Source organism: Thermostichus sp. MS-CIW-15, from assembly GCF_054060575.1.
In genome coordinates this window covers 1-53,958 of sequence record NZ_JBSSDI010000015.1, presented here as the reverse complement: position 1 = coordinate 53,958, position 53,958 = coordinate 1, and the positions used below count along the sequence as shown (strand labels likewise).

Here is a 53,958-nt window from a genome sequence, read left to right as displayed (position 1 = left end):
ACCGCAGCCGAGCCGTTGCCGGCAGGAGCTGTGGGGTTGGTGTGCTGGGGCAGCAAGTGTCTGGCCCCCGCCGCTTCTCTTGAGCAAATCCAGTCGCAGATCGGCAAAGGGCAAAACCGAGCCTACTGACATTGGCTCATCCTCTTCCAGAAGAACTCGGGATCCCGCCCCCGAGAATCTACTGGCTGGCCAGCTCAGCTTTCCCCGGGATTTTCCACCCCATAGAACTCAATGCGGTAGCTCTGGATGCGAGTGCCTGTCTTCTGCTCTACCTGGGCCAGCAGCTCCGGCGGCAGCTCCACATCTACGTCCAGGATGCGGTTGCTATCCAGGCAGTTGACATGGCTGTGAGGATGGGTACGATTGCCGTAGCGGCGCCCATCGGCGCGATCTAGGCACTCGATGATGTTGTGGCTGGCCAGAGCCTCCAGATTTTGATAGACGGATGTGTGGCCAATGGGCTTGCCCTGCCGATTGAGGCGGTCGTAGATCTCTCTGGCAGAAAGGTGCTCGCCGCATTGCCACAGCAGTTCCAAAATATAGCGACGCTGCCGGCTGAGGCGCAGATTGCACTCCCGGCATCGCTCCAAAGCAGCTTCCAAAGAATCCACAGGGCGAGGCATGGGCAAACCTCAAGTCATACCGAGTCTGAGATAGCTGGTTACTCATTCACACTAGTTTAACATTCCTAAATCGAAGTTTCCAAAGGCTGATCTCCAGATCTCCGTCGGGCATCGACCTGTCCAGGCAGTGTGCGGAGGAAAGGGCGCCAACGGGAGCGCGTCAATTATCAGTTATTTTCTTCAGTTATTTACAATACGATATCGCCTATCTACGAATATCGCTGGGGTGTTGAGGAGAAGCGGGATGCGGCGGCGCCAAATGATCTTAGGCCTGTTGGGATTGGCCGGCAGCAGTGGATTGGTGGGGGCCTATTGGGCCAGTCGGCAGCGCCCTGCTTCTGTGCCTCTATCCGCAGAGATGGGATCCCCTGCTTCCCCGCCTCCTACCCCTCGGCCTACGCCCACAGTTGTCCCCCATCCGGAAGCTCCCCGGGGCCTTTACATCCCAGCCCGCCGCGATCTGCGCCTGATGGTGATCAGCGACCTGAATGGCATCTACGGCTCGGTGGACTACGACCCGGAGGTGGATCGGGCCATCCGCCTCATCCCCTATTTCCAGCCGGATATCGTCTTGGGGGGAGGGGACATGGTGGCTGGCCAAGATCCCCGCCTGTCGGAGGAGCGCATCCGCGCCATGTGGGCAGCCTTTGACCGGCATGTGGCCGGCCCGCTTCGTGCTGCCAAACTGCCCTACGGCTTCACGCTGGGCAACCACGATGCGTCCTGTGCCCGCAGTACGCGCGGGGGCTTTCTCTTCCAAAAAGAACGGGATCTGGCCCGCGAGTTTTGGAACGACCCGGCCCACGATCCCGGTTTGAATTTTGTGGATCGAGGCGACTTTCCCTTTTATTACACCTTCGAAAAAGACGGGGTGTTTTACTTAGTTTGGGATGCCACCTGCAACTACATCCCGCCGGAACAGATGGCCTGGGCAGAAGCGGCGCTGGCCAGCGAACGAGCCCAGAAGGCCAAGTTGCGCATCGTCATCGGTCACCTACCTCTCTATGCGATTACCGTCGGACGCGACGATCCGGGAGAGGTGCTGCTGGAGGCAGACGCCAAACGGGCCCTGCTGGAGAAATATCGCGTCCACACTTACATCAGCGGCCACCACCACGGCTACTACCCCGGCCACAAGGGGCAACTGCAACTGCTCCATTGCGGCATCCTCGGCTCCGGCCCCCGCCCCCTCCTGAATAGCCCCCTGCCCCCCCGCAAGACCCTTACCCTCATCGATGTGGACTTCGACGCTCCGGAGGTTACCTACTACACCACCTACCACATGCGGGATCTGAGCGTGATCGACCAAGCCGAACTGCCCCGCTTCATCACCGGCCACAACGGCCTGGTGCTGCGCCGCGATGTTAACTGGGATAACCTCACCCCCGAAGAAATCGCCACCTGCCAAGCTCGTATTGGATCCCTGTGCCGCGACGACTGACTCTTAAGCTCAGGAGCGTTGCATCTCGGCAAAAGACTGATAGCTCCTCTGCGGATGGTAGAGATGGCGCTGCTGCACAATGTCCTGTATCGACACCTGGGAGAAGTGCCGCTTGTGCAGATGGGATCCCCGCCTGCGCTGGGCCAGGCACAAGTGTAGGAGGGGATGGACAAGGCCATAGAAGTCGTCGTCTTGGCAGCCCCGAGCGGCAAGGAGTGGGCCTCGAAGTGGCTTGCAGATGTGATATCATCAATTTCCAACCCTTGGGCAGATGCGCAGCCGCATCTTCAGCGAGGGCTGTTAACTCAGAGGTAGAGTACCACCTTGACACGGTGGGAGCCGCTGGTTCGATTCCAGCACAGCCCATTGTCAGAGGATCCCAAAGACTGATACATTCACGCTGAACTCTCCTGAACATGGTTCAGGAAAGAAGCGATCGCATCCTGCCTATCTCTGAGCAGGAAGGCGGTATCCCGCAAAGCCCTGAGGAATACCCCCCGAGCGCTTTCCCCCTTCACTTCCCGGCAACCGTTGCGGTGGACTCAAGGATCAGGGGGAAACTTGGTCTACTATATCCCTCTCAATGACTTTTGCCAAACCGCCTAAAGCTCAGTAAATTCAGCAAAGTTCAGGGTTTTGGGGGTTAGAGGCATGCTCTGCCAAAGTTCGAAAAGGCCTTGTCCGGCAAACCCTCTCGGCTTTCAGGGATCCCGACAATTCCATGCAACCTGCGAAAATCCAGGGGGGGACGGGCTCCTCTCTGCAGCGGCTGTTTTGGAGGGCTGGAGCGTTGGTCTGGGGTTACGGCCAATTTCTTCGGATCCCGGCCAGGGATCCCTATACTGGAGTAGGAGCCCTGGAAGGCGCCGGCGTGGCAAGGGTAGCATTAGGTCAAACTGCGAGAGGGGGAAACGACCGATGGGATTGTTCGATCGGGTCAGCCGGATCATCAGAGCCAACCTCAACGCGCTGATCAGCAGTGCCGAAGATCCGGAGAAAATCCTGAACCAAACCATTCAGGACATGTCTGAGGATCACTACCAAATGCGGCAGGCAGTTGCCCAGGCCATTGCTGCCCAGAAGCGGATCGAGCGGCAGTACGAGCAGGCGCAGCAGAACGTCGACGAGTGGCAAAGGCGCGCCGAGTTGGCCCTGCGCAACAACAACGAGGCCCTGGCCCGCGAAGCGCTGGTGCGCAAGAAAACCTTTGCCGAAACCGCCCAGAGCCTGAAGCGGCAGTTGGATGAGCAGACCAAACAGGTGGAAGTCTTGAAGGCCAACATGACCAAGCTGGAGAGCAAGATCGCCGAGGCCAAGACCAAAAAGGATATGCTCATCGCGCGGGCTCGGGCGGCCAAAGCTTCCCAACAAATTAACCAGGTTATCGGACGGGTGGACGCCACCAGTGCCTTCGCGGCTTTCGAGCGTATGGAAGAGAAGGTAAACGCCCTGGAAGCTCAGTCGGCGGCCGTGGCCGAGCTGGCGGTGGACAACTTGGAGCGACAGTTTGCCGCTTTGGAAGCAGGTGGCTCGGACATCGATCACGAGCTGATGATGCTGAAAGCGGCGATGGGGGGCCAATTGCCCGCCGGAGAGCAGAAAGCTCTGCCGAGAGATCAATCTGCTGCCACCAGCGAGAGCGAGGTAGATGTAGAGCTAGAAAATCTACGCCGCGAAATCGACCGGCTTTGAACGAATGGGAGGTAGCGTCTTCTTGAGAGTGTCTCCTCTGGGCTCAGGGGCGTTGGGGTATCCTAAGCAGGGGGACACAGAGTGGTAAGCTAGCCCAGAAGAGCTCTTGGCCTGCCTCTGGTGGGGTTAGGGTAGCCTTCTGCGTTTTTGCGAGAGAAACAAACAGCGATGACCACAGCGAGTATCAAACCTCTGCTGGACGCCAAGCAACTGTTGCAGGCTTATGCGTCTGGCCGGCGGGATTTTTCTGGAACCAACCTGAGCGGAGCCCAGTTGAGCGGCGCGAACTTGAGGGGCATTGTCCTGCGGGATGCCGACTTAAGTGGGGCGGATTTGCGCGAGGGGGATCTGTCGGGCGCAGATCTCTCAGGGGCCGACCTGCGCGGAGCCAAACTGCGGCGGGTGAACCTCATTGGGGCCAAGCTGGTCAAGGCCGATCTGCGGGGGGCCAACCTCTACCGGGCCAAGTTGCTCAGGGCCGACCTTAGCGAGGCCGATCTCAGCCGCGCCGATTTGCGAATTGGCGCCGATCTGCGGGGAGCCATCATCACCAACACCCGTTTTCGCGGCGCCCTCTACGATGAGTACACCAAGTTTCCGGAGGGGTTCAACCCCACCGAGATGGGCATGTAATCCCAGGCTTTCTAGGGAACCAGCTCCTGCCACAGTTGGGCTGCATCGGCGGCAGCCGCCACAAAGGGCGGGTTGTGCAGATCAGGCTTGTTGTAGCGCAAGGGATCCCCTTTTAGATCGGTGACGCTTCCCCCGGCTTGCTCGACGATGCAGTGGGCAGCAGCAGTATCCCACTCCATGGTTGGGTCGAAGCGGGGGTGGAGATGGGCGGATCCCTCGGCCACAAGGCAGAGTTTCAGGGCGCTGCCCACCGACTTCACCTCGAGGGAACCATAGCGCCGCCGCAGCCGCTCGAGAAATTGCTCCGTCTCCGGGCCGCGGTGGGAGCGGCTGGCCACCACTTGCAGAGGGGCCTGGGCGGGCGGGCGGGCCCGGATGGGCTGATCTCCTCTATAGGCCCCCAGCCTTTGCACAGCCCTGTAGGTAAAGCCGAGAGCGGGGGCATGGACGACGCCTAAGAGGGGGATCCCTGCCTCGACGAGGGCGATGTTCACGGTGAACTGGCCGCTGCGCCCGATAAACTCGCGCGTGCCGTCCAAGGGATCCACCAGCCAGAACTGCCGCCACTGTTGCCGCTCCGGATACGGGATCCCGCCGGATTCTTCCGAGAGCACGGGGAGGCCGGGGGTCAGATCTTGCAGGCCCCGCAGGATCAAGTGGTGGGCGGCCAGATCGGCTTCGGTGAGGGGGGAGGAGTCGGCCTTGTCCCTGACCCGGATCTGATCTTGCCGATAGATCTCCAAAATGGCCTGCCCGGCTGTTTCCGCAAGGCGGCTGACATGGGGCAGGAGATCGGCCAGATCCTGCATGGGCAAACTCTCCAGGTTTAGCGACGCACCGGAATGCCGTGGGCGGCCAAATCGGCTTTGATCTGGGCAATTGTCAACTGGCCGTAGTGGAGCAGCGAGGCCAACAGGGCTGCTTCTGCTCCCCCCTCTTGCAGAGCCTGGCGGATGTGGGCACATTCCCCTGCCCCCCCTGAGGCGATCACCGGCACCGCCACCGCCTCGGCCACGCGGCGGGTCAGCTCCAAGTCGTAGCCCGCTTGGGTGCCGTCGGCGTCCATGCTGGTCAACAAGATCTCCCCCGCCCCCCGCTCGGCCACGGTTTTGGCCCACTCCACCGCGTCCAGGCCCGTCGGCTCCCTCCCCCCGCGCACGTACACTTCCCAACCGCCACCCTGAGGTTTGGCACGGGCGTCGATGGCCACCACGATGCACTGGGATCCAAACCGACGGCTGGCCTGGGTGACCAGATCCGGATCCCGGACTGCCGCCGAATTGAGGCTCACCTTGTCGGCCCCGGCCCGCAACAGTTGCCGGATCCCTTCCAGATCGCGGATCCCACCTCCCACCGTGAGGGGGATAAACACCTGCTCCGCCGTGCGCCGCACCACCTCCAGCAAGATTTCCCGCTCTTCGTGAGTGGCGGTGATGTCTAGAAAAACCAGCTCGTCAGCTCCCGCCTGGTCGTAGGCCTGGGCCAGCTCCACCGGATCCCCGGCATCGCGCAACTGCACAAACCGGATCCCTTTGACCACCCGCCCCGCCGCCACATCCAGGCAGGGAATGATCCGCTTGGCCAACATCGCCTTCTCCTCCGCTGGCGCGATGGCCTAGCCAAAGGTGATGACTAAGAAAGGCTCCTGAAACTTGGCCCCGCTTACCTGCCGGCCTGCCAAGCTGGGGGGCAAGAACAAGTTGCGCCGCTGATCCCCGGCGGTGATGGTCAGTTCCGGCCCCGACTGGCTCAGCTCGATCTGGGCCTTGCTGAAGCCGGGAATAAACAGCTTGACGGTACGGGCTCCCTCGTCGATGGCCACCGGCGGCGGCACCTGCGGCACCGCGAAAATCCCTCCTACCGCCTCTTCCAAAGCCGACCAATCGGATCCCTGGCGCCGCGGCAGGATGCGCACAGGCAGCGGAGAAAAATCGGCAGCCGACACTTCCCCAGGAACCAGCGGCATGACCCAGAGGCCACCCACCGTCAGCCCCACCATCTGGGCGCTGCCCCAGAGGTAGCGGGCAGTCTGCACGGCCATCGGATCCGGGGTGGTTACCAGGTGGGCCAACACGCGACGAGGATCGGCGATGGCCTGGCGTCCCTCCTCGAAAATGTTGGTCATCCCCCCCAGCCGATTCGACAGATCCTCTAAAGACGAGAACTCCACTGTGCTGACCGATCGCAGCAGGGGCTCGACGAAAGGGCGCAGGGTTTTGGCCAAGTCGGAGCCCAAAAAAGCTTTAGAAGCCCGCCGCCAGTACCAACTGGCCACCTCCGGGATCCCAAAAGCCCGCAAGGTGGTCAGATCCCCCGGCCCATCGTAGAGAATACAGTCGTACTGGCCGCTGGCATCGTAGCGACGCAGGGCTTCCAGAGCCAGGGCCTGATCCATCCCCGGCAACACCCCCAGCTCCTGGCCGTAGATCTCCCGGAAAAAGGGAGTGCGCACGTATTGGGCTTCCAGCTCCTTGGCCGCCGTCCAGTGTTGCTCCAGGAGCTGAGTTGTGCGCAACTGCACCACACTTAAATTGGCGGCAATGGTTACCGGCTCGCCGGAAAGCGGGATCCCGCCCAAGAGCATCTCCAGCCCCGACCCCGGCTGATGGCCCACCAACAGCACCCGCCGCCCCTGCTGGGCTGCTGCCCGGGCCGCTGCCACGGCCAGGGTGCTCCGGCCTGTGCCCCCTTTGCCCAAGAAGGTAAGGATCTGGCTCATTCCCGCTCTCCAGACTCTCCGTAGATGTCGATGTACAGCGATTGCCCCGCCAACTGAGCTGCCGCCATCATTACCTGCCGAATGGCCTGCAGGGTGCGCCCGCCTCGCCCCAACACCCGCCCGCGATCCTTGGGGTCAAAAGCCAGCCGCAGCCATACCTTGCGCCCGCCACAAGTGGTTTCCACATCCATTTGCGGCGGGCCACCGCTGAGCAACGGCTCGATCAGGAGATGGACAAGGGCCTCGTAATCCGGCATGGGGAGCTAGACGACAGGGAAGAACAACTGCCGAGCCAAGCTTAACCGAAAGCGTAGCCGACCCTAGGCCTCAACCTGAGGCTTTTCCTCCTCAGGCTCCGGCTCCTGGGAGTTCGGTTCCGCTGCCGCCCCAGCCGGCTCGACTTCCCCCGGTTGCCCTGCCATCTCGGCAGAGGCCTCGCAAACAGCGGCAGGCTCCTCTGTGGACGGCGCCGGATCAGGGATCCCAGCCTCCGGCTTGGCGATAGCCGGGATGCGAATCGCGGCAACCACTCCGCCCTCGCCGGCTTTGAGCATCTCGTAGATGCCGGCCTTCCTGAGGAGGCTGTCCACCGTATCTGTAGGCTGAGCGCCACAACGCAACCACTTGAGCAGGCCTGCCGTCTCCAGAACCGTCTCCTTGGTGCGCGGGTTGTAGTAGCCCAACTCCTCCAGCGGACGACCCTCGCGGCGGGCCTTACTTTCGATGGCGACGATGCGATAAGTGGGTTGCCGTCTTTTTCCGTAGCGCTTGAGCCGCAATTTAACCATGGGGTGTCTGCTCCTCGGGGGTGCTCCGCAAGCTGTAAAGGGTTACCAAGAGAAAAAAAGATGAAGCAAGCCAAGTTGCCGCCCCTTCCCACATCCCAGCGGAAGTCTTGGCGGCTAGCTATGACACAGGCCCTCTATTGTAATCGATTTTTCCTCGGCTGAAAAAGGGTCGAATCGACACCAGGTGGCATCTTCGTGGCAAAGTTGAAGAGGAAACCCAAGCTCAGCAGCAACCCCTATGGTCAACTACGCCGACTTGACAGATGAGCAGCGCCAGCTCTACCTCAAAGCCTTGATCGCGGTGGCCCGCGTGGACGGCCAGTTGGACGAAGAGGAGAGCAACTTTTTCCTGCAAATTGCAGAAGGGATGGGCGTCGAAAAACAGGTGGCCCAAAGCTATCTGGCCGACGAGACAGGCGCAACCCTAGACCTCAGCCGGATCCCTCCTCTACACAATGCAGCCGGAGCCTTGATCCTGAGAGATTTGGCGGCGATGGCGGTGGTCAACAACGAGCTGGCGGAAAAAGAAGAGGCCCTGATTTTCGAGATCGGCAAAGCCATGCAGTTCAGCCAGGAGGAGATCAACGAGTTCTTGGACTGGGCCTTCATGGGCCTGCAATGGCAACTGAAAAGCGCCGCTCTGCTGGAGCGCTACGCTGCCGACGGCAACAGCTAGCCTTGGCTTGAGCAAAGCCCAGCCCACCCCCATGGGAAAGGCTTGTATCCACTAGCTGATGTAGCGATCCAGGGCCCGCTGCAGCTCTTCCAGTTCCACCTCGATGTTGCCACTTTCGATGGCGTGGCGGATGCAGTGACGGATGTGATCGTCAAGAATAAGGCGCGCCACCCGATCCAGTGCCCCCTTGACAGCGGCAATCTGCAGCAGCACATCCGGACAGGGCTGATCCTGCTCGATCATGGAGCGGATCCCGCGCACATGCCCCTCGATGCGAGCCAGACGATGGATCAGCTTGCGCCGCGACTGCGGGTCATGGTGGTGAGGCTGGGCTCGCCCCGATAGAGGTGGCCGCTCCAGTGCAAGCTCCCACTCCTCCTCCCAATCGGGTTCTGCAGGGAGGGGGGGGACAGAGCCGGTTGGCACTGGGGGAACGGGATCCGACATAAAAAAGCAGAGGACTGTTTGCATGATACCGCTCGCTTTTCCCCGAGAACGTTGGGGTGCTCTACAATAAGGGGAGATATGAAATTTTGTAAAACCTCTCATACTTTGGCTCCATGACCTCTGTGCTCTCCCCCTTTGGCCCTGTAGAAGCGGATCTGGAGCGTTTACGCCAGAACCTGTCGCGGCTGGTTAGCGCCAAACACCCAATTCTGGCCATGGCTGCCGAACATCTGTTTTCGGCGGGGGGGAAAGGGATCCGACCGGCGATTGTGCTGTTGATTGCGCGGGCTACTACGCCGGATGGGGAGATTACCCCGCAGCATTGGCGCCTGGCGGAAATTACCGAGATGATCCACACGGCCAGCTTGGTGCACGACGATGTCATCGACACTGCCGATGTGCGGCGGGGCATCGACACAGTAAATACCCTTTTCGACAACCGCGTAGCGGTGCTGGCGGGGGACTACCTCTTCGGCCAAGCTGCCTGGTATTTGGCTAACCTGGACAATCTGGAAGTGGTGAAGCTCCTGTCCAAGGTGATCATGGATCTGCCGGAGGGCGAGGTGCGCCAGAGCCTCACCCGCTTCGACCCGGATGTGTCCTTGGAAGAGTACCTGGCCAAGAGCTTCTACAAAACCGCCTCCCTCATATCCGGCAGTTCTAAGGCCGCCGGGCTGCTGAGCGGGGTCAGTCCTGAGGTGGCCGATCGCCTCTTCGACTTTGGCCGCGACCTGGGCATTGCCTTCCAAATCGTGGACGACCTGCTGGATTTCACCGCTTCGGCAGAGATGCTCGGTAAGCCGGTGGGATCTGACCTCATCCAGGGCAACTTGACGGCACCGGTTTTGTTCGCCCTGGAGGAGTTTCCCCAGATGCGAGAGCTGATCCTCCGAGAGCTGGCCGAACCCCAGGATCTCCAGCAGGCCCTGGAGTGGGTTTACCAGAGCAATGGGATCCCGCGCTCCCGCGAGTTGGCGCGAGACTATGCCCGTCGGGCTGCTGAGGCGTTGGAAGTTCTCCCCGATTCGGTAGCCCGCCGAGCTTTGTTTCAGATGGTGGACTATGTGCTGGAGCGGGCCCGCTGAGAGGTTTTCCCAGGTTTAGGTTCGACTCCCCGAGGCCTGCGCCCCTTCAGAAGAGAGCTCCGGATACTCTGGCGGGGTGAAAAAGTGCAGGCGATTGGGGGGCCAAAAGCGGAAGATGGTGTTGCCGATGATGTTCTCTTCCGGCAAAAATCCCCACACATGGGAGTCTTGGCTGTCGTTGCGGTTGTCCCCCATCACAAAATAGGAGCCGGGGGGGACGAGAAATTCGGATCCCTGGTTGGGCACGCCGGGGCAGCGCTCGCCCGGACAGGAGTAATTGGGGGGAGCGTAGATATAGTCCTCCTGGAGCGGGATGCCGTTGACGATCACCTTGCCATCGGCAATGCGGATGCGATCCCCCGGCAGGCCGATCACCCGCTTGATGTAGGCACCGTCGAAGTTCAGCTTGGCAGGCGGGTAGAAGACGATGATGTCGCCCCGTCTGGGGGAGCTGAAGCGGTAGCTGATCTTTTCCACCACCAGCCGATCTCCTTCTTCTAGGGTGGGCAGCATCGAATCGGAGGGGATCCAACGTGCTTCCGCCACAAAGGTGCGAATGCCGAAGGCCAACAGCAGCGCCAGCACCACTGTCAGCAAGTTCTCCCGCTGAGCCTGCCACCAAGCGCGGGATCTGGAGCCAGCGGAGGTTTCTCCTGGCGGCAGCTTGGGCTGGGGCAAAGACGTCGGATCTTTTGACGACATGGCGGCTAGCGCACAAGACTGCACGATCTCCAGATTATCGCACTCAACCGAGGCAGTAGGAGCAGAGGCTGTCCGGTCAAGCCGACGCTAGAGAGACAAAAGGCCGGGAGTAGCCTAGGATCGATAGGCGGAGATACCCTGCTCGTGACTTCCAAGCCCCATGACGATTTCGACAGAAGAGCGCCTAGAGCGGGTCGAGCGGCTGGTTGAAACCAACAGCCAAGCAATAGCTCGCCTCACCCAACAACAAGGGGAGATTCTGGATCGGATCGATCGGCTCTCAGGAGATACCCAAAAGCTCTCGGAGCGGGTCGAGAAGCTCTCGGGTGACGTCGAAAAGCTCACTTTTAAGTTCGACACCGCCCAAACCATTGGGGAACGGCTGGAACGTCTGGCCACCAGCCTGATTGCCGGGGCCACCATCAGCATTATTGCCGGGGTGATTTTGGTGCTGTTGCGGGAGGGATCCCGCTAGGAAGAAGCCGCTCAGGTTGTCGTGGGAATGGGACGCCTGGAGCGAGGAGGAGAGGCTTCTGGATTCCTACAGGCAGGGATTGGGGCAGGAGAGCAGTGGCCCGGCCTGTATCCAAATGCCCATAGGAGATCAACTGCCGGAATTGAGTTTTTCCCAGTCCTGCTGGCGGATGGCGATCATCTGGGCTTGGGCCTGAATGGCCGCCAGCATTTCTGTCATCAGGGGCCAGTCGCTGCCGGGGGGGGTGGGGTATTGCTTCAGCTTCTCGATTGTGGTGCTGAGGGCAGCTTGCAGTTGTTGCAGCAGTTGATGGGCCTGCTGGGCCAAAGCCACAGTCTCGGAGACGCGGAGGCGGTTTTGGCCTTGCTGATACTTGTGGAGGGTCTCCCCTCGCAGAATGCTGAGGATGGCGCCTTCCCTGGAGGAGGAAACCTGGCCACTCTTGGAGCGCTGGGGAATGATGCGCAATTGCAGCACCAGCGGCTCCCCCCGATACATCCGCTCTGCTTCCGCCTGCTGGGGCTCCCCGATCAGCCCTGCATCCAGGGCCATCATCCGCTTCATGGCGGCGATCAACTTTGCCCGTATCGACTCCGAGAGATCCTTAAATAGATCCCGCAAAATCCCCTGCTGGCGGTAGCGCACCCGACACACCAACCCCTCCTGGGGTTCAACAAAAATTTGCTCCGCTTTCTCCTCCAAAGCTCGCCGCAGCATCGAGTTCAGCAACTGCTGCGCCGTCTCTTCCGATTCGTCAACAGGAAGGGGCGGAGCAGTTGGCCGTGCCGGCAGCGGCTGGGTGGGGGTCAGTCGGCTGGGCGGCTCGGCCACGGGAGCAGGAACTTCCCGGGTGACGCGGCTGGCTTGGGCCTGGAGGCGTAGCTGCTCCACCTCTGCCGGGCTCGGCGGATGGCTGAAGTAGTAGGCAATTAAATCCTGCTGCTGCTCAAAAGTAATCGGGATCGGCTCAACGGAGATCTGGGAATAGGCGAGCATCTTGCTCACGTAGTCCAACGCCGCCAAATCCTGGGGATCCACCATGCCCAAGATCAAGCTGTCGGTGTCCAGAGCGAGGGGCACAACCTGGTAGTAGATGCAGATTTCTACCGGCAGGTATTGGGCAATCAGGACCGGCACCCGCGCCCGGTCAACAATGGAGTGTTGTCCCACCGCCAAAGAGGTATCTGGATTGGTCATGGCAAGCCCGCAGTGGATCCCGGAGGGGCGAGGTGTCGTTCTCGATCATAAAGCCTGTGCCCCTTAGCTCTGCGCCCCGCAATACCCTGACTCGTCTGACCGGCACAAGTAATGAATAATGTAATACTAGGAGCATTCATCACCAGCTACAGTGAAAGAAGTTGAGCCTTGTTAAGTCTGGGAGTTAACATCGACCACGTCGCCACCCTGCGCCAGGCTCGCCGCACCGTAGAGCCGGATCCGGTGGCCGCGGCGGTGATCGCCGAGTTGGCAGGGGCAGATGGGATCACGGTGCATTTGCGCGAGGATCGCCGCCATATCCAGGAGCGGGATGTGCGGCTACTGCGCCAGACGGTGCGCACCCACCTCAACTTGGAGATGGCCGCCACCGACGAGATGGTGGCCATCGCCCTGGAGATCAAGCCCGATTATGTCACCCTAGTGCCCGAGCGGCGAGAAGAGGTCACCACCGAGGGCGGTCTGGATGTGGCCGGGCAGGTGTCGCGTCTTAGCGAGGTGGTAAGCCAACTGCAGGGATCCGGCATTCCCGTCAGCTTGTTTGTCGATCCCGATCCCATCCAAATTGCCGCCGCTGCCCAGGTGGGGGCCCGCTGGGTGGAACTGCACACGGGACGCTATGCGGAGGCATCCTCGGAGGCGCAGCAAGAGGCGGAGTTGGCCCAACTGCGGCAGGCCAGCCAACAGGCGATTCAACTGGGCTTGCGGGTGAACGCCGGACACGGCCTCACCTACTGGAACGTCGGCCCGGTGGCCCGGATCCCTGGCATGGAAGAGCTGAACATCGGCCATAGCATCATCAGTCGAGCGGTGCTGGTGGGATTGGAGCGGGCAGTGCGAGAGATGCGTCAGGCGATGGGATTAAGCTCAGGAGTAGGCCCGGCATGAACTCGGAGTACTACAGCTACGACAACTACGTTCTCGACCAGGCTGAGATCGATCGCCTGCTGGATCTGCTGCCCGCCAGCATGCGGGAGAGCGTGAAGATCTTGCCGGCCTCGGAGCGGCAGACGGTGGTGATCAAGGGCCGCCGACAGATGCCCTGGGAACGGCAGATGCGGCTGTTCATCAAACCCTACGAGTGGCGACAGTTCACTCCCCTGCAGCGGGCAGGGCTGTTTCTCCACAAGGTGGGCTACTACAGCCGGGCAGCCTCGCGGCAGATCGACTTTTACCTGGCCATAGCGGCTCTGGGAGGGCTGAGCCTGATCTTCGAGGTCGTGCAGCAAGACCCGGTGGGGGCGACGGTTTCGGGAGGGTTGAGCGGCTTGGCGCTTTGGCAGTTGCGCCGCGACCAGACCAACGACCGCCGTCTTCTGGCTGCCGATGCCTACGCCGTGGATCGCCTGGTGTTGCGCGGGATCCCACGGCTGCAGGCGGTGGAGGCGCTGGGGCAGGCGCTGCACGTGGAGGCCCGTCTGGAGGGGCGCTCCGGCAACGACCTGCTGGACATGTTGCGCTATCAAAATCTGAAGCGGTTGGCCCAACGCCCGGCAGAAGATATCGTGTTGAGCTAGGGCTGGGGGGACTTAGCCATGCTCTCCCCCTCGCGGCTGGGATCCCTGGTGGGCCAGGGGGCATGGGGCCACCACCTCTTGCAGGTGGTGACAACCGACTCCACCAACCGGCTGCTTTTGCAGTGGGGGCGCCAGTTTCCTCAGCCCCTGCCGCCGGGCACGGTTTTGGTCAGCACCCGCCAACGGGCAGGACAGGGCCAGCACGGGCGGGTGTGGCACTCGGAGCCGGGGGGGCTGTATCTGTCGGTCTGGCTGGGATCCCCGCCTCTGCGGCATTCGCTGCTGGAGTTGACCCTGACGCTGGCCTGGGGTGTTGTGGATAGCCTACGACAGAAACTGGGGATCCCGCTGCGGCTGAAATGGCCCAACGACCTGGTGGTGGTGGATGAGCAGTGTCCGGGTTCTCTGCGCAAGCTGGGTGGCCTCTTGGTGCAGAGCCGCTTTGGGGAGAGAGGGCAACTGCTGGGGCTGGTGGCCGGCGTTGGGGTCAATGTCAACAATCCCGTGCCCGCTGGCGGGATTGCCTTGGCAGAAATTCTGGGATCCCGGCAGGACAGCACCGCAGTTGCCGCCTGGGTTTTGCAGGGGATGGAGCGCGGGTTTCAGATCTGGCTGCAGGAGGGGTTTGCCCCTGTGCGCTCCAGGTACGAAGCCTGGACGGTGAAGCCGCAAGTCCAATGGCTCCCTGGTGAGGCGTCGGCTACGGTTTTGGGCCTTGCCGAGGATGGCAGGCTGCGGGTACAAACTCCAGGAGGACAGATCCTCGTCCTTTCTCCCGACCAGGTGCGCCTGAGCTATCAAGCGTCTCTTGCCAGTGGCCCTTCGTTTCCTCCTGAGTGACCCGTGTTGGATCCCTTGCGCATGTCGGCAAAGTCTTTTTGGCTGCGTCTTCTCTCCCGGCCAGGCAGCCGGTTGGCGAGAAGGGCGCGGCTGCTGCGGCGGCTGGGCCTGGGCTTAGGGTTGGGACTGGGCCTGCTGCTCTGCTTCTCTTCCACCGCTCTGCTGGCGCAGACGCAACTCCATCCTCTGCCCCCTCCTCCCTCAATAGGCCCGGCTCTGGACACCCCTGGAGCAGAAGCCCTGCTGTTGGATGGTGCCATTCCCCTGCCGGCGGGCAGCCCAGAGTCTCCAGGCTTGGCGTCCAAACCTGGCAGCTCTCCAACCCTGGAGGCAGAAACCCGCGCAGAGACGGTGGTGGGGCGGGAAATTATTATGGAGCCGCCAGCAACCCAGAACTTGGCCGTCGATGCTCAGCCGGAAAGTGGGGTGCCGGTGGTGCTGATGGAGCGCAGCTCCGGTCGCCGCATCATCCTCATGCCAGGCGAAGAGATTCGTATTGAGGATCCCAGCCAACCCCAAACGCCTAAGCCGCCAGCGCCGGCATTGCCCGAATTGGCGACAGGTGAAGAACAGTTGCTCTATCCTTTGCCCCACCCCGTGCCGATTACCTCTGGGTTTGGCATGCGAATTCACCCCATCCGCGGCCAGCCAGAGTTCCATGCCGGCGTGGATCTGGGGGCCAGCCTGGGCACGCCAATCCTGGCTGCGTTGAGCGGCAAGGTGGTGAGCGCGGGATCCTTGGGAGGCCTGGGAATTACGGTTGTGCTGGACCATGGCGGCAGTCGGCGCACCCGCTACGGCCACATGTCCGAAGTCGCGGTAAGAGCCGGGGAAGTGGTGGAACAGGGATCCGTGATCGGCTATGTGGGGGCAACCGGGGCGGTAACCGGGCCACACCTGCACTTTGAGCTGTGGAAGCGGGCAGGGGGGCAAGGCTGGGTGGTTTTGGACGCCACAGAGGAGCTGAAGGTCGCCGTTGCCCAGTTGCCGGGTTAGCCAGAGCCGGCTTGGGTTAGCATAATTGAGCGGGATCCGAGTCGGCTGACAACCGGCCTACGGGGCCAGCTTTTGCGGACGTGGCGGAATGGCAGACGCGCTAGACTTAGGATCTAGTGCCGCAAGGCGTAAGGGTTCAAGTCCCTTCGTCCGCATGGCCAAACAAGCTCCTCATTCCCGGCCTTTTTCCTAGAGGGAGAAGGAGAAAACTGTGCTACTCCCTTTCCAGGCTGGGACAGCCGGTATAGCGGGACAAGCTCTCCCTGGGGCGAGGAGCGCAGTGTCCTGGGAGAGGAGTTGGGGTGAGGGAATGGTTTCAAACTTGTCCGAAGTGGCTGCAGGATCCCATAACCTTTTGGGCTGGTCTTGGGGAAAGTCTTCTGCCGCTAGCCGGGGAAGATCACTTGCAGGATTTGCTCAGGAGCAATCGAGTCGATCACCCCGTTGGCAGCCTTAACGGCGCGGAACGGCCCTTCGGAAGGCAGCAGCCGCTCCGGCTCAGTGGGGCCAAACACAGCCACCAGGGGAGTTTGGGTGGCTACTGCTAGGTGCATGGGGGCGCTGTCGGTACACAACAGCAGGGTGGAGCCAGCAATCAAGGCCGCCAGTTGGCCCAGGTGGGGAGGGCGGCTCACCGGCAGATCCGGCAGTTGCGACAGAAAGCCCTCCGCCAGCTGCTCATCTTCTGGCCCCAGCAGCAGCACCAGCGGCAGCTCCGGCCGCTTTTCCCGGAAGCCCTTGATGACCTTGACCCAGCTGGCGGGGGGGTAGATTTTCTGAATTCCCTTCTCCTGGGACAGTTGGCTGGCGCCGGGATGTAACAGCACGTAATCTTGGGCAGCATCCCCCAGCAGGCGCTTGCGTTCCTGCTCGGCCCACTCCAGGTCTGTCTTCTTTAGGCGAACCTGAGGCAGGCCTGCCGTCGCAGTGATGCCAAACCCCTGCAGCAGGTCGTGATACATGCTCGCTGCATATTGGGCCGGCTTCAGGGGCACCGGGTCGGTCAGCCAAGGTCGCCCAGGCCCTGGTGGAGCATAGCCAACCCGCTTCGGGATCCCAGTTAGCCAAAGCAGCAGCTTGACCCCTAAGCTTCTGCCCAGGCTCAGCACCGCATCGTACTGCCGTTCCCGGATTCGCCCCAGCAGATCGCTGATATCTCCCAACGAGAGCTGCTCTTTAAACGGAAAGGTTAGCACCCGATTCACCGAGGGACAAACCTCGTAGGCAGCTGCCGCCCGCGGCTCCACCAACACCTCTAGCTCCGCTTCTGGAAAGCGCTGCCGCAAACTTGCCAGGGTGGGAAAAAAAAGAATTTGGTCGCCAATCCCTCCCGGCACCAAAGCTAGAATTCGGGGGGCCAAAGGGGCTTTGCCGAGAACTGCTTGAGAAGCAACCTGCATAGAACATCCTGTCGATAGCTGTAGCTGACCTAGGGAATCCCTGGCCAGGGACGTACCGCGTTTACTCTATCTCAGATTGGGATAGATTCGGAGTGGGCTGGGATCCCAGCAGTCCACTTGTAGCGAAGATAAGGGAAGAATCACTTGGGGCCAGAGCGTTGTGGACGCCGAAAATCAGCTTTTCCGCCTCAGGGAAGAGGCATAGGCGATTTTAATCGCTGATTTCTCTCTCTGCTACACTGTACATACTGACCTACCTTCGTGAAAAACCTAGCCGGCAGCTAAGCAAGACAAACCAAGCAGAGCCTTGGCATTATGTCCTTGCTTGCGCTAGCGGGACAGGGCTGTGAGAGCTGTCTAGAGGCGGCTTGACAACGCCTTTACGAGTCCAGCAACGGACTGGGTAAGAATTCTCCAGCTTTCTTTAGTTGGTGGGAGTGTCGAAAGCTCTCATCCTCGATAATGGGCTGTGGCCGCTACCTTCCCAAAAGGCAGCACCGTGACGGATGAGCCTATTCCGCTGCTGGACTTGACCTTGCAATACCGCGCTCTGGCTGAAACCCTTCTGCCCGAGGTGGAGGCGTTGCTGGCCTCAGGCCAGTACATCGGGGGAGAGGCGGTGCGGCGTTTTGAGGAGCTATTCTCCCGGTTTCTTGGCGGCGGGGACCTGGAGGCTGTTGGCTGCAATTCCGGCACCGATGCTTTGGTGCTGGCCTTGCGCGCCCTTGGGATCCAACCGGGCGACGAGGTCATCACCACTGCCTTTAGCTTTTTTGCCTCCGCCGAGGCCATCGATTTGGTGGGGGCACGGCCGGTGTTCGTGGATGTGGATCCCTGCACCTTCAACCTGGATCCCCAGCTTCTCGAAAGAAGCATCTCCCCGCGCACCAAAGCCATAATCTCCGTGCATTTGTTTGGCCAGGCAGCCAACATGACCCAAATTTTGGCCATTGCGCGACGCCATGGGTTGGCAGTGGTGGAAGATTGCGCCCAGGCCATAGGAGCCTGCTGGGGAGGCAAGCCGGTGGGCACCTGGGGAGATATCGGCTGCTTTAGCTTTTTTCCCACCAAAAACTTGGGGGCCGCAGGGGATGGTGGGGCAGTGGTGACCCGGGATCCGCAACTGGCCCGCAAGGTGCGCATCCTCAAAGACCATGGCCAGGTTGGCCAATACCACCACGAATACATCGGCCTCAACAGCCGTCTGGACGCGCTGCAGGCGGTAATCCTGTCGGTCAAGTTGCCCTACCTGCGGGAGTGGAACTGGCGGCGGCAGGCCATTGCCGAGGGCTATCACCGCCTGTTGCAAGGGATCCCTGGCCTCATCCTGCCCCAGGTGGCAAAGGGGGGAAACTCCGTTTGGCATCAGTACACGGTGCGGGTGCCCGGTTCCCACCCAACCGACTCGCGGCGGCGCGACCGACTGCAGCGGCAGTTGCAGAAGCGAGGCATTGCCAGCCGAGTTTATTACCCTACTCCCCTTCATCTCCAGCCCGTCTACCGCAAGCTGGGATATAAGCCTGGAGATTTGCCCAATGCCGAGCTCTGTGCTGCCCAGGTGTTGTCTTTGCCCTGTTTTCCTGAATTGACCCTCCAGCAACAGGAGCGGGTGGCCCTGGCCATTGCTGAAATCTTGGCAGAAGAACCCTAGCAGCCCTGGAGGAGGGAGCTCAGGTGCTATCGAAGCTCAGCCGAAGATTACTTCAACTATTTCCGTGGTTGCACCAGTTTCCCCAACTCGGAGCTGTCCCTGCAAAGCTGTCATCGAAAGAGCGCGTTCGTTTTCTACGCCGCCTGCGCTTTACTCGCATCGGGGGCTGGTTTGTTGGGATCACGCTCCTAGTGAGTATTGCTGCCTTTAACACGGGCAACAATCCCCTCTACTTGGTTCTGGGGATGCTGCTTAGCCTCATTCTGCTTAGCGGCCTCCTCTCCGAGCTTACCCTCAAGGATCTGGAGGTGAGCCGGCAGTTGCCCAGCCGCATCTTTGCTGGCCAGCCGGTCTTGGTGGGGCTGACGCTGGTCAATCGCAAACGGCGCCTGCCCAGTTTTTCCCTCCAGGTGAGGGAACGCATCGAGGGACTGAAGCGGACGGATTGGCCTTCCAGCTATGTGCTGCGGTTGGATCCCGGTGCCAAGCTGGACACCTTCTATCAGCACACCTTCCCAAGGCGAGGGGTGTGGCAGCTGCAGGGTTTTGAGATTGCCACCAGCTTTCCTTTTGAACTCTTTCGCAAGGCAGTGGCGATCGAGGAGCCGCAGGCGGTGATTGTATTTCCCCAGCCTGCCCTCGTCCAGGGACTGCCGCTGTGGGAGCACTTTAGCGGCAGCAGCCAGTTGCGCCCTCAGCCCGGCCAGGAGGGGGACTACCTCGGCCTGCGGCCATACCGTCCCCAAGATGATGTGCGCTCTGTGCATTGGAAGATCTCGGCCAAGCGAGATCAACTGGTCGTGCGGGAGCTGGAGCGCCCCCGTTCCCAGGCCATTGTCCTCTGCTTTGAAAATCGCTGGCAGCCGCGGGGAGAAAGCCCTGAAGCGCATCGCAACAAGCTGGAGCGGGCTGTAGAACGCTGCGCTGGGATCCTCACTTATTTGATTCGAGAAGGCTACCCCGTGGCTCTGGCCACCTTGCAGACGCGAACTGCTTTTGGAGCCGATCTGCCCCATCTCGACTGGCTGTTGGCCCTCCTAGCCCAACTGACGTTCGTCGGGGACCCGCAGCTGGGCTCCCAAGGGCCCTCCAACTCCCCTACTGGCTTCAGCCTCACTCCCCAAGATCGCTGCCTGCTCCTAGCTCACCCTCCTCAGGAGGGGGAAGCGGCGCCAGGTCATCTCGTTGAGCCGGGATCCCTGCTGCAATTTATTCCGATTGAGTAAGGCCTCCCTATCTCCCTGGCGGGCAGTGGTTGGTAGTGGGAATGTAGATGCGGCTGCCGGCCCACTGCAGTTTCTCTCGCAGGGTGCGGAAGTAGGAAAGGTCTTTTTCTAAGATCAGCAGCTTGGCTGGCAGGGGAGCGCGTCGAATTTGCACCCACTGGCCAGGGTTGACCGATTGAGCCAAGACACCATCCGTCCAGAGGCGGGTCAGCCCTTCTGGATCGGCAAGGGGCCAGATCTCCACCGTGGCCGTGCCGCTGATAACAATGGGCCGGCTGGACAAGCTGAGGGGACAGATGGGGGTGATGATGATGGCCTCAAAGGTAGGCTCGAGGATGGGGCCGTTGGCTGCCAAGGTGTAGGAGGTGGATCCCGTTGGAGTAGCCACCAGCACGCCATCTCCGTGGTACTGATCCAGAACCTCGCCATTGACTTCGATTTCCATGATGGCGGCGGGCAGGCGTTCCCGGTTGATGGGCTTTAGGCACATTTCGTTGAGGGCGTAGTACACTTCGCTAACCGGGCGGCCCTCCTGCTTTCCCTCCCCAGGGACAGCCCCTTGTCCCAGTTGGGGCTGCTCCCAAATCTGGGCCTGCAACATCATGCGGGCTTGGAGGACAAAGTCTCCTGCCTGAATGCGATCCCAGGGATCCTGGTGCAGCACCTGCTCCGACTGGGCCAAGAACCCCAGCCTGCCTCCCGACTGGATGGGCAAAATGGGGATCCCATGGGGAGCAAGGTGGCGGGCCGCCGCCAACACCGAGCCGTCTCCCCCCAGCACCACCGCCAAATCGATGGGATCCGAGGTGGCCTCCAAAAAGACCGGGTAGGGGTTGTGGTGCAAGCCAGTGGGAGCCGTCAGTACCGTAACGCCGCGCCGACGCAGCTGCTCCGCACACAGCTGGCAGGTAGCCTTGCTCTGGCGATCCCCCTCCTTGTAGGCAATCACCACCAAGCCCAGATCCATGGCTGACTCGCGCAGGGATCCTTTCCCATCATCCCTCTTCAAGCTGGGGGTCGCCCAGACAAATTTCCCCAAGCGTTCCCTTCCGCTTTTTTTCACAATTTACTGGGAATTTTTTGATCTAACGAATGGCGGTGAAACAGCTTGTTACGTCGTTATTGCTGCGCTGTTGCGAACGCGCGAGTGGCCCGGAGCGCTACCCCTACCTCTTGCTCCCAGAGAGAGGGTCTGAGGATGACTATCCCCTTAGGGAGCAAACGGGATCCCTGAGTGAGCGGGTATAAACTCCAGCAATTGGTTTATCGTATGGACATCCCTGCCCAAGCTGCTTTGTGCCTGCAAACCTATGGTCCCCGATCTCACCAATCGCCTCTTGGGTGGCCGCTACCAACTGATTCAAGAAATCGGTGGTGGCGGCATGGGATCCGTCTTTCGGGCTTTGGACTTACACAACAACGGCCAAGAGGTGGCGGTCAAGATCCTGTATGCCCCTACCCTGCTGAGCCGAGGGAACGCCCAGCTCGATGATTTGCGCCGCCGCTTTGCCGAAGAGATCCGCGTCAGCACCCTTTTAGGCCAACATCCTCGCATCGTCAAAGTCCTGGATCACGGCCAAGAGGGGGAGCACGCCTATTTGGTGATGGAGTACCTCAAGGGACAGGATCTGGGGAAGCTAATCCGAGAAAAAGGAGCCTTGCCAGTTCGGCAGGCCATTCGGCTGGCCCTGCAGGCTTGTGAAGGGCTGCACTTTGCCCACACCTTCCGAGCTAACGTGGAAGGCCGCGAGATTCGGGGCGTGATTCACCGCGACATCAAGCCCAGCAACCTGTTTGTCGAGCGCGTTTTTCAAGATGGCCAGCTTACGTCTCAGCTCAAGATCCTCGACTTCGGCGTGGCCAAAACGCTGGCGGATCACACCCTTAGTCTAGGCACCCAAAAAGGGGGCGGATTTATCGGCACAGCTCGTTACGCCTCTCCTGAACAGGTACGCGGCAAATCTCTGGATGCCCGCTCAGACATCTACTCCCTAGGGGTGGTGCTCTACGAGATGCTGACGGGATCCATGCCCTTTCGCTTGGAAACCGACTCATTGCACAGTTGGATCCACGCCCATTGCTATGAAAACCCCCTTGAGATCAACCCGGAGACAGCCCCCCAGCCGATCCCACCCGCCATCGTAGCGGTGGTGATGGATTGCCTGAAGAAAAACCCGGACGAACGCCCGCAGACGATGCAGGAGCTGGGGGAGCGGCTGCTGCAGGCCTATGAGCTGACGGTGGCCACTCAACTCCCCAGCAGCCAGGCCAGTACCGTGATTCTTCCCACCGGCGGTGCCAAGGCTCAAAACGAGGCTCCACCCTCTTCCGATCCCAGACCGCCGATCAAAACCACCGGCAATACAGGATCGGCTTCTGGAGCCTTTGAAGACATCCGCGATGAAGATCTGGATCTTGTCGAAGATGAGCCCATCCCGCCTGCAGGTGCAGGGATCCCCTATTACATCGCCGAGCGGGAACCTCTCCCCTCAGATCCCTCGGCAGAAGCTGCGCCGGATCCCTCCCCCAAAGTTGAAGGCGAAACTGCCGAAACGCCCTCTACAGTCATCCAGGCCAGCAACACGCTTCCGGCTGCTCCCCCTCAGGATCCCCCCGTCCCACCACGAACGGATACTCCCCCTACCCGTCCCCTGCCGCAAGCCGCCCCCCCAACGGTTCTCCAGCCTTCCGGCAGCAGCCTAAAGTGGGTCTTGGCCGGGGGAGGCGCTGTGGCTTTGCTAGCCGCCTTTTTGCTCTGGCCGCGCCCAACCATCCGCGATACCCAGAAAGAGCCGGAGCCGATCCCTACTGCTGAAGTCACCCCAACGCCAACCCCGGCCCCCACTCCAACGCCAACACCGACACCCCCTCCCACTCCCGTGCCGACACCTACTCGAACTCCAGCACCGACGCCCACTCCTGCTCCACTGCCGACGCCTACACGAACCCCTGCACCGACACCCACTCCTGCTCCGGTGCCAACGCCTACTCGAACTCCGGCACCAACACCCCCTCCAACCCCAACACCCACTCCCACGCCAGTGCCAACACCAGCGCTTACCCCTATCCCTCGCTTTACCCCGCTCGTCCCCCGTACTCCTACCCCTACCCCCACCCCGATCCCGACGCCCACCTCGACGCCAGCCCCAGCAACACCAACGCCTGCGCCAGAGTTTGCTTTGAGCGGTCAGTGGCTCTATGAGGGAGGATCCTTTGTCTGGCAGGGATCCCTGTGTAAGGTTAATGTTGCAACTGGCATTGAGGAAACCGTCTTCATTCGGCAAGACGGCAACCAGATCACCATTTCCTCACCCAGCTTTTCCGAGCGCGGCGGCCAGCTTATCGGCAACCAACTTTCTGTTAGCGGTAGGATAGGGGGTAGCGGTACCCCAACCATCACGTGGAGCGGCACCGTCAGCGCCGACGGGCGCTCCATTCGCGGCACGGCCACCTGCGGCAGCGCAAGCTTTGCCATTAGGCTTACCCGCCAGAGCTAAATACCCAAACCGCCTCGGTCACCGCCACCGCCGTTTTCCCTGTCGTCAGGCTTCTGCTGGATGGGAGGGGGAGGAGGAGGCGCGGCAGAGGTTTCCCTCACCACCTCGAGGGTATAGGGACCTCGGCCTGGGCTACCCGGAGCAACGCTGCGGGCATTCTGGGCCCAGTAGCTTTGCACCAGCACTAAGTAACAGCGGTCTTGCCGTACTGGGATCGTCAGCTCAGAGGTGGTGAAATCACCAGGCTCTGCGTCATCGTTGATGAAGAAGAGTTCCGGATCAGTCTCCCTGTTGACATCAAAACCAAAGATGGCCAGCAGAGGGTCGAAGACTGGACTGGTTAGGCGGATAGTAACTCCTGTAACATTGGCTGCAGAAGGAAAGTAAAGGAATCCGTCGACATAAAAGGTGAACGTGCCAGGGGGAGGTGGAACTTCCCGGGCATCTATGACATTGTCCCTCTCATCGAAGTAGATCTCCAAGTCGCTATTTGGCCCCAAGGTTCCACTGCGCCTTGCTCCTGGGCGCAAGCTCTTGGCCTCGAAAATCGCTGGAAAGGCTTGCGCGCAAACATTGACTGGAGGTGGCACCGTCCCTCCAGCTCCCCCACAGCCTGCTAGGAGGGCAGCCGAGGCTAGAAGGCCGCAGAAAAGCTTCAAGGGGGATCCCCAAACCTTTGATGCTAGCGCTGGCATAGATACCTCTTGCAGGCTCATTGGCTCCTCCAGATTAGACTACAGCCATTTCGGCAAGCTGCAGCGAACGGATTTGGCAATCCATCGATCCCTCCCCTTGATCCTTTGAGCAGCGACATCCAGCAGGAGCGGCTCCGTTTTAGCCTAGTGCCTCCTAGGCCCATGTCGGGTAGAGTTGGCGGTAGCTATCGACGCCGTAGTGGTTAACCTATGAACAGCCCGCTGAGTAAGAATCGGGATCCCAATCTCCTGCTTTCACAACGCCCTGAGCGAGGCAGCCCAGGCTGGAGCCTTCCCCTTGGAGGTTGGGAACTCGCCTTGTTGTGCGGATCGCTGCTATTGGGAGCTTGGGGTGGCCACCTCTTGACTTGGGCCCAGGAAGCGGAACAGCAGCCAGAGCCAGAAGTCTCCCTGCCGGTGAGAGACATCGATCCGGCGGTGCAGATCCGAGTTCGGAACGAGCTGGTTAAGCTCTGCGGAGAGTATCGATGCGAAAGCTATCGCTTTCCAGTGCGGGTTTTGGTCAGGCCTGAAGATACTCTGGAAACTCTGCTGGAGCGGCTGGATGCGGAGATGCTGCGGGAGGTGGACCGGGTGTTTCAAACTCGGCCTGACTTGAACCGTGTCATTGTCGATGGCTACGTCTTTGTGGGCACTCCCTCTTTCGCCAGTCGGGAAGTGCTGCTGCAAACCCTGTTTGTGCCCCGTCACCGCTGGGCGGTGGGCCGCTTTGGGTCGGAGCAGGACGGAATCTTCTATGCCGAGCTGCTGGAACAGGTAACGCCCTTTTTAACTCAGCCGCCAACCCCGACCCCTCCGCCTGAGGCTGTGCTTGAAGAGCCTGTACCTCCTTTGCCTCCCACGCCAGCTCCTATAGAGACACCAACGCCTACACCTCAAGCAACGCCGGAAGCTCCACCGCCACCGGGGGGCGTGATCGAGCGGCAACCCATTCAGCCCTGACCTACTCCCCTGGGGTTGAGACCTGAGCAGGTGGTGATCTAGGCTTCAGAGTTAGGGGATCCCTCCCCGTGGATTGCTTGACTGGTGGGCACAGCATGGCAGGACACAGTAAATGGGCCAATATTAAGCGGCAAAAAGCCCGTGTAGATGCCAAAAAGGGCAGCCTATTTACCAAACTTTCCCGGGCCATCATCGTGGCAGCGCGCAACGGCCTGCCCGATCCTGACGCCAACTTTCGGCTGCGCTCAGCGGTGGAGAAAGCCAAAGCGGCAGGCATGCCCGCCGAGAACATTGAACGGGCCATCGCTAAGGGATCCGGCAACTGGACCGACGACAGCCCCCTGGAGGAAATTCGCTACGAAGGCTACGGCCCTGGGGGGGTAGCTGTCTTGATCGAGGCGATGACCGACAACCGTAACCGCACGGCTGCCGAGGTGCGGGAGGCCTTCAGCAAAGTCGGCGGCAGCTTGGGGGAAAGCGGCTGCGTCAGCTGGCTGTTCCGGCAAAAAGGGGTGATCAACCTGGAGGGGGTGACAGATCCCGAAGCTCTGCTGCTAGCGGTAGCCGAAGCAGGAGGGGAGGATCTCAAGGTGGAGGGAACCGGCGCAGAGGTCTATTGCGATTACACCCTGCTGGAGCAGGTGGCCACCTACCTCAAAAAAGAAGGCTACCAGGTGCAAGAGGCGGCCATCCGCTGGATCCCCTCTACGGAGGTGCATGTGGAGGACCCCGAGACAGCCAAGCTGGTACTGACCCTCATGGAGCGGCTGGACCACTTGGATGATGTGCAAAATGTCTACGCCAACTTTGAGATCGACGAGGCATTGATGGAGAGCCTGGCCTAAAGGTTCTAGCGCAGCTTGACGGCGGTGCCGGCGGCGGTAACGAGGATCATGGTCGCGCTCATGTTGGTATGAATGCTAACGCCTAGGATGCCATTTGCTCCCAAACGTTTGGCTCGCTGCTCCAACTCTTCCAAAACCTTTTTCTGGGCATTCTCGAAAACTTCTTCATAGGTTCTTGTGCGTCCCCCGATGATGTTGCGGAGGGCAGCAAGGAAGTCCCGTAGAACATTGGTGCCATAAACTACCTCGGCGGTAACAATGCCCAAGTAATGCTCAACCTCTCTACCTTGGAGCAAGTCTGTAGTGGTCAGCAGCATGGCTTGTTTCCGCGTCACCCCCTCACAAGATAGCCAATCCTCTCCAAGGTGGAAAGTTCTCCAACCAAGTGGTGGGAGCTAGAATGAGCTACCTCTAGGGCACCGTTTTTCAGCTAGCCAATGACAGCCCTAGTTCGCGTAGTGGGGAGCTTGAATCTGGACTTGGTGGTGCAGGTACCACGCCATCCTGGGCCTGGGGAAACGGTGCTGGGATCCGACTACGCCACCTACCCTGGCGGCAAGGGGGCCAACCAAGCGGTGGCAGCGGCACGGGCGGGAGCCCAGGTGGAGATGTGGGGGGCAGTGGGATCTGACAGCTTTGGCCGCCTGTTGAGAGAGAACCTGGAGCAGAACGGCGTCGATACCCACCACCTGCGGGAGCTGGAAGGGCCCAGCGGCATCGCTCTGATCACTGTGGATCCAGCAGGGCAAAACCGGATTGTGGTCAGCCCCGGCGCTAACGGTCGCTACACCCCCGCCCAGCTGCCTCCTTGGACGCCGGCAGCGATGGTTCTGCTGCAACTGGAAATCCCCCTGGCCACGGTGCAGGCGGTGGCAGAGCAAGCCTTTGCCCAAGGGATCCCCGTCCTGCTCAATCCAGCCCCTGTGGTGCCCCTGCCGGGATCCCTGTTGCGCCAGGTGCGCTACTTGGTGCTCAACGAAAGCGAAGCCGCTGCTCTTGCCCAATCCCCGGTGGAGACACCCGCGCAAGCCGAAAAAGTGGCCCAAGCCTTGCAACGGCAGGGGATCCCGACAGTGATCATCACCTTGGGGGGAGCGGGCTTGGTCTGGGCCGATGGGGAGGAAAGGGGCCATCTGCCAGCCCACCCCGTGTTGGTGGTGGATACCACTGCTGCCGGCGACAGCTTCTGCGGTGCTTTGGCCGCTTGCCTGGCTGCTGGCAAATCCCTGAGGGAAGCCCTGCGGTTTGCCAATGCCGCTGCGGCCTTGTGTGTAACCCGCCCTGGCGCTCAGCCCAGTTTGCCCCACCGCGCCGAGATCGAGGCGTTTCTGGCCGCTTCAGGCTCTCACCGTCAATCCCCTTCCTAGGGGATTTTAGGCACGACATGCTACACGGAAAAGGCCTCTTGGCGGTGCTGCTGCAGCCGCTCCAGGCTGAGAGGGCCTTCGATGTGTTGCCAGGGAAGGGGATCCGCCGGATCCCAGTTGTGGTACACGTAGAAGTCCAGGGGCGGCAGTTGCCCTTTGAGCTCTTTGAAGGCGCGGCGGTAGCTGCCCAGGGAATCGCCCCACTGCCGTGCTAGCTGCAAAACCTGGGCCACCCGCCGATCCCCTCTTGAGATCAAGGCCTGGATGACCGACCAACTGTAGCTTTCCGGGCGGAACTCCACGCCCAGGGGGCGCAGGTGTTTTTGATACCACTGCAGCTTTTTCTCCGCCTGGGGATCCACCCCCTGCCACTGGAAGGGGGTGTGGGCCTTGGGCACAAAGGTGCTGCAGCCCAGGGTGAAGCGGAGGCGGGGAGCCACCTTCTTGAGCTCCTTGAAGAGGGCAACCGTGGCCTCTAGATCGGCCTGGGTTTCCGCCGGGATCCCCACCATGCCGTAGAACTTGATCCCCTTCAGGCCGCCGGCCTGGGCGTGGGCAGCCGCCGCCAGGATCTCTTCGTTGGCCAGCTTTTTGTTGATGACCCGGCGCAGCCGCTCCGAGCCGCTTTCGATGGCCACGGTAATGGACTGGCTGCCGCGGCGGGAAAGCACTTGCGCCAAGCGAGGCGTAACCGTGCCCGTGCGCACCGAGGCCAGGCTAAGGCGCACCTGCTCAAAGCGATCCTGCGCCAGGTACTCCAGCAATTCCTCAAACTGGGGGTGCTGGGTTACCGAAGCCCCCAAAAGGCCAATCCGCTGGGTAACCTGCAGCCCCCGCTCCACCGCCGGGATCAGATGTCCCTCCACATCCGCTGCCCGAAAAGGCAATGTTAGATAGCTGGCCAGGCAAAAGCGGCACATCTCCGGACAACTGCGCACCACCTCCACCATGTAAATGCTCTCCCAGGCCGCCTTGGGGGTAACCACGGTGGACACCGAGAGGGTGTTGCCGCGGAAGGTGTGCTTGCGGATGGAGCTGGGGATCCCGTCCAGCTTGGGGATCACCTTCTCCACTGGGCCGTCGGGCCCGCGGTAGCGCACCTCGTAGAGGCTGGGCACGTAGATCCCCGGCACCTGGGCCAGCGCCTGCAGCTTTTCGGCGCGGGATCCCCGCCGTACCTGCCGATAGGTCTGGATCATCTGCTCCACCAGCCCCTCCCCGTCCCCCAGCAGGATCAAGTCAAAGAACGCAGCAAAGGGCTCAGGGTTGGCCGTCAACACCGGGCCGCCGCCGAAAACCAGGGGGTGCGCTTCTTCCCGCGCCTCGGCCTGGAGGGGGATCCTCTGTCGTTCCAGCAGATCCAGGATGTGGACGTAGTCCAGCTCCCAGGAGAGGGAAAAGCCCAGCAGCTCAGGATCCCGCGGCAGCGGCTCGGCCAGGTCGGTAAACAGGCGGGCGACCGACACATCACGGCGGCTGGCCAGCAGGCTCCAGATGACCTGGTAGCCGAGGCTGGTGATCCCCACCGAGTAGGTGTTGGGGAAAGCGTAGATCAGCCGCACCGCGTCGGGCTCGGGCGTGGCCGGGGTGAAGAGAAGCTGCTCGAGGGCAAAGTCTGAGGTGGCCAAGATCCCAGCGGCAACAAGAGCCTACTTTCCCAGCTTAATCGGGGTTTTGCCAGCCCGCCCCCAGGGCCAGGAAGGACGGCAAGATCGTCCAGAATAAGAGGGATCCCGACCTGCACCTGCCGATGACCTCTCCGCTCAACCAACGCATCCGCCGCTTCTACGATGCTTCCTCTGGCCTTTGGGAGCAGGTGTGGGGAGAGCACATGCACCACGGCTACTACGAGCCGGGCCAGACCGGCAAGGATCGCCGCCAAGCCCAGATCGATCTCATCGACCGAGTCATTCAATGGGGCCAGATCGGGGATCCCAAGCCCCCCCGGCACATCCTCGATCTCGGCTGTGGCATTGGGGGGAGCAGCCTGGAGCTGGCGCGGCGCTTTGGCGCCGAGGTAACAGGCATTACCCTCAGCCCTGTCCAGGCCCAGCGGGCCGAGGAGCGCGCTCAAGCAGCCGGCCTGAGCAACAGGGTGCGCTTTTGGGTGGCCGATGCCCTGGACATGCCCTTTGCCGACAACACCTTCGATCTGGTCTGGGCTCTGGAAAGCGGCGAGCACATGCCGGATAAGCGGCGGTTTCTGGCCGAGTGCTGGCGGGTCTTGCAGCCGGGCGGGCAGATGATGGTGGTTACCTGGTGCCACCGCGAGGGATCCCTGAGCCGCCAGGATGAGCGCCTTTTGCAGCAGATCTACGACGTGTACTGCCTGCCCTATGTCATCAGCTTGTCGGAGTATGAAGCGCTGGCCCACCAGGTGGGGTTCGAGCGGTTGCGCACCGCCGACTGGTCGGAGCGGGTGGCCCCCTTTTGGGACGAGGTGATCGCCTCGGCTCGCGATTGGCGGTGGATCCCGGCTTTGCTGCGCAGCGGCTGGGTCACCGTCCGTGGGGCGCTGGGGCTGGGCCTGATGCGGCGGGCCTATGCCAGCGGCTTGCTGCGCTTCGGCCTGCTGAGCGGCTTCAAGCCTGCAAGTTAGGGATCCCATACCCCCCTCTCCCTTGGGAGAGGGGCTGGGGGTGAGGGTAGCGGCGCTGGCCAAATACCAGGGAAAGTAGCTCAGAAGTCCGGCTGGGGCGGCGTTGCGCCGGCAAGTTCTAGGTACTTTTGCTTCACCGCCTGAATATCCTGCCACATCAGCCACTTGGGGCTGCCGGGGGTGCGGTCGGGGTTGCGCAGCAAATAGGCCGGGTGGAAAATCGGCATACACCAGCGCCCCTGCCACTGGATCCACTCGCCGCGGATCTTGGTGATGCCGCGCTTATCCCCCAAAAGAGAGCGCACCGAAGTGGCCCCCGTCAACAGAATGATCCAGGGATCCACCAGGCGAATCTGCTCCAGCAGATAGGGCCGACAGGCGTCCATCTCCTCCTGGGTGGGCACGCGGTTGTTGGGGGGACGGCACTTGACGACATTGCAAATGTAGGTGTCCCGTTCGGAATCTAGCCCCACGGAGGCCAAGATCTTATCGAGCAACTGCCCCGACTTGCCCACAAAGGGCAGCCCCTGCAGATCCTCGTTTTCCCCCGGCCCTTCTCCGACGATCACGATCTTGGCCTTGGGGTTGCCGCGGTGCACCACCACGTGGGTACGGTTGGCCGCCAATTCACAGCGCTGGCAGACCCGGCAGTGCTGCTCCAGTTGTTCTAGTTCTCGATAGGTACCGGGGGGAATGGGCACCTGGGCCGAGAGCGGGATCTGATCCCATTGGGGAAGCGTCTCCGCAGCGGGGGCAGGTGGCTCTAGGGGATCGTCAAATAGGCTGGGCTGAAGCTCCGAGGATCTTTTCTTGGCAGCCATTGCAAGGTGAGGGATCCTTGTGCAGCGATCTTCGGCTGCTCCTCTGCCCTTGTCAAGCTTGGAGTCTCTTTCCCCAAAAGGGCAGCCTTTACGTCTTGTTAAACTGAGGGAACAAAAGGTGGCGGCATCTCAGCCTGCCCTTTCCCTCTTTTGAGTGCTCTCGGCCTCCTATGCTGCTTTTGTCCAAAGAACTGCCCAACCTCGACTATCGTCCCACCCTGCAGCGCTTCGACGAAGACTGGCGGGATCCCCTTGCAACTCTCTTAGGCTGGGGGCGGGCTGCTGGCGCCGACCTGGTGGAGATCTTCCTGGAGCGGGTTAACTCCATCAGCTGCCTGGCCGAAGACGACGCCATCACCAGCATCACCCCTCGGCTTGCCACTGGCGCCGGCGTGCGGGTGTTCCGCGGCCTGGCCGACTGCTACGTCAGCACCAACGATCTCTCCTTTGCCGGCCTCAAAGCCGCCCTGGAAAAAGGCCTGCTCTTGATGGGCCTTACCCCCCCAGGCCCTGCCGCCTTGGTCTCCCCTGTCAACTTGGGGATCTTGCAGGACTACGCCGAGCGCCGCCGCAAAGACGGCTGGCTCAAAGAATGCAGCTCCCTTGCCGAGATGGGGGAGATCTTGGGGCGGGCCAACGCAGAGCTCAAGCGGCAAGCTCACCACATCCAGTCCCGCCGCACCAACTACTTCCGCGACTGGCAGGAGATCCTGGTAGCCTGCAGCGACGGCACCTTTGTGCGCGACATCCGCCTTACCCAGTCGGTCAGCTCTACCCTGCTCTGTGCCGACGGGGATCATCGCGCTTCCGTTAGCCAGCGCGCGGGGGGCACCGGGGATCCCGACTTTTTGCGCCGCTGGGATCTTGTGGCCCACAGCCAGGAGCTGGCAGAGGCTGCCGGCCAGATGCTCTATGCCGACTACGTGGAATCGGGCACCTACCCCATTGTGATGTCCAACGCCTTTGGCGGCGTCATCTTCCACGAGGCCTGTGGGCATCTCTTGGAAACCACCCAAATTGAGCGCAAAACCACCCCCTTTGCCGACAAAAAAGGCCAGAAGATTGCCCACAAAAACCTCACCGCCTGGGACGAGGGGCTTTCCGAGGGGGCCTTTGGCAGCTTGGATGTGGACGACGAGGGCATGCCCGTCCAGCGCACTTTGCTCATTGAAAAGGGCATTTTGAAGAACTTCCTGGCCGACCGGGCCGGCTCGATGCGCACCGGCCATCCCCGCACCGGCAGCGGTCGCCGGCAAAACTACACCTTTGCCGCCGCCAGCCGCATGCGCAACACCTACATCGCCCCCGGCGACGCCGAACTGGACGACCTGTTTGCCTCTATCGACAAAGGCATCTACTGCAAGCGCATGGGGGGCGGCAGCGTCGGCCCCACCGGCCAATTTAACTTTGCCGTGGAAGAAGCCTATCTCATCCAAAACGGCAAGATCACCAAGCCCCTCAAGGGAGCCACTTTAATCGGGGAAGCCAAGGATATCCTGACCAAGATCTCCATGTGCTCCAAGGATCTCCGCCTGGCCCCTGGCTTCTGTGGTTCTGTCAGCGGCAGCATCTACGTCACCGTCGGCCAGCCCCACATCAAGGTGGACGCCATCACCGTGGGCGGGCGCTAGGCCCAGGGATCCCCCATGGCTTACGACAACGTCTGCAAGTACCTGGCAGAGCGCTTCCCGGAGCAGTTTGCCCGTTGGCTAGTGGGAGAAGTGGCTGAGCCGGTGCAAATGTTGCCCACAGAACTTTCGGAGGAACCTGTTCGAGCAGATTCTGTTATTTTGCTGGGGCTGCAGCAGGGCATTTTGCACCTGGAATTTCAAACAGATCCAGATCCTGAAATCCCCTTTCGCATGGCCGACTATCGGCTGCGCCTTTACCGGAAATATCCACAGCTACCTGTGCATCAGGTGGTGATTTATCTGCGCAAAACGACCTCGGAGCGAGTTTTCCAAACTTCCTTTCGCCTAGAACGGCTGAGCCACGAGTTTGAGGTCATTCGCCTGTGGGAATGCAACTTGCCAACCAACGTCGATTGGCCAGCCCTGCTGCCTTTTCGGGTCTTAAGCCAGGTGGAGGATCCTGTAGAAACCTTACGAGAAGTCGTTGCCGAGCTGGAGCGTTTGCCAGACCCCAGCAAGCAGCGAGAACTGGCAGCAGCAACAGCCGTTTTGGCGGGACTAGCATTGGATCGGGGTTTGATTCGGCAAATCATGAGGTCTTTGGATATGAGGGAATCGGTGATCTACCAGGAGTGGCGCTCGGAAGCTTTGCGGGAGGGGCTGGAAGCAGGGCGCAAAGAAGGTCTGCAACTGGGCCTGCAGCAAGGGCTGCAACAGGGATTGCAACAGGGACTGCAACAGGGACTGCAGCATGGAGAAGCAACGCTGGTTTTGCGGCTTTTGCGGCGGAAGCTGGGATCCCTTGACCCGGCCCTGGAAAACAGGATTTGGGCCTTGCCCCCGTCGCAACTGGAGGCGCTGGGGGAAGCGCTGCTGGATTTCAACAGCGTGGAGGACTTGACCGCCTGGCTGGCCCGTCGGTAGAGAAGGAATGACATGCTGCAAGTTGAACTCTTGGCCGAACAGGCGCAAAGGTGCGCCAAACACCTGGGGATCCCCCAGTTTGATCTCTACGGAGCCGCAGTGGATGAGACCAGCGTGCAGGTGGAGCAGGGGGAGCCCCGTCAGGTAAAAGCTTCTCACCGCTGCAGTGTGACGGTGCGGGCCTGGAACGACCAGGGCCAGGTAGGGGTGACCTCCACCACCGATGTGGACGAAGCAGGGCTGGAACTAGCTCTGCAGACGGCCTTTGAGGCCAGCCACTTCGGCGTGCGGGAACACGCGCCCCAATTCAGTCCAGAAGCGAAGCTGCCCATTCTCCAGCCCTGTAATGACAAAAGGCCCCTGGCGCTGGCCAGCGAGCTCCTAGATCAGCTGGTGGCTGCCGAGAAGGCTTTGCTGGGATCCCATCCCGCCATCCAGGGGGTGCCCTACAACGGCCTGGCCCAGCGACAGATCGACCGCTTTTACCTCAACAGCGACCAAGCTCTGCGCCAGGAGGGCCACACTCTGGCCTCGGTCTTTCTCTACGGCAAAGCAGAACAAGAAGGCCGCAAGCCCCGCAGCGCCGGCGCCATGCGGGTGGCCCGCAGCCTAGAGGAGCTGGATATCCAGGGGTGCGTAAAAGAAGCCGCCGAGAAGCTCATCAGCCACCTGGAGTACGCGCAGATCCCTTCGGGGAAATATACGGTGGTTTTTTCTGGGGAAGCTTTTTTAAGCCTGTTGGGGGCTTTCTCCAATCTCTTCAACGCCCAGAACATCTTGGACAACCAAAGCCTGTCCACCCCCGACTCGCTGGGCCAGCAGATTGCCTCGCCGCTGCTTTCGGTGTGTGACGATGCCTTGCACCCGACTAACGTAAGCGCGATTAGCTTTGACGGCGAAGGCACCCCCACCCGCCGCGTTTCCCTGATTACCAACGGAGTTCTGACCCACTTTTTGCACAGCGCTGGCACCGCCAAACGCCTGGGGGCCCAGCCCACGGGGCACGCCAATATCGGCGCCAAGGTGACGGTGGCAGCCCACTACTACCACGTCTTTGCCGGGGCTCCGCCAGAGAGCACCTACGACCTGGCCACGGCTGAGAATGTGGTCTGGATTGACGAGCTGCAGGCTCTCCATGCCGGAGTCAAGCCTCTGCAGGGATCCTTTTCCCTGCCCTTCCAGGGCTGGTGGGTGCGCCAGGGGGAGCGCATCAGCATCGAGGCGGCGACAGTAGCGGGGGATTTTCTAGCACTCTTGCAGTCCATTTTCTACGTCGAGCCGGAGCCACAAATCACTCCTAGTGGTCTGTGTCCCCGCATTTGGGTAGCCGATCTTTCCATCACCGGCCAATAGCCCCATGAAACTCACCCGCATCGACCTCAACAGTTGGCTAGTCCATACCCAGACCCAGACTTTCCTGCTGGATCCGTGGCTGGTGGATCCCTTGGTGTTCTTTGGCCTGCCCTGGTTCATCCGCCTGCAGCACCGCCAGATGCCGCCGTTCACGCCGGAAACCCTGCCCAAAATCGACGGTATCCTCCTCAGCCAAGGCCAACCCGACCACTGCCACCCCCCCACCCTGCAGCGGCTGGACAAGCAGATCCCGGTTTTCGCTTCTCCAACAGCCGCCAGGGTGGCGCGGAGCCTTGGCTTTATGAGGGTGCAGGCCCTGGATCCCTGGCAGTCCGTGCAGTGGGGAGATCTAGGCATCACAGCGGTTCCTGGCGCCCCCCTGGGGCCGGTGCGGGAACTGGGCTTTTTGCTGGAGGAGCTGCCGACCCAGACGCGGCTTTACTACGAGCCCCACCTTTCCCAACCGGATGTCCGCCCGCGGCTGCAGCAGGAGTTCACCCCCATCCACACCCTGCTGATCCCGGTGGTAGGGCAGATCTTTCCCTTCTTGGGCGAGGTGATCATGGGGCCGCAGCGGGCCCTGCAGGTGGTGGCCGCCCTGCGCCCGCAGCAGGTGATTCCCACCGCTATGGGAGAGGTGGACTACCACGGCTGGTTTGCCGCCCAGATCCGCCCCCTGGGGAGCCTAGAGGAGTTCCGGGAAAAGCTGGGATCCCTGAACGCTGCCACCGGCCAATCCATCCAGTTGTGCTGCCCTGCCCCGGGGGAGACGGTATCCCTTCCCGCTGAGGTTAAGACGTGAGCCCTCCTTCTCAGGCCGCCCCCGATCTCGTGGCCATCCTGCGGGCCGATTACGCCCGCTTTCCTTGCGATCAAACCTACTCCATCTACGATCCCCAAGTTTATTTTCGGGATCCCCTCAACGAGTTTCGCGGCCTGGATCGCTATCGGGCCATGGTCGAAAGCCTGGGACGCTGGCTGCAGGATATCCACCTCGAGCTGCACGACATCCACCAGAGCGGCAACCACATCCGCAGCGAGTGGACGCTGAGGGGATCCCTGGCTTTTTTGCCCTGGCGTCCCCGCCTGTGCGTCCCCGGCTGGACAGAAATCCAGATCAACGAAGCAGGGTTGATCGGATCCCACATCGACCACTGGCGCTGCTCCCGCTGGGAGGTGATGCTGCAGATTTTGGGAGTCGGGGCTGCCAAATGAGCTGACTGCCGGTCCACACCTCTGCTAGGATTACAAAGCTGACTTTTTAGGCTCGCTAAAAAGTCGTTTTCTCTCCTCTGGAGAGATGGCCGAGTGGTCGAAGGCGCAGCACTGGAAATGCTGTGTGGGGCAACTCACCGTGGGTTCGAATCCCACTCTCTCCGTCATCGAGGCCCGCCTCAGGTAGAAGCTGCAGGAGACCCCCTATATCCCTCCACCCCCCAGTCCCCTCGTGTGGCAGGATATGGCCAGTTGCTGAAACCTGAAGAAATTATGGCTTTGCAACTCACCAGCTCCGCTTTTTCCCACTCAGAATCCATCCCCTCCCGCTACACCTGTGATGGGGAAGATCTCTCTCCACCCCTAGCCTGGTCGGGGGCACCTTCGGAAACCCAGAGCTTTGCCCTAATCATGGATGACCCAGACGCGCCCAGGGGCACCTTTGTCCACTGGGTGCTCTACAACTTGCCCACCAGCGTTAGCAGCCTGCCAGAAGGGATCCGCGGCGATGCCGATTTGCCCCAGGGGGCTGTGCATGGGCAAAACAGTTGGGGGCGTAACGACTACGGTGGCCCTTGCCCTCCCAGCGGCACCCACCGCTACTTCTTCACCCTCTACGCCCTGGATCGGCAACTGTCTTTGGCTGCAGGGGCGACGAAGGAAGCCCTGCTGCAGGCTATGGAAGGCCACCTCCTTGCCCAGGCCCAACTGATGGGCACCTATCAAAGAAAAAGGTAGGGGATCCGCGGTTAAAGCCCCGGCTTGCCGCCGCGCCTAAGCCAGACAAGGGTTTGGCAGCTCCCTTCTGCCGACGAGTCCTAGGGGCAAGGGGATCCCCTTCGCTGGGAAGGGAGAACCTCAAGCAAGGGGCGCCCCCAGTCGGGAGCTGGGCCTTGCCGAAAGCAAATCCAACATCTCCGCTCTCCAAAAAATTTGCCCCGCCGCCGTTTTTCTACCCAGGACAGGGATCCCCAGGTGGGCCTGCAACTGCCAGATCAAAGCGGGTTCTTCTTCTGGGGAGGAGGCCGACTCAGATTCCAGCAACACCCATCCCAGGCAGTGGGCCTTGGCTTGGTGAAGCAAGGCTGCAAAAGCGGCTCCCTGGCTGAGAGCAGCCTCTTGGGGCAGCGTCAAGAGCACGTCAAACCCCCAGGCATGGGCTAGGTCAGCCCAGGTTTGGCCGGGCCCTATCGGATCGGCCAGGCTGCCAGGCACCACCAGCAGCGGGGCCTTCTCTCCCTTCCAGGCAGCAATCTGCTGCCAGAGGGTTCTAAGCTGGGCTTCGGAAGGGCTGGGATCCACTTCGAGCAGGCCCCAAGGGCGTTGCACCGCCTGCTGCCAGGAGTCTGCCACTCCTGGTGCTGCCTGAGTTCCAGGCCAGGTGTCTGCTACCATCACTCTCATGGTTCCCCCGTCTCGGCTTCCCAGAGGCTCAGAAACTCGGGTTGCACCTCAAAGCCAAACACCAAGGCCATGTCCCGCAGCATCGAGACAGATCCCAGTTTCTGCTGCTTAAACCAGCGCATCAGCACAAAAATCTTCTGGTAGACGAAGATCTCCAACGCCTCCGGGTTGTAGACGATCCCTTCGCGGGGGTTGAATTGGTGGGGCACCAGCATAGCGGCGTAGCGGGCCAGCTCGCCGCTGCGCCAATCGAGAAAGTAGGGCATCCAGGGGTAAACCGTATCCCAGCGGATGAACCACAGGCGCACTTCTGGGATCTCCGAGAGCTCGCGCGGATCGTCGGGGCTGCGCGGCCAATCGATGGCGCACTGTACCTGCTGAGCGGCGCCAACGGGATCCGCCATCAAGGTTTTCACCAATTCATGGCCCGGGGTCAAATCCAAGGCCTGGATGGCTTTGGCAGGTAGGTGGAAGGTAATTGGCACGGCGACAAGCAATCGCTTTAACCCAGTCTTGATCCAGGCGAGGGCTTCCGCAAGCAAGATACCCCATCCGTCAACCCCTTGCAGCTTATCTCAGCTCTGGGCCATTCCCTCCTGCCAGCGGGATCCCCAGCCGAGTTAGGTCGAGGACAAAGCCTGCCGCCACCAGGAACACCTGGTCTGCCAGCGGGGCCAGCTTCTGAGTGAGCTCTCCCATCCGATCGCGAAACCGACGCCCCAGCGGATAGGCGGGCACCACTCCCCAGCCTACCTCTTCTGAGACCAAGATCGCCTTTCCTGCCCAGCTCTGCAAGGCCGACAAGAAAGCGTCCACCAAGGGATCCCACTCCTCCGGGGAACACTCCAGACCCTGCGCCACCCAGCCGCCTAGAGAGTCCACCAGGGCACAACAGGGCTGAGACAGCTTTTGCAGGTCGGCCCCCAGGTCGGGCCCGGTTTCCCAGGTTTGCCAAGTGGGAGGACGCCGTTGCCGGTGCTGCTGAACCCGCTCCGCCCACTCTGGGTCGGCTTGGGGATCGGGCTTGGGGCCGGTGGCCAGATAGACGACCGGCAGGCCGGAAGCAGCCGCCAGGCTCTCCGCCAGCCGACTCTTGCCGCAGCGGGCAGGGCCACAGATAAGCACAATTGGCATTGCCTGAAGAGGAAAGTCTATTGCTAGAGTAGCTTGGCAGTCGGTAGACCCCCTACGCTTCTGCTTCAGTTGCCGTGCAAACCCTGGAACCCCCCTGCCTGGAGCTTGGGCATATTCTACTTAGGCTCACGTTTTGGAAATTGATCTTGGCAGACCCCAATCCAGCAGCCGGAGGTTTTATGGCCATCTGCATTGAACATAGTCCTCAACTGGAGGACAAAACGTACTTTGCCTACTACCAAGGCTTGGAACCATTTCCCTTGCTTACTGTCGGCCCCCTGACCTATGCAGTGGAGCTCTTCATTCATTGGATGGGAGAGCCTTCGCGGGTAAAGATTGGCCGCTGCTGCTCAATTGCAAAAGGGGTTCATTTTTTTGCAGGCTATGAGCACCACACTGAATGGGCAACTACTTATCCTTTTACTCATCTACCTGAGTTCTGGAGCGAACTGCGGGCTTTGGAAGGTCACCCTCTGACCCGGGGAGATATTCAGGTTGGGCATGACGTTTGGATCGGCTATGGCGCTATGATTCGCTCAGGGGTGACGATTGGAAACGGGGCGGTTGTTGGAATGGCTGCCGTGGTGACGAGAGACGTCCCGCCATATGCAGTTGTTGCAGGGGTGCCAGCCAAAGTCGTTCGCTACCGCTTTTCACCCGACGTCATCGAGCAGCTCAACCAGCTTGCTTGGTGGGATTGGCCTCTTGAAGCCATGAGTTTGGAACCACGATAAGGCTCAATTAAGGCTAGGTTGAGATAGAGAATTCACCTTCAAAAAGCAGACATGACGGATCCCAAGTCGGCCTCTTTCCCCAACCAAAAGGCTTCTCCAACCACCTCCCAGTCCTCTCCGCCCCTTTGGCTAAGCCTAGCGCTGGGGATCACCACCGCTCCTGTTTTGTTGGGGCTGGTCTTGGCGGATCGCGCCGCCAAGTGGCTGCGATCCCTGAGCTGGGAGGATCCAGGCTGGTGGTTGGGGGAACGGCTGCCCAACCTAGATAGCGCTGCTCTCTGCGCCCAGCAGCAAGAGCGCAAAGATTCTGGGCCAGCGGAGAATCCCTAGCTCCTCGTCGCTTTCGTATCATAGGTAGAGCAAGCCGGTAGCAGGAGTGAGCATCCTTTGCGAAGATCGGTCAGGCCAGCGCAAGAGTTCACCTCCCCATTCTTGGGAGCGCTGTTTTGGCTGGGTGCGTTTTTCTTCACAGCCGTGTTGAGCGCCTGTTTGGGCTACCTCTTCGGCCAGCGCGCCCTGTCGGGGGTCTCCTCTCCCGTCACCACAGCCGGCAATGCTTCCTCCTCCCGTGGCGTTCGCGATCCCCGCACCGTGCCCCTCTTGAACGAGGCCGCGGTGATTGCAGCAGCGGAAGCGAGCCTGCGCCCACCCCCCACCCCCGCCCCTCTCTCCACTCCTACATCCGTTCCCGTGGCTAGACCTACCCCGACGCCCACCCCCCGCTTGTCTCCTGAGTTGGCGGCAGCCCCATCCCCCACCCCGCGGCCTGCTTCTCCCTCTCCCCAACCGCCGCGCCCCTCGCCGCCACCGGTGTTTACACCACCTCCCCCACCTCGGCAAGTGGCTGCCGGCGGGCAGGTTGCCATGCAGGTGCTCTCGGTTCGCCGCGAGGGAGGGCAGGTGGTTTTGAACGTGGCGATGCAGAACAATTCGGCGGAGACGGTGCGTTTTCTCTACAGCTTCCTGAACGTTACCGACGACACCGGACGGTCGATCAACGCCCTCACCCAAGGCCTGCCTGGGGAGCTGCCTCCCAACAGCCAAGTCTTCCAGGGAACTGTTCGCATCCCCGCCTCCAGCTTGGCCGGATCCCGGTCTTTGTCCTTGAGCCTGGCCGATTATCCCAGCCGCCGCCACCGAGTCGGGGTGAGCGGGATCCCGGTGCCGCAGTAGTCCCGTCTGGTGACTGCGGCCACGACTGATGCAAAGCGGAGTTGAGAAGCGGTGCCCAGCCCAACCTTTGAGCGCCCTGAGCAGATTCGGGAGCTATTCGACCGCATCGCCCCCCACTACGATGCCCTCAACCAAACCCTGAGCCTGGGCCTGCATCAGGTTTGGAAGCGCATGGCTGTGCGCTGGTCGGGCGCCGGCCCTGGCGGGCAGGTGTTGGATCTCTGCTGCGGCACCGGCGACCTGGCGCTGCAACTGGCCCGGCGGGTGGGACGAAGCGGACAGGTGGTCGGCCTGGATTTCTCCCCGGCCATGCTGGAGATTGCTCGGCGGCGCTCCCGTCTTTTCCCCGGCTACTCCCTAGAGTGGGTATTGGGAGATGCTTTGGCCTTGCCTTTTCCCAACGCCAGCTTTGATGCCGTTACAATGGGCTACGGTCTGCGCAACGTAACCGATATCCCTCAAGCGTTGCGGGAGATTTACCGGGTGCTCAAGCCCGGCTGTCGCGCCGCTCTCTTGGACTTTCATCGCCCCACAGAGATCCCTTTCCTTGCGGACTTCCAGCGCTGGTACCTGAACACCCAGGTCGTCGCCCGGGCGCAAGCTCTGGGATTGGCATCTGAATATGCCTACATCGATCCCAGTTTGGATGGTTTCCCATCTGGCCAAGAGCAGCAGCAAATGGCCTTGCAGGTAGGGTTTTCTGTTGCCAAGTTTTATCCCCTAGCCGGTGGCATGATGGGGGTGCTGGTGATTGGAAGATGATCCAAACGGCTTGTCCCCTTGCTCCTTAAAGAGGCAGCTTAGGATGCGGTTCCCCAGAAGGTGCAGCGGACTTCGCCAAGACGGTTTTGGCAGCTAGGGAGCAACGTAGCGATCTTGGGAGAGGCGCTCGTTACCGCGATAGACGCTTACCTGCAAATGCTGGGGATCCAGTCGCCGCTGCTCTACGCGGATGGGTGGAATGGCTGGAGCAGGGTGGGATCCCCGTCCCAGCACCGACACGATTAGAGTTTGGCCGCGGATCTGAAAGCGCAGGCGTACTGGCCAAGGGAAAGGATTGCGCAACCTGAGATCGGCCAAGCCGTACCAAACCGTGGCATCTAGCCCTGGCGGCACCGACTCCACCTGCCGGTAATGGGGGTGCCTTTCCACCACTTCCAGCCCCGCCAGCAGAGCCGCATTGTAAAGGCTGGAGGAGACTTGACAGATCCCGCCGCCAACCGAATCCAGGGTTTCGGCCACCATGAATACCGGCGCAGGCAGATAGCCCCGCTCCAGGGTGCGCGGCCCCACCACCTGGTTGAAAGAAAAAACCGCCCCCGGCTGAATGTAAACCCCATCCAGGCTTTGGACTGCTTGGCGGATGTTGTGGAGCTGTGGGAGAGTGCGCTCCTGTAAGGAAGTGGTGTATTGGCTCAGGGTGGTTGGGGTGGGATCCATCCACCACAAAGCCAGCAGGGCCAGGGCCAACCCCACCGATAAGGCCAATCCCCGCAGCGCTAGCTTTCCCCTCACTTCTCCTAGAACACCCTGGCTTTGAGAAGAACCTTGCCCTGGGGTTTGCGAGGGACGGCAGCGGCTTGGGCCGTAACCAGCACCTCTTGGGGGCGAGCGTCCTCTGGCAGCGGGCGCGGCGGACGTAAGGCGACAAGCGCGGATCCCTGGGCATCCACTTGAAAGTTGCCGCAGTGGAGGGTCTCGCCGTCCTCCAGCTTGAGCCAGAGATGGTAACGCTCCCCAGGGGCCGGTTGGGGCAGATCCCTCGCCGCCAAGACCACCTCCTGCCACTCTCCTGGGCGATAGAGGAGGTTAGCCGCTGCCGCCTCTCCCTGCAAATTGACCAGGCGGGATCCCGGCTGTTGCAGCAAATGGGCCAGCGCCTGCACCGATTCTAGGCGGGCCAGTTGGAGCGCCTGCCGCAGTCGCCAGTTGTCGAAAACCAGCAGGGCCAAAACCACTGCCGCCAACCCCCCCAGCCAGCGCCACTCAGCGGTGAGGCGACCGAACCCCAGAGAGGACAGGGCCGGCTGAAGAGGTGTCGGCACCTGCTCAATGCCCGCCTCTGCCATCACCTTGCCCCGCAAGCTGGCCGGCGGGATCACCCCCGGCAAGCCGTAGGGCAACAGGTGCAGGGTTTCTTGCAAAGCCTGCAATTCCGCCAGCAACCGTGGGTCTTGGGTTAGGCGTGCCTCTAGGGCGCTTGCCTGCTCAGGAGATAAATCCCCCAGCAGATAGCCGGCCAGTTCTTCCTGTTCTTCCGATGCAAGGGGCAAATGGGATGCAAACATGGCCAGGCCGACAACAGAACCTAACTCCAAACCTCAAGGAGCGCGCGCAGGGATCCCCGCAACTTGCAGAGGGCTTGGCGAGCGCGGGCTTTAACGGTTGCCGGCGGGATCCCCAGGTGTCGGGCAACGTCCGCCTGGCTCAGCCCCTGGTAGTAGATCAACTCTAGAACCTGCCGTTGGCTTTCCGGCAGTTGGCCGAGGGCCTCTTGTACGGCTTGCCGTCGCTCCTCGAGGGAGAGCTGCTCAAAGGGGGCCGGCGCCCTGTTCTCGGCGGCGAGCAGAGATTGCCAGTGCTTCAAAAGACGTTGAGAGCTGTCTTGGGAACGCAGACGGTCGATGGCACGCGAACGGGTCAACAGACAGAGAAAACTGCTCACCGATCCCCGCTGCGGATCATAGCTGGCTTTGCGCCACAGTTCGACAAACACCGCCTGAGTCAGATCTTCCGCCTCGGCCACATGGCCCAGGATCTGGAGGGCCAGCCCATAGACCAAGCCGGCATAGCGGTCGTAAAGCACCCCCAGCGCTGCCCCTTGCCTCTCTCGGATAGCCTCCATCAGTTCCCCATCGCTGCGAGAAGGCCAATCCCTTAGCGGAGGTTGCTCACCCATGTTGCGTCAGGCCCACTCTATAAAGCTACGGTCTTTCCAAGCGGCACCGAATAGCAGGAGGCTGGAATCGTCTCGCCTGGAGAAGTACTTGGCTTCTCGTCCATGCTATAGCTCTTCGTAAAATGGCAGGGGCAGACCGTTGTTCCGTCTTGCGAGGGGGGCTGTCTCCAGCGACTTGAAAAAGGCTCTGGCTCTCTTTAGCCGCGGCGGGCCGCCCACTCCAGCCCCCACAGGGCCGTGTTCACCAGCAAGGCCAAGGATCCCACGGCCAAAGATCCGGCCCAGATCTTGTCGTAGCGACCGGCCTGGGCAATGCCCTCAAAAAGCAGGGTGCCCAGCCCTCCCGCCCCAAACTTAGCCCCCACCGTGGCGATGGCAATGGCCACAATTGCCGCCAGCCGCAAGCCGGCCAGGGCAACCGGCAGCATGAGGGGCACCTGCACCTGCCACCACCGCTGCCAGAAGTTCATCCCCAAGCCCTTGGCCGCCTCCAGAATGGCAGGCTCCACCGAGCGCAGGCCCACGTAAAAATGGCGCACCAAGATCACCTGCGTGTAGAGCACCATCGCCACCACCACCGAGCGGGCATTGAGGCCAAAGTAGGGAACCAACAAGATGATTAGGGCCAGGCTGGGCACTGTGTACAGGATGCTGAGGATCCCCATCACCGGCAGGGCCAGCCAGCGCACCTGGTGCACCAGCAAAGCCAACGGCAGCGCCAGCACCAGGGCAATCCCCAAGGCTGTTGCCACCATCGCCAGGTGCTCTTGGGTAAGCTGCCACACCAGGCCGGGGTTGCTGAGAAGATAGCTCATGCGGATCCCCCCTCCAGCATGGCCAGATGGCGGATGTGATCCAGGGTAACGATGCCAATGGCCCGCCCGTCTTCCCACACTGTGAGAGCTGCTGCCCCCGTGCGCAACAGCAGCGACAAGGCCCGCCGCAGGGTTTCCTGGGGTTTCACCACCGCCCCCTCCTGGATCTGGTGGTTGTGCGGGATCCGCTCCATCGCCGTTTCCACCCGCAGCACGCTCAACTGACGCACCATGTCGTCTGCCCCCAGCAGCTCTCGGACAAAGGGGGTGGCCGGCTGGGTGAGCAGCCGCAAGGGAGTGTCGAACTGTACCACCCGCCCCTGCTGCATCACCAGGATGCGATCTGCCAGGCGCAGCGCCTCTTCCACGTCGTGGGAGACGAAGAGGATAGTCTTTTTTAGTTGCCGTTGCAGGTGTAGGATCTCGTCTTGCAGCTTGCCACGAGTGATGGCGTCGAGGGCACCAAAGGGCTCGTCCATCAGCAGCAGATCCGGATCCCCGGCCAGCGCCCGCGCCAGCCCCACCCGCTGCTGTTGGCCGCCCGAGAGTTGAGCCGGGTAGCGACGTCGGTATTCTTGGGGGGGCAGGTTGACCAAGCTGAGCAGCTCGTCCACCCGCTCGCGGATGCGCTCCCTTGGCCAGCCCAAAAGTCGCGGCACCACCGCCACATTCTGGGCCACCGTCATGTGGGGAAACAGCCCCACCTGCTGGATGACATACCCGATGCGCTGGCGCAGCGCCGTCACCGGAAAGCGGCGGATATCCTGCCCATCCAGGCGAATCTGTCCTTGGGTGGGCTCCAGCAGCCGGTTCACCATTTTTAGAAGGGTGGTTTTGCCGCAGCCGGAAGGGCCGAGGATGACCACCAACTGGCCCGAGGCCACGGAAAAACTGCACTCCTCCACGGCCGGACGGGAATTGTGGGGAAAGCGCAGCGATACCCGCTCGAACTCAAGAGTGCTCACGCCAGGGCCTCGTGCAACGGGCTACTCTTTCAAGATGCCGGCCTCCACCAAGAAGGCTCTCGCCACCTCTGCCGGCTCCCTGCGCTTGCCGCTTACCTCGTAGTTCAGCCGCTGCATCACCTCGTCCGTCAACAGGGGGGAAAGGGCGTTCAAAGCGGTGGCGATGCCGGGGTTGGCTTCCAGGGTATCTTTGCGCACTACCGGCGCCACCTGGTAAGGGGGGAAAAGCTGCTTGTCGTCCTTGAGCACCACCAGGTCAAAGGCGGCAATTTCCCCATCGGTGCCAAAGGCCACCGCCACATCCGCCTCCCCATTGACCAAGCCCTGGTAGCGCAGGCCGGGATCCACCGCCTTGTAGGCCTTGAGGCGAAAGTTGCCGTAGACTGCTTGCAGCCCCGGCAGGCCATCTTCGCGGGCCTGGAACTCCGGCGGCCCGATCATCACCAGCTCGCTCGCTCTGGCCACCATGTCTGAGATGGTAGCGATGCCCAACTCTGCCGCTCTGGCGCGGGTCATGGCCAGGGCCTGGGTGTTGTTCATGGGGGCCGGATCCAGCCAAATCAGTTGGAACTGACGCTCGTACTCGCGGGCCACCGTCGCGTATACCTGGGCCGGGTCGCTGCTGGTGGGCAGCTTGAGCACCGTCAGCAGACCGGTGCCGGTGTACTCCGGGTAGAGATCGATCTCGCCGCTCAACAGGCCGGCATGGGCCACCGGCGTTCCCCCCAAGTTGAGCTTGCGCTCCACCGCCAACCCCGCCGCCTCCAGGGCCAAGGCGTACATTTCCCCCAAGATAAACTGCTCGGTGAAGTCCTTAGAGCCAACGACAATCGGCTTGCCAAAGCCCGCTTGAGGGGCGAGAACAAGGGCTGCCAGCCCCGACAGGGCCAGCAGAGCCAGGCGACGGGTGGTTTTCAGCATAGGCAAGGTGAGAAGGGATCCCCAACTCAAGACAAGCGGCCCCGCCGAGAGCGTTCCGGCCTGGGCCAGGAAGTTTCGACTGTTAGGCCACCATTAAACCATTAATTTCCCTGAGCTGGAACTGCCAACCCTCACCCCCAGCAATATCCCCTTAGCTTCTGCCGGAGGCCGGGAAGGAGCCGGTAACGGCCCGGATCTTCTGCCGCCGCCCAGCTCGCTCGATCTCCAGCTCCAGGGTGCTGCCCACCTCGGTGCGCTCTACCTCTTGTTGTACTTGGTCGGCGGTGGTGACGGCGCGACCATTGATGGCGAGAATGATGTCTCCGGCGCGCAGGCCCGCCCGCTCTGCCGGGGATCCCTGGATCACCTCGCCGATGAGCACCCCCTGATCCACCGTCACGAAGATGCGGCTGTTGGGATCCTGGTTGAGGCGCTCCTTCAGGTCGGGGGTGAGGGTGAGCATACGAATGCCCAGGTAGGGGTGATCCACCTTGCCGCGGGCGATCAACTGGTTGGCCACCCGCTGGGCCGTCTCGATGGGAATGGCAAAGCCCAGCCCCTGCGCCCCTTGGATGATGGCCGTGTTGACCCCGATCACCTCCCCTTGGGCGTTGAGCAGGGGGCCGCCGGAGTTGCCGGGGTTGATGGCCGCATCCGTCTGGATAAAGGACACCCGCTTGTCGGGCACGCGGATCTCGCCGCTGGAGCGGCCCAAAGCGCTGATGATCCCGGCGGTTACGGTGTTGTCCAGCCCCAGCGGGTTGCCGATGGCGATGGCCCACTGGCCCGGCTCGAGGAGCTCGGAGCGACCCAGCTTCACCGTCGGCAGGTTCTGGGCCTCGATCTTCACCACGGCGATATCCGTCACCGGATCGGTGCCGATTACCTTGCCGTCAAAGCTGCGGGTATCCTTGAGCGTCACCGTCACCTTGTCGGATCCCTCGACCACGTGGGCATTGGTGATGATCTGGCCATCCGGGCTGATGATGAAGCCGGAGCCGGTGCCCTGCTGTCGTCGCTGCCGCGGAATGGGGGGGATCACCTGGCCAAAGAAGTCCCGGAAAAAGGGATCGCTGAAAAACTCCTCTGGGAAGGCGCCCGGGACGCTCACCGTCCGCTCGGAATCGATGCGCACCACCGCCGGCCCCACCCTTTGCGCCACCTCGGCAATAAAATTCAGGTTCAGTTGGGGCGGGGTTGCCGTCGTTTGGGCAGATACCCCCTTGCCTCCCACCAGAGCCGCTCCCAGCCCAATGCCCAAGAGCACCAGCAGCACCGGCGAGAGAAGAGACTTGAGAACGGCAAAAGGCTTAAAAAGAGAACGAACTCCCTCCTGCTGAGGCGAACGGGCAGGTTGAGCAGAAGCTTCTGAACGGGGAGAAGGCTGGCCCGGCATGGATGTGCTGCGCTGCATAGCTACAGAAGAATAGGGGTTGGAATCGGAAGAATACCTTGGCCCTCACACGAGGGGCGAAACCTAGGGCATGACAGACTCCCGCCACTCAACCTTGTTGAGTAAACACAACTTGGCTAGAGGACGAACTTCTCGCTTCGTCGGGGAGCCATTGCAAGAACCCTCTGCGTTCGGCTGTGCCGTGCCTTAGGCATGCAGACACGGAATGCCCTACCGCGTAGTTGTATTAGATTCCGGCAACGCCGTTTTATACAACCAGCTCTGTTTTATCATTACCGGTTTATCATTACCAGCCTGCGACTGGCGCGGGGGTATCTACCCCCCGAACCCCCACGAGCTAATCTAGCATGGACACTAGGGAGCCCAAGACGGGCGGCGATGGCGCTTTTCCGTACTTCTACCTGGGTTGAAGAGTAGCGGAATCTGCTCGCCTAGAGTAGCCCGTCCTACATCCAACTGGCTTTGATGGGGATAAAGGCCAGACGAGGCTTTTGTTCCCAGCTTTGGCCAGCTTACAGCTAACGTAGAAGTGGTAGATCGGGGGTAAGACCATGACCAACCCAGCCCGTCGTCTGTTGGCTCCTCTGCTCGGTGGGTTTCTCTGGCTACCGGCGGCCAGCCCGGTTTTGGCGCAAATGGGGCCCTTGCCACCACCGCCCCCCGGCGAGGGATGGCGCCCTGTGAATCCTCGTCCCCTCCCCCCTGGATCCCTGCAGCCAAGCCAGCCCTTTCAACTGCAAACCACCCTGCTGCTGCGCTCCGGGGATCTGATCCAGGCAGTTCATCGCTCCCCAGATGCCCTCTTGATTGCCCCTGGGGAAACCCGCGCCGTCAGCCTCAGCCTGGATACCCCTCTGCGGGACATCTACGGCAACATGGTCGTCCCGGCGGGAGCCATCCTAGAAGGCCAATTCCAACCGGTAAGCGGCGGCACCCAGTTTGTCTCGCGAGCTTTGATTTTCAACGGCCAATCCTATCCTCTCTACGCCCAAAGCCAGGTGATCCCGCTGCGCAAGGATCCCCGCCACACTTCTGCAGAGGCAGTTGTGCAGGATGCCCTGATCGGGGCGGCGGCAGGGGCGATCTTGGGCGGCCTGTTTGGCGACCGGGTGATCTCGACGGAGAAGGTGCTGGGCGGAGCGGCAGCGGGGGCTGTAATCGGCAATGTGACGGCGCCAGAGGTGGCGGTGATCGATCCCAACGCCAACTTGACCCTGACGGTCACTCAGGACTTTCAGCCCTATCTGCCCTAGCGACACCTGAAAAGCAAAACTTAACTCCCCAGCGCCGACCGCCATCCCTTGCCACACTGCCCATCCTCAAGCTGTTGACCACTCCGAAAAGCTGAGCAGGGGTTGGTCAATCTGCGGCTGCCTGGGGCTACTCCGGCCAGACCATCGGGGGCTGTTTTACGCTTAACCAACCTCCCCCTTGGCAGGAAGGGAGTGCTCCTTTCCTGGGAGACATTTTAAGAAGTGTGAAGATCTGAGATGGCAGACGGCAAGCATGTCGGAAAATAGCTTGCGGGTATGCTCGCCATACTCTTTAAAAAATTGACTTGAGGATGGATGTCCATGAGTGTTGTCACGAAATCGATTGTGAATGCGGATGCAGAGGCCCGCTACCTCAGCCCGGGGGAGCTGGATCGGATCAAGTCCTTTGTTACCTCCGGCGAGAAGCGGCTGCGCATCGCTCAAGTCTTGACCGAGTCTCGTGAGCGCATCGTCAAGCAAGCTGCCGATCAACTCTTCCAGAAGCGTCCTGACATCGTCTCCCCAGGTGGCAATGCTTACGGAGAGGAGATGACGGCAACTTGCCTGCGGGATATGGACTACTACCTGCGCCTCATCACCTATGGGATCGTTGCTGGCGATGTCACCCCGATCGAGGAGATCGGCTTGGTGGGGGTGCGGGAGATGTACAACTCTTTGGGCACGCCTATTCCGGCGGTGGCCGAGAGCATCCGCCAAATGAAGCAGGTGGCCATGGGTCTGTTGTCTCCTGAGGACGCGGCTGAGGCCGGCTACTACTTTGACTTTGTGGTGGGGGCAATGAGTTAATCCCTCATTGTTCTGACCGCGCAACTGTTTAACGTTCATTAGAGATTTAGGAAGCTCATCATGCAAGACGCAATTACCGCTGTGATCAATAGCTACGACGTCCAGGGCAAGTATCTCGACAGCTCGGCCATGGAGAAGTTAAAGGCTTTCTTCGCCACGGGCGAGCTGCGGGTGCGGGCAGCTGCTACCATCGCGGCCAACGCCTCCACCATTGTCAAAGATGCGGCGGCCAAGGCGTTGCTCTACTCCGATCTCACCCGTCCCGGTGGCAACATGTACACCACCCGTCGCTATGCTGCTTGCATCCGCGACATGGACTACTACCTGCGCTACGCCACCTACGCCATGCTGGCCGGGGATCCCTCCATCCTCGACGAGCGGGTGTTGAACGGGCTCAAGGAGACCTACAATTCGCTGGGGGTGCCGATTGGAGCCACCATTCAGGCCATCCAAGCCATGAAAGAAGTGACCGCCGCCCTGGTGGGGCCTGAAGCTGGCAAGGAAATGGGTGTGTACTTCGACTACATCTGCTCCGGCCTGAGCTAAGGTTCATTGTCTAGCGAGCATGACAGGCGATTTGCCGCAGGGATCTGGTGTGCTAACTGGGGTACGCGAGCTTTCTGAGGTGAGTCGCCTGTTTTGTTGGTCAAGCCAGTTCATTTTGCTGTCAGCAGGGATCCTTTATCATGCGCATGTTTAAGATCACGGCCTGTGTGCCCAGCCAAACCCGCATTCGCACCCAGCGGGAGCTGCAAAATACCTACTTCACGAAGCTGGTGCCCTACGACAACTGGTTTCGGGAGCAGCAGCGTATCCAAAAGTCGGGTGGCCGCATCCTGAAGGTGGAGCTGGTCGCCGGCAAGCCTGGGATAGACGTAGGACTGCTGTAGTTCCCCTGCCTGTTCGCTGTTTCTCCTCCGATCCTGAGAATACCCCCAGCCAGATCCGACATGCCCAGCCTCAGGAGGCTTGCCCTTGAAGTTGGGCTAGCGGATCTGATTTTTTAGGGGGGGTGAGGAGCTATGTTGTCTGACGTGCCAATCCGACCTGAGCCGATCATCGTTGCCCGCGACCTGAGCAAGGTTTACCCGGTAGCCATTAAGGAAGCGGGAGTGATCGGTACATTGCGCCACTTTTTTCGCCGTACCTATCACTACATCCCAGCGGTGCAATCGATGAGCTTCCAGATTCAGCCGGGGGAGGTGGTGGGTTTTTTGGGGCCGAACGGGGCAGGCAAGACCACTACCCTCAAAATGCTGGCGGGTCTCATCTATCCTTCCGGGGGCACGCTGCAGGTGGTCGGCCATGTGCCCTACCGGCGGGAGCGGGCTTTTCTGCAGCAGATTACCCTGGTGATGGGGCAGAAGCAACAGCTTATCTGGGATCTGCCAGCAATGGACTCCCTGCGGATTAACGCCGCCGTTTATGAGATCCCGGAAAAGGAGTTTCGGGAGCGGGTGGGGGAGTTGGCGGAGCTCCTCGACCTGCAGGGCAAGCTGAAGCAGCCGGTGCGCAAGCTTTCTCTGGGGGAGCGGATGAAGGCGGAACTGCTGGCGGCCCTGATCCACCGGCCGCAGATCTTGTTCTTGGATGAGCCGACCTTGGGGTTGGATGTCAACGCTCAGGCCGCCGTGCGGCAATTTCTGCGGGATTACAACCGCCGCTACGGGGCGACAGTCTTGTTGACCAGCCACTACATGGCCGACATTACGGCGCTCTGTGAACGGGTGCTGGTGATCAGCGCCGGGCAACTCATTTACGATGGCGGCCTCGAGGAGCTGCGGCAGCGCTTTGCCCCCTATCGCGAGGTGAAGCTGGAATTGGCCCGCCCCTGCCCCCTCGCCCAATTGCAAGTCTATGGAGAGCTGCGCAGCGAGGGGGATCCCGGCAGCGGCTGTGAGGTGCGGCTGTGGGTGCGGCGGGAACACCTCACCCAAACGGTTGCCCAGCTCCTGGCAGATCTGGAGGTGCTGGACTTGACGGTAACAGACCCGCCGATTGAGGAAGTAATCAGGCGGGTGTTTGCGGAAGGGATCCCTGCGGCCGGGTCCTAGAGGGGCGCTCCTGTCGGTAGCCCATCAGATCTTCTGGGTGGCGGCCTGCCGTTGCTCAGCCGTCGAGCGGGCTGCGTGCAGAGCGGCGTAAAGCTTATTGAGGGCGTTCATGTAGGCTTGGGCCGAGGCGACGATGATGTCCGTATTCGCGGCGTGGCCAGAGAAGACGCGATCCTCGTGGCGCAGGCGGATGGTGACTTCCCCCATGGCGTCGATGCCGGCGGTAACCGACTGGACGGAAAACTCGATCAACTTGTTGGGGATGTTGACGATGCGGTTGATGGCTTTGTACACCGCGTCCACCGGGCCTGTGCCCACGGCGGCGTCCACCCGCTCTTCGCCCTCAGGGGTGATCAGGCGCACCGTGGCCGTGGGGGTCTCGTGGTTGCCGCACACCACTTGCACGTGCTCCAGACGGTAGAGATCGGGCACGGGGCGGGTCTCATCGTTGACGATTGCCTCCAGATCCAGGTCGGTGATCTCCTTCTTCTTGTCTGCCAGCTCTTTGAAGCGCAGGAAGGCTTTGTTCAGATCCTGCTCTGAGAGCTCGAAGCCCAACTCCCGGAGGCGGGTACGGAAGGCGTTGCGGCCCGAGTGTTTGCCCAGCACCAGCGTGCTCGATTGCAGGCCGATGGTCTGAGCGTCCATAATCTCGTAGGTCTGGCGGTTCTTGAGCATGCCGTCCTGGTGGATGCCCGATTCGTGGGCAAAGGCGTTGGCACCAACAATGGCCTTGTTGGGCTGAACCAACATGCCGGTGAGGTTGGAGACTAGGCGGGAGGTGCGGTAGATCTCCTGGGTTTTGATGTGGGTGAGGGGTTTTTCCGAGTCGACCGGCAGGCCAAAGTAGGGGTTGAAGTAGCTGCGGCGCACATGCAGGGCCATCACCAACTCTTCCAGCGCCGCGTTGCCGGCCCGCTCGCCGATGCCGTTGATGGTCACTTCCACTTGCCGCGCCCCCTGCTTGATGGCCTCCAGAAAGTTGGCCACCGAGACCCCCAGGTCGTCGTGGCCGTGGACGGAGATGATGGCCTGCTTGATGTTGGGCACATTCTCGCGGATGCCCTTGATCAGTTGGCCGAATTCTTCCGGCATGCTGTAGCCGACGGTGTCGGGGATGTTGATGGTTTTGGCTCCCGCCCGAATGGCTGCCTCGATCACCTGGTAGAGAAACTCCGGATCGGAACGGGTGGCGTCCATCATGGAGAACTCCACATCGTCCACGAAGGACTTGGCGTAGGCCACCATCTCCTCGGCAATTTGCAGCACTTCGGCGCGGGTCTTGCGCAACTGGTACTTGAGGTGAATGTCGGAGGTGGAGATAAAGGTGTGGATGCGGGGCTTGGCGGCGGGCTTGAGGGCTTCGGCTGCCGCTTCGATGTCGGCCTTGAGGGCGCGGGCCAGGCTGCAAATCACAGGGCCATCGGGGGTGCCCACCTGTTCGGCCACCTTCTGCACCGCCTCGAAGTCCCCGGGGCTGGCATAGGCAAACCCAGCTTCAATGATATCGACCCCCAGCCGGGCCAGTTGCCGGGCGATGGCCAGCTTTTCTTCGGTGTTGAGGGTGGCGCCGGGGCACTGCTCCCCGTCGCGCAGGGTGGTGTCGAAAATGAGCACGTGATCCAGGGCTTGGCCATCAAATGTGGAAACCGCCGCAGCATCCATAATCTTTGTCGGACAACGAGACAGTGTTCTTTATTTTGACATCTTATTCTGGCACTGCTGGATAGGGTTTTGGATCGGGTTTGGAAGAGAGCTGGCGGGCTTCTGTCGGAGCGGCTGTAGGTCTTGCCATCTTTCTCTCAGGGGCAGAAGAGGTTGTGGGAAGGCGGATCCCGAAGGCGCAAGCGAGCAGGTGTTCGTATTCTTTCTCGTCCTTGAGCAGGCGTTCCCGGCGGCCTTCTGGGGTAGTTTCGATCCATTTAAAAACGGAGCCATTGGCGGAGGCGGTGAGGGTGATCCGTCCGCTGGGGGTGGCCAGGCTGCACAGGCGCAGGCGGGTCAACCTGGATGCCGGCGACGTTTGGTGGAAGCGGCACATGGGCTCGAACTCCTGCAGTTGACGCGGGATCCGATCCAGCAGGAAGAGGGTTTTCCAGGTGCGATCCGGTCGTTCCTGTTGAACCCGCCAGTAGCGTGCGGGAGCTGCGGGCCAGGGGATGAGGCGGTAGCGCCCTTCCGCCTGGGCTTGGATGCCGGGATCCCCCAGCCGCAACGGCTCCCGAAAGGCATCTCCATAGCCCACATCCACCAGCCATCAGAACCTCCGGGGTACTCCCGCCACAGCGCAGCTTGGCGGGCTGGAGGATAGGCGGTGAGACGAAGGGGTTCAATGCCCCTGAGTCTCAC

60 protein-coding genes and 3 tRNA genes (1 of these 63 only partly in view) are annotated in these 53,958 nt (G+C 61.3%); 36 read left to right on the top strand and 27 right to left on the bottom strand.

Going from position 1 to position 53,958, the window contains the following annotated elements; genetic code table 11:
* Positions 1-129 carry the 3' portion of a thioredoxin domain-containing protein gene (locus ACVW0R_RS07345; protein WP_099834785.1) on the top strand. Its footprint begins 1,977 nt before the window's first position, so 129 of the gene's 2,106 nt are visible here — the last part of the coding sequence; the start codon falls outside the window, past its left edge; the stop codon is at positions 127-129.
* 65 nt (positions 130-194) lie between these two features.
* Here ACVW0R_RS07345 and ACVW0R_RS07340 read toward each other — a convergent pair whose 3' ends face one another.
* Positions 195-623, bottom strand: a complete 429-nt coding sequence (locus ACVW0R_RS07340; protein WP_011431097.1) for a Fur family transcriptional regulator — start codon at positions 621-623, stop codon at positions 195-197.
* A 244-nt stretch (positions 624-867) separates the two neighbouring features.
* On the opposite strand from ACVW0R_RS07340, the gene ACVW0R_RS07335 reads away from it, so the two are divergent.
* The 4 genes from ACVW0R_RS07335 to ACVW0R_RS07320 all read left to right on the top strand — a co-directional run bounded on the left by ACVW0R_RS07335 (position 868) and on the right by ACVW0R_RS07320 (position 4,389).
* Positions 868-2,064 (top strand): metallophosphoesterase family protein, encoded by a 1,197-nt coding sequence (locus ACVW0R_RS07335; protein ID WP_011431096.1) that lies wholly within the window; start codon positions 868-870, stop codon positions 2,062-2,064.
* 294 nt (positions 2,065-2,358) lie between these two features.
* A tRNA-Val gene (locus ACVW0R_RS07330) sits at positions 2,359-2,430 on the top strand.
* A gap of 552 nt (positions 2,431-2,982) precedes the next feature.
* Positions 2,983-3,756 (top strand): PspA/IM30 family protein, encoded by a 774-nt coding sequence (locus ACVW0R_RS07325; protein WP_011431094.1) that lies wholly within the window; start codon positions 2,983-2,985, stop codon positions 3,754-3,756.
* Between the two features lie 168 nt (positions 3,757-3,924).
* The gene (locus tag ACVW0R_RS07320) at positions 3,925-4,389 is read left to right on the top strand and encodes a pentapeptide repeat-containing protein (RefSeq protein ID WP_011431093.1); all 465 of its coding nucleotides are present in this window, start codon (positions 3,925-3,927) and stop codon (positions 4,387-4,389) included.
* 11 nt (positions 4,390-4,400) lie between these two features.
* On the opposite strand, the gene cysQ is transcribed toward ACVW0R_RS07320, so the two are convergent.
* The 5 genes from cysQ to rpsP all read right to left on the bottom strand — a co-directional run bounded on the left by cysQ (position 4,401) and on the right by rpsP (position 7,896).
* Complete coding sequence (cysQ, locus tag ACVW0R_RS07315) at positions 4,401-5,198, bottom strand: 3'(2'),5'-bisphosphate nucleotidase CysQ (protein ID WP_457501873.1); 798 nt, start codon at positions 5,196-5,198, stop codon at positions 4,401-4,403.
* Positions 5,199-5,215: 17 nt separating this feature from the next.
* Positions 5,216-5,977 carry an imidazole glycerol phosphate synthase subunit HisF gene (gene hisF / locus ACVW0R_RS07310; protein WP_011431091.1) on the bottom strand — a complete coding sequence of 254 codons (762 nt, stop codon included), beginning with the start codon at positions 5,975-5,977 and terminating at the stop codon, positions 5,216-5,218.
* A 27-nt stretch (positions 5,978-6,004) separates the two neighbouring features.
* The gene (locus ACVW0R_RS07305) at positions 6,005-7,108 is read right to left on the bottom strand and encodes a Get3/ArsA fold putative tail anchor-mediating ATPase NosAFP (RefSeq protein WP_457501872.1); all 1,104 of its coding nucleotides are present in this window, start codon (positions 7,106-7,108) and stop codon (positions 6,005-6,007) included.
* On the bottom strand, positions 7,105-7,365 hold the full coding sequence (locus tag ACVW0R_RS07300; RefSeq protein WP_011431089.1) for a KH domain-containing protein: 261 nt from the start codon (positions 7,363-7,365) through the stop codon (positions 7,105-7,107). The genes ACVW0R_RS07305 and ACVW0R_RS07300 overlap by 4 nt, the downstream gene beginning before the upstream one ends.
* Before the next feature lie 63 nt (positions 7,366-7,428).
* A complete protein-coding gene (rpsP, locus tag ACVW0R_RS07295) occupies positions 7,429-7,896 on the bottom strand; it encodes a 30S ribosomal protein S16 (protein ID WP_011431088.1) in 468 nt (155 codons plus the stop codon).
* A 238-nt stretch (positions 7,897-8,134) separates the two neighbouring features.
* Here rpsP and ACVW0R_RS07290 point away from each other — a divergent pair, with 238 nt between their 5' ends.
* Positions 8,135-8,572 carry a TerB family tellurite resistance protein gene (locus ACVW0R_RS07290; RefSeq protein ID WP_414346108.1) on the top strand — a complete coding sequence of 146 codons (438 nt, stop codon included), beginning with the start codon at positions 8,135-8,137 and terminating at the stop codon, positions 8,570-8,572.
* 51 nt (positions 8,573-8,623) lie between these two features.
* On the opposite strand, the gene ACVW0R_RS07285 is transcribed toward ACVW0R_RS07290, so the two are convergent.
* A complete protein-coding gene (locus ACVW0R_RS07285) occupies positions 8,624-9,043 on the bottom strand; it encodes a metal-sensing transcriptional repressor (RefSeq protein WP_228375284.1) in 420 nt (139 codons plus the stop codon).
* An 89-nt stretch (positions 9,044-9,132) separates the two neighbouring features.
* Between ACVW0R_RS07285 and sds the strand changes: the two genes are divergently transcribed.
* Positions 9,133-10,104, top strand: coding sequence for a solanesyl diphosphate synthase (gene sds / locus ACVW0R_RS07280; RefSeq protein WP_011431085.1), 972 nt, complete (start codon positions 9,133-9,135; stop codon positions 10,102-10,104).
* A 15-nt stretch (positions 10,105-10,119) separates the two neighbouring features.
* Here sds and lepB read toward each other — a convergent pair whose 3' ends face one another.
* Positions 10,120-10,806, bottom strand: a complete 687-nt coding sequence (gene lepB, locus ACVW0R_RS07275) for a signal peptidase I (RefSeq protein WP_011431084.1) — start codon at positions 10,804-10,806, stop codon at positions 10,120-10,122.
* A gap of 160 nt (positions 10,807-10,966) precedes the next feature.
* On the opposite strand from lepB, the gene ACVW0R_RS07270 reads away from it, so the two are divergent.
* On the top strand, positions 10,967-11,281 hold the full coding sequence (locus ACVW0R_RS07270) for a BAR domain-containing protein (RefSeq protein WP_011431083.1): 315 nt from the start codon (positions 10,967-10,969) through the stop codon (positions 11,279-11,281).
* Positions 11,282-11,410: 129 nt separating this feature from the next.
* Here ACVW0R_RS07270 and ACVW0R_RS07265 read toward each other — a convergent pair whose 3' ends face one another.
* The gene (locus ACVW0R_RS07265; RefSeq protein ID WP_011431082.1) at positions 11,411-12,478 is read right to left on the bottom strand and encodes an ATPase, T2SS/T4P/T4SS family; all 1,068 of its coding nucleotides are present in this window, start codon (positions 12,476-12,478) and stop codon (positions 11,411-11,413) included.
* Between the two features lie 168 nt (positions 12,479-12,646).
* Between ACVW0R_RS07265 and ACVW0R_RS07260 the strand changes: the two genes are divergently transcribed.
* From ACVW0R_RS07260 to ACVW0R_RS07240, 5 genes are all read left to right on the top strand, one after another.
* Complete coding sequence (locus tag ACVW0R_RS07260; RefSeq protein WP_011431081.1) at positions 12,647-13,384, top strand: pyridoxine 5'-phosphate synthase; 738 nt, start codon at positions 12,647-12,649, stop codon at positions 13,382-13,384.
* Positions 13,381-14,013, top strand: coding sequence for a DUF3318 domain-containing protein (locus tag ACVW0R_RS07255; RefSeq protein WP_011431080.1), 633 nt, complete (start codon positions 13,381-13,383; stop codon positions 14,011-14,013). The genes ACVW0R_RS07260 and ACVW0R_RS07255 overlap by 4 nt, the downstream gene beginning before the upstream one ends.
* A gap of 18 nt (positions 14,014-14,031) precedes the next feature.
* Positions 14,032-14,853 (top strand): biotin--[acetyl-CoA-carboxylase] ligase, encoded by an 822-nt coding sequence (locus tag ACVW0R_RS07250; RefSeq protein ID WP_099812887.1) that lies wholly within the window; start codon positions 14,032-14,034, stop codon positions 14,851-14,853.
* Positions 14,854-14,874: 21 nt separating this feature from the next.
* Entirely contained in the window at positions 14,875-15,849 is a 975-nt protein-coding gene (locus ACVW0R_RS07245; protein WP_099812888.1) for a M23 family metallopeptidase, read from the top strand.
* A 74-nt stretch (positions 15,850-15,923) separates the two neighbouring features.
* Positions 15,924-16,004, top strand: a tRNA-Leu gene (locus ACVW0R_RS07240).
* 231 nt (positions 16,005-16,235) lie between these two features.
* On the opposite strand, the gene ACVW0R_RS07235 is transcribed toward ACVW0R_RS07240, so the two are convergent.
* Entirely contained in the window at positions 16,236-17,249 is a 1,014-nt protein-coding gene (locus tag ACVW0R_RS07235; protein ID WP_049749781.1) for a glycosyltransferase family 9 protein, read from the bottom strand.
* Between the two features lie 499 nt (positions 17,250-17,748).
* On the opposite strand from ACVW0R_RS07235, the gene ACVW0R_RS07230 reads away from it, so the two are divergent.
* Positions 17,749-18,900 carry a DegT/DnrJ/EryC1/StrS family aminotransferase gene (locus ACVW0R_RS07230; RefSeq protein WP_457501871.1) on the top strand — a complete coding sequence of 384 codons (1,152 nt, stop codon included), beginning with the start codon at positions 17,749-17,751 and terminating at the stop codon, positions 18,898-18,900.
* 191 nt (positions 18,901-19,091) lie between these two features.
* The gene (locus ACVW0R_RS07225; RefSeq protein ID WP_457501870.1) at positions 19,092-20,126 is read left to right on the top strand and encodes a DUF58 domain-containing protein; all 1,035 of its coding nucleotides are present in this window, start codon (positions 19,092-19,094) and stop codon (positions 20,124-20,126) included.
* Positions 20,127-20,133: 7 nt separating this feature from the next.
* Here the strand turns inward: ACVW0R_RS07225 and ACVW0R_RS07220 are convergent, their stop codons facing one another.
* On the bottom strand, positions 20,134-21,093 hold the full coding sequence (locus ACVW0R_RS07220; RefSeq protein WP_414394599.1) for an NAD(+) kinase: 960 nt from the start codon (positions 21,091-21,093) through the stop codon (positions 20,134-20,136).
* 343 nt (positions 21,094-21,436) lie between these two features.
* Between ACVW0R_RS07220 and ACVW0R_RS07215 the strand changes: the two genes are divergently transcribed.
* Complete coding sequence (locus ACVW0R_RS07215) at positions 21,437-23,623, top strand: serine/threonine protein kinase (protein ID WP_457501869.1); 2,187 nt, start codon at positions 21,437-21,439, stop codon at positions 23,621-23,623.
* On the opposite strand, the gene ACVW0R_RS07210 is transcribed toward ACVW0R_RS07215, so the two are convergent.
* Entirely contained in the window at positions 23,620-24,123 is a 504-nt protein-coding gene (locus ACVW0R_RS07210; protein WP_457501868.1) for a hypothetical protein, read from the bottom strand. The genes ACVW0R_RS07215 and ACVW0R_RS07210 overlap by 4 nt on opposite strands.
* Before the next feature lie 558 nt (positions 24,124-24,681).
* On the opposite strand from ACVW0R_RS07210, the gene ACVW0R_RS07205 reads away from it, so the two are divergent.
* Both ACVW0R_RS07205 and ACVW0R_RS07200 read left to right on the top strand, forming a co-directional pair.
* On the top strand, positions 24,682-25,281 hold the full coding sequence (locus ACVW0R_RS07205) for a hypothetical protein (RefSeq protein WP_457501867.1): 600 nt from the start codon (positions 24,682-24,684) through the stop codon (positions 25,279-25,281).
* Positions 25,282-25,376: 95 nt separating this feature from the next.
* On the top strand, positions 25,377-26,126 hold the full coding sequence (locus ACVW0R_RS07200) for a YebC/PmpR family DNA-binding transcriptional regulator (protein WP_457501866.1): 750 nt from the start codon (positions 25,377-25,379) through the stop codon (positions 26,124-26,126).
* Between the two features lie 5 nt (positions 26,127-26,131).
* On the opposite strand, the gene ACVW0R_RS07195 is transcribed toward ACVW0R_RS07200, so the two are convergent.
* Positions 26,132-26,443 carry a YbjQ family protein gene (locus tag ACVW0R_RS07195; protein WP_457501864.1) on the bottom strand — a complete coding sequence of 104 codons (312 nt, stop codon included), beginning with the start codon at positions 26,441-26,443 and terminating at the stop codon, positions 26,132-26,134.
* Between the two features lie 120 nt (positions 26,444-26,563).
* Between ACVW0R_RS07195 and rbsK the strand changes: the two genes are divergently transcribed.
* Complete coding sequence (rbsK, locus tag ACVW0R_RS07190) at positions 26,564-27,493, top strand: ribokinase (protein WP_457501863.1); 930 nt, start codon at positions 26,564-26,566, stop codon at positions 27,491-27,493.
* A 20-nt stretch (positions 27,494-27,513) separates the two neighbouring features.
* Here rbsK and ACVW0R_RS07185 read toward each other — a convergent pair whose 3' ends face one another.
* Complete coding sequence (locus tag ACVW0R_RS07185; protein WP_011431066.1) at positions 27,514-29,121, bottom strand: B12-binding domain-containing radical SAM protein; 1,608 nt, start codon at positions 29,119-29,121, stop codon at positions 27,514-27,516.
* Positions 29,122-29,243: 122 nt separating this feature from the next.
* Here ACVW0R_RS07185 and ACVW0R_RS07180 point away from each other — a divergent pair, with 122 nt between their 5' ends.
* Positions 29,244-30,092 carry a methyltransferase domain-containing protein gene (locus ACVW0R_RS07180; RefSeq protein WP_011431064.1) on the top strand — a complete coding sequence of 283 codons (849 nt, stop codon included), beginning with the start codon at positions 29,244-29,246 and terminating at the stop codon, positions 30,090-30,092.
* An 80-nt stretch (positions 30,093-30,172) separates the two neighbouring features.
* On the opposite strand, the gene ACVW0R_RS07175 is transcribed toward ACVW0R_RS07180, so the two are convergent.
* Positions 30,173-30,913 (bottom strand): uracil-DNA glycosylase, encoded by a 741-nt coding sequence (locus ACVW0R_RS07175; protein WP_457501862.1) that lies wholly within the window; start codon positions 30,911-30,913, stop codon positions 30,173-30,175.
* Between the two features lie 170 nt (positions 30,914-31,083).
* On the opposite strand from ACVW0R_RS07175, the gene ACVW0R_RS07170 reads away from it, so the two are divergent.
* From ACVW0R_RS07170 to ACVW0R_RS07140, 7 genes are all read left to right on the top strand, one after another.
* Positions 31,084-32,544: a TldD/PmbA family protein gene (locus ACVW0R_RS07170; protein ID WP_011431062.1), complete on the top strand. Its 1,461-nt coding sequence runs from the start codon at positions 31,084-31,086 to the stop codon at positions 32,542-32,544.
* Between the two features lie 15 nt (positions 32,545-32,559).
* A complete protein-coding gene (locus ACVW0R_RS07165; RefSeq protein ID WP_414402692.1) occupies positions 32,560-33,468 on the top strand; it encodes a DUF4351 domain-containing protein in 909 nt (302 codons plus the stop codon).
* Between the two features lie 12 nt (positions 33,469-33,480).
* Positions 33,481-34,821 (top strand): TldD/PmbA family protein, encoded by a 1,341-nt coding sequence (locus ACVW0R_RS07160; protein WP_011431057.1) that lies wholly within the window; start codon positions 33,481-33,483, stop codon positions 34,819-34,821.
* A gap of 4 nt (positions 34,822-34,825) precedes the next feature.
* Positions 34,826-35,623 carry an MBL fold metallo-hydrolase gene (locus tag ACVW0R_RS07155; protein ID WP_011431056.1) on the top strand — a complete coding sequence of 266 codons (798 nt, stop codon included), beginning with the start codon at positions 34,826-34,828 and terminating at the stop codon, positions 35,621-35,623.
* Positions 35,620-36,036 (top strand): DUF2358 domain-containing protein, encoded by a 417-nt coding sequence (locus tag ACVW0R_RS07150; RefSeq protein ID WP_011431055.1) that lies wholly within the window; start codon positions 35,620-35,622, stop codon positions 36,034-36,036. The genes ACVW0R_RS07155 and ACVW0R_RS07150 overlap by 4 nt, the downstream gene beginning before the upstream one ends.
* A gap of 79 nt (positions 36,037-36,115) precedes the next feature.
* Positions 36,116-36,200, top strand: a tRNA-Ser gene (locus ACVW0R_RS07145).
* A gap of 109 nt (positions 36,201-36,309) precedes the next feature.
* Entirely contained in the window at positions 36,310-36,774 is a 465-nt protein-coding gene (locus tag ACVW0R_RS07140) for a YbhB/YbcL family Raf kinase inhibitor-like protein (RefSeq protein WP_457501861.1), read from the top strand.
* A 120-nt stretch (positions 36,775-36,894) separates the two neighbouring features.
* On the opposite strand, the gene ACVW0R_RS07135 is transcribed toward ACVW0R_RS07140, so the two are convergent.
* From ACVW0R_RS07135 to cobU, 3 genes are all read right to left on the bottom strand, one after another.
* On the bottom strand, positions 36,895-37,389 hold the full coding sequence (locus ACVW0R_RS07135) for a dethiobiotin synthase (protein ID WP_240527832.1): 495 nt from the start codon (positions 37,387-37,389) through the stop codon (positions 36,895-36,897).
* Between the two features lie 47 nt (positions 37,390-37,436).
* Positions 37,437-37,925 carry a CRR6 family NdhI maturation factor gene (locus ACVW0R_RS07130; RefSeq protein WP_011431052.1) on the bottom strand — a complete coding sequence of 163 codons (489 nt, stop codon included), beginning with the start codon at positions 37,923-37,925 and terminating at the stop codon, positions 37,437-37,439.
* An 85-nt stretch (positions 37,926-38,010) separates the two neighbouring features.
* Entirely contained in the window at positions 38,011-38,574 is a 564-nt protein-coding gene (gene cobU, locus ACVW0R_RS07125; RefSeq protein ID WP_457501860.1) for a bifunctional adenosylcobinamide kinase/adenosylcobinamide-phosphate guanylyltransferase, read from the bottom strand.
* A 146-nt stretch (positions 38,575-38,720) separates the two neighbouring features.
* On the opposite strand from cobU, the gene ACVW0R_RS07120 reads away from it, so the two are divergent.
* From ACVW0R_RS07120 to ubiE, 4 genes are read left to right on the top strand one after another with little or no spacing between them, the layout of a single operon-like run.
* Positions 38,721-39,308 carry a CatB-related O-acetyltransferase gene (locus tag ACVW0R_RS07120; RefSeq protein WP_457501859.1) on the top strand — a complete coding sequence of 196 codons (588 nt, stop codon included), beginning with the start codon at positions 38,721-38,723 and terminating at the stop codon, positions 39,306-39,308.
* Positions 39,309-39,359: 51 nt separating this feature from the next.
* Positions 39,360-39,638, top strand: coding sequence for a hypothetical protein (locus ACVW0R_RS07115; protein ID WP_099812897.1), 279 nt, complete (start codon positions 39,360-39,362; stop codon positions 39,636-39,638).
* 57 nt (positions 39,639-39,695) lie between these two features.
* Positions 39,696-40,481: a hypothetical protein gene (locus tag ACVW0R_RS07110; RefSeq protein ID WP_143597179.1), complete on the top strand. Its 786-nt coding sequence runs from the start codon at positions 39,696-39,698 to the stop codon at positions 40,479-40,481.
* Between the two features lie 51 nt (positions 40,482-40,532).
* The gene (gene ubiE, locus ACVW0R_RS07105; RefSeq protein WP_457501858.1) at positions 40,533-41,243 is read left to right on the top strand and encodes a bifunctional demethylmenaquinone methyltransferase/2-methoxy-6-polyprenyl-1,4-benzoquinol methylase UbiE; all 711 of its coding nucleotides are present in this window, start codon (positions 40,533-40,535) and stop codon (positions 41,241-41,243) included.
* Positions 41,244-41,336: 93 nt separating this feature from the next.
* On the opposite strand, the gene ACVW0R_RS07100 is transcribed toward ubiE, so the two are convergent.
* The 7 genes from ACVW0R_RS07100 to ACVW0R_RS07070 all read right to left on the bottom strand — a co-directional run bounded on the left by ACVW0R_RS07100 (position 41,337) and on the right by ACVW0R_RS07070 (position 47,495).
* The gene (locus tag ACVW0R_RS07100) at positions 41,337-41,996 is read right to left on the bottom strand and encodes a VanW family protein (protein WP_228375280.1); all 660 of its coding nucleotides are present in this window, start codon (positions 41,994-41,996) and stop codon (positions 41,337-41,339) included.
* Positions 41,997-42,001: 5 nt separating this feature from the next.
* On the bottom strand, positions 42,002-42,754 hold the full coding sequence (locus ACVW0R_RS07095) for an anti-sigma factor domain-containing protein (RefSeq protein ID WP_168173337.1): 753 nt from the start codon (positions 42,752-42,754) through the stop codon (positions 42,002-42,004).
* Positions 42,755-42,789: 35 nt separating this feature from the next.
* A complete protein-coding gene (locus tag ACVW0R_RS07090) occupies positions 42,790-43,380 on the bottom strand; it encodes a sigma-70 family RNA polymerase sigma factor (RefSeq protein WP_011431044.1) in 591 nt (196 codons plus the stop codon).
* A 197-nt stretch (positions 43,381-43,577) separates the two neighbouring features.
* On the bottom strand, positions 43,578-44,195 hold the full coding sequence (locus ACVW0R_RS07085; RefSeq protein WP_011431043.1) for an ABC transporter permease: 618 nt from the start codon (positions 44,193-44,195) through the stop codon (positions 43,578-43,580).
* Positions 44,192-45,160 (bottom strand): ABC transporter ATP-binding protein, encoded by a 969-nt coding sequence (locus ACVW0R_RS07080; protein ID WP_011431042.1) that lies wholly within the window; start codon positions 45,158-45,160, stop codon positions 44,192-44,194. Before ACVW0R_RS07080 ends, ACVW0R_RS07085 begins: the two co-directional genes overlap by 4 nt.
* A 21-nt stretch (positions 45,161-45,181) precedes the next feature.
* Complete coding sequence (locus tag ACVW0R_RS07075; protein WP_011431041.1) at positions 45,182-46,081, bottom strand: glycine betaine ABC transporter substrate-binding protein; 900 nt, start codon at positions 46,079-46,081, stop codon at positions 45,182-45,184.
* 151 nt (positions 46,082-46,232) lie between these two features.
* Positions 46,233-47,495, bottom strand: a complete 1,263-nt coding sequence (locus ACVW0R_RS07070; RefSeq protein ID WP_457501857.1) for an HhoA/HhoB/HtrA family serine endopeptidase — start codon at positions 47,493-47,495, stop codon at positions 46,233-46,235.
* Positions 47,496-48,046: 551 nt separating this feature from the next.
* On the opposite strand from ACVW0R_RS07070, the gene ACVW0R_RS07065 reads away from it, so the two are divergent.
* From ACVW0R_RS07065 to ACVW0R_RS07045, 5 genes are all read left to right on the top strand, one after another.
* On the top strand, positions 48,047-48,748 hold the full coding sequence (locus ACVW0R_RS07065) for a hypothetical protein (RefSeq protein ID WP_099812900.1): 702 nt from the start codon (positions 48,047-48,049) through the stop codon (positions 48,746-48,748).
* A 321-nt stretch (positions 48,749-49,069) separates the two neighbouring features.
* Complete coding sequence (apcA, locus tag ACVW0R_RS07060; protein ID WP_011431038.1) at positions 49,070-49,555, top strand: allophycocyanin subunit alpha; 486 nt, start codon at positions 49,070-49,072, stop codon at positions 49,553-49,555.
* 60 nt (positions 49,556-49,615) lie between these two features.
* Positions 49,616-50,101 carry an allophycocyanin subunit beta gene (apcB, locus tag ACVW0R_RS07055; RefSeq protein WP_011431037.1) on the top strand — a complete coding sequence of 162 codons (486 nt, stop codon included), beginning with the start codon at positions 49,616-49,618 and terminating at the stop codon, positions 50,099-50,101.
* Between the two features lie 140 nt (positions 50,102-50,241).
* Positions 50,242-50,445: a phycobilisome linker polypeptide gene (locus ACVW0R_RS07050; protein WP_011431036.1), complete on the top strand. Its 204-nt coding sequence runs from the start codon at positions 50,242-50,244 to the stop codon at positions 50,443-50,445.
* A gap of 132 nt (positions 50,446-50,577) precedes the next feature.
* Positions 50,578-51,609, top strand: a complete 1,032-nt coding sequence (locus ACVW0R_RS07045; RefSeq protein WP_011431035.1) for an ABC transporter ATP-binding protein — start codon at positions 50,578-50,580, stop codon at positions 51,607-51,609.
* Positions 51,610-51,633: 24 nt separating this feature from the next.
* Here the strand turns inward: ACVW0R_RS07045 and ACVW0R_RS07040 are convergent, their stop codons facing one another.
* Both ACVW0R_RS07040 and ACVW0R_RS07035 read right to left on the bottom strand, forming a co-directional pair.
* On the bottom strand, positions 51,634-53,274 hold the full coding sequence (locus ACVW0R_RS07040; protein ID WP_011431034.1) for a 2-isopropylmalate synthase: 1,641 nt from the start codon (positions 53,272-53,274) through the stop codon (positions 51,634-51,636).
* Between the two features lie 43 nt (positions 53,275-53,317).
* A complete protein-coding gene (locus tag ACVW0R_RS07035; protein ID WP_011431033.1) occupies positions 53,318-53,860 on the bottom strand; it encodes an arylamine N-acetyltransferase in 543 nt (180 codons plus the stop codon).
* Between the last annotated feature and the right edge of the window lie 98 nt (positions 53,861-53,958).

Excerpts from the sequence above, each read along its gene's own strand:
- rbsK (WP_457501863.1), top strand. The coding sequence starts at position 26,564 with ATGACAGCCCTAGTTCGCGTAGTGGGGAGCTTGAATCTGGACTTGGTG.
- ACVW0R_RS07040 (WP_011431034.1), bottom strand. The coding sequence starts at position 53,274 with ATGGATGCTGCGGCGGTTTCCACATTTGATGGCCAAGCCCTGGATCAC.
- ACVW0R_RS07200 (WP_457501866.1), top strand. The coding sequence starts at position 25,377 with ATGGCAGGACACAGTAAATGGGCCAATATTAAGCGGCAAAAAGCCCGT.
- ACVW0R_RS07065 (WP_099812900.1), top strand. The coding sequence starts at position 48,047 with ATGACCAACCCAGCCCGTCGTCTGTTGGCTCCTCTGCTCGGTGGGTTT.
- ACVW0R_RS07045 (WP_011431035.1), top strand. The coding sequence starts at position 50,578 with ATGTTGTCTGACGTGCCAATCCGACCTGAGCCGATCATCGTTGCCCGC.
- ACVW0R_RS07070 (WP_457501857.1), bottom strand. The coding sequence starts at position 47,495 with ATGCAGCGCAGCACATCCATGCCGGGCCAGCCTTCTCCCCGTTCAGAA.
- rpsP (WP_011431088.1), bottom strand. The coding sequence starts at position 7,896 with ATGGTTAAATTGCGGCTCAAGCGCTACGGAAAAAGACGGCAACCCACT.
- ACVW0R_RS07270 (WP_011431083.1), top strand. The coding sequence starts at position 10,967 with ATGACGATTTCGACAGAAGAGCGCCTAGAGCGGGTCGAGCGGCTGGTT.
- ACVW0R_RS07175 (WP_457501862.1), bottom strand. The coding sequence starts at position 30,913 with ATGGCTGCCAAGAAAAGATCCTCGGAGCTTCAGCCCAGCCTATTTGAC.
- ACVW0R_RS07340 (WP_011431097.1), bottom strand. The coding sequence starts at position 623 with ATGCCTCGCCCTGTGGATTCTTTGGAAGCTGCTTTGGAGCGATGCCGG.
- ACVW0R_RS07255 (WP_011431080.1), top strand. The coding sequence starts at position 13,381 with ATGAACTCGGAGTACTACAGCTACGACAACTACGTTCTCGACCAGGCT.
- cobU (WP_457501860.1), bottom strand. The coding sequence starts at position 38,574 with ATGCCAATTGTGCTTATCTGTGGCCCTGCCCGCTGCGGCAAGAGTCGG.
- ACVW0R_RS07155 (WP_011431056.1), top strand. The coding sequence starts at position 34,826 with ATGAAACTCACCCGCATCGACCTCAACAGTTGGCTAGTCCATACCCAG.
- hisF (WP_011431091.1), bottom strand. The coding sequence starts at position 5,977 with ATGTTGGCCAAGCGGATCATTCCCTGCCTGGATGTGGCGGCGGGGCGG.
- ACVW0R_RS07160 (WP_011431057.1), top strand. The coding sequence starts at position 33,481 with ATGCTGCAAGTTGAACTCTTGGCCGAACAGGCGCAAAGGTGCGCCAAA.
- apcA (WP_011431038.1), top strand. The coding sequence starts at position 49,070 with ATGAGTGTTGTCACGAAATCGATTGTGAATGCGGATGCAGAGGCCCGC.
- ACVW0R_RS07165 (WP_414402692.1), top strand. The coding sequence starts at position 32,560 with ATGGCTTACGACAACGTCTGCAAGTACCTGGCAGAGCGCTTCCCGGAG.
- ACVW0R_RS07050 (WP_011431036.1), top strand. The coding sequence starts at position 50,242 with ATGCGCATGTTTAAGATCACGGCCTGTGTGCCCAGCCAAACCCGCATT.
- ACVW0R_RS07180 (WP_011431064.1), top strand. The coding sequence starts at position 29,244 with ATGACCTCTCCGCTCAACCAACGCATCCGCCGCTTCTACGATGCTTCC.
- ACVW0R_RS07090 (WP_011431044.1), bottom strand. The coding sequence starts at position 43,380 with ATGGGTGAGCAACCTCCGCTAAGGGATTGGCCTTCTCGCAGCGATGGG.
- ACVW0R_RS07215 (WP_457501869.1), top strand. The coding sequence starts at position 21,437 with ATGGTCCCCGATCTCACCAATCGCCTCTTGGGTGGCCGCTACCAACTG.
- ACVW0R_RS07075 (WP_011431041.1), bottom strand. The coding sequence starts at position 46,081 with ATGCTGAAAACCACCCGTCGCCTGGCTCTGCTGGCCCTGTCGGGGCTG.
- ACVW0R_RS07245 (WP_099812888.1), top strand. The coding sequence starts at position 14,875 with ATGTCGGCAAAGTCTTTTTGGCTGCGTCTTCTCTCCCGGCCAGGCAGC.
- ACVW0R_RS07115 (WP_099812897.1), top strand. The coding sequence starts at position 39,360 with ATGACGGATCCCAAGTCGGCCTCTTTCCCCAACCAAAAGGCTTCTCCA.
- ACVW0R_RS07335 (WP_011431096.1), top strand. The coding sequence starts at position 868 with ATGCGGCGGCGCCAAATGATCTTAGGCCTGTTGGGATTGGCCGGCAGC.
- ACVW0R_RS07300 (WP_011431089.1), bottom strand. The coding sequence starts at position 7,365 with ATGCCGGATTACGAGGCCCTTGTCCATCTCCTGATCGAGCCGTTGCTC.
- lepB (WP_011431084.1), bottom strand. The coding sequence starts at position 10,806 with ATGTCGTCAAAAGATCCGACGTCTTTGCCCCAGCCCAAGCTGCCGCCA.
- apcB (WP_011431037.1), top strand. The coding sequence starts at position 49,616 with ATGCAAGACGCAATTACCGCTGTGATCAATAGCTACGACGTCCAGGGC.
- ACVW0R_RS07195 (WP_457501864.1), bottom strand. The coding sequence starts at position 26,443 with ATGCTGCTGACCACTACAGACTTGCTCCAAGGTAGAGAGGTTGAGCAT.
- ACVW0R_RS07085 (WP_011431043.1), bottom strand. The coding sequence starts at position 44,195 with ATGAGCTATCTTCTCAGCAACCCCGGCCTGGTGTGGCAGCTTACCCAA.
- cysQ (WP_457501873.1), bottom strand. The coding sequence starts at position 5,198 with ATGCAGGATCTGGCCGATCTCCTGCCCCATGTCAGCCGCCTTGCGGAA.
- ACVW0R_RS07265 (WP_011431082.1), bottom strand. The coding sequence starts at position 12,478 with ATGACCAATCCAGATACCTCTTTGGCGGTGGGACAACACTCCATTGTT.
- ACVW0R_RS07235 (WP_049749781.1), bottom strand. The coding sequence starts at position 17,249 with ATGCAGGTTGCTTCTCAAGCAGTTCTCGGCAAAGCCCCTTTGGCCCCC.
- ACVW0R_RS07290 (WP_414346108.1), top strand. The coding sequence starts at position 8,135 with ATGGTCAACTACGCCGACTTGACAGATGAGCAGCGCCAGCTCTACCTC.
- ACVW0R_RS07320 (WP_011431093.1), top strand. The coding sequence starts at position 3,925 with ATGACCACAGCGAGTATCAAACCTCTGCTGGACGCCAAGCAACTGTTG.
- ACVW0R_RS07250 (WP_099812887.1), top strand. The coding sequence starts at position 14,032 with ATGCTCTCCCCCTCGCGGCTGGGATCCCTGGTGGGCCAGGGGGCATGG.
- ACVW0R_RS07285 (WP_228375284.1), bottom strand. The coding sequence starts at position 9,043 with ATGCAAACAGTCCTCTGCTTTTTTATGTCGGATCCCGTTCCCCCAGTG.
- ACVW0R_RS07220 (WP_414394599.1), bottom strand. The coding sequence starts at position 21,093 with ATGGATCTGGGCTTGGTGGTGATTGCCTACAAGGAGGGGGATCGCCAG.
- ACVW0R_RS07305 (WP_457501872.1), bottom strand. The coding sequence starts at position 7,108 with ATGAGCCAGATCCTTACCTTCTTGGGCAAAGGGGGCACAGGCCGGAGC.
- ACVW0R_RS07140 (WP_457501861.1), top strand. The coding sequence starts at position 36,310 with ATGGCTTTGCAACTCACCAGCTCCGCTTTTTCCCACTCAGAATCCATC.
- ACVW0R_RS07170 (WP_011431062.1), top strand. The coding sequence starts at position 31,084 with ATGCTGCTTTTGTCCAAAGAACTGCCCAACCTCGACTATCGTCCCACC.
- sds (WP_011431085.1), top strand. The coding sequence starts at position 9,133 with ATGACCTCTGTGCTCTCCCCCTTTGGCCCTGTAGAAGCGGATCTGGAG.
- ACVW0R_RS07325 (WP_011431094.1), top strand. The coding sequence starts at position 2,983 with ATGGGATTGTTCGATCGGGTCAGCCGGATCATCAGAGCCAACCTCAAC.